This is a genomic window from Aquabacterium soli, assembly GCF_003933735.1.
In the GTDB taxonomy this organism is placed as follows: domain Bacteria; phylum Pseudomonadota; class Gammaproteobacteria; order Burkholderiales; family Burkholderiaceae_C; genus Aquabacterium; species Aquabacterium soli.
Genome location: NZ_RSED01000006.1, coordinates 230,687 through 286,850 on the forward strand (window position 1 = coordinate 230,687; position 56,164 = coordinate 286,850).

Annotated in this window: 52 protein-coding genes (2 of these 52 cut by a window edge); 17 read left to right on the forward strand and 35 right to left on the reverse strand. The window is 67.3% G+C overall.

What is annotated here, in order from left to right; genetic code table 11:
• Nucleotides 1-273: the start of a LysR substrate-binding domain-containing protein gene (locus EIP75_RS09640; RefSeq protein WP_125243045.1), read on the reverse strand. Its footprint begins 672 nt before the window's first position; the window shows 273 of its 945 coding nt (coding positions 1-273); it begins with the start codon at nt 271-273; its stop codon lies off the left edge, out of view.
• 81 nt (nt 274-354) lie between these two features.
• On the opposite strand from EIP75_RS09640, the gene EIP75_RS09645 reads away from it, so the two are divergent.
• Entirely contained in the window at nt 355-1,089 is a 735-nt protein-coding gene (locus tag EIP75_RS09645) for a sulfite exporter TauE/SafE family protein (RefSeq protein WP_125243046.1), read from the forward strand.
• Between the two features lie 21 nt (nt 1,090-1,110).
• Here the strand turns inward: EIP75_RS09645 and EIP75_RS09650 are convergent, their stop codons facing one another.
• Nucleotides 1,111-2,019, reverse strand: coding sequence for a bestrophin family protein (locus EIP75_RS09650; RefSeq protein ID WP_125243047.1), 909 nt, complete (start codon nt 2,017-2,019; stop codon nt 1,111-1,113).
• 205 nt (nt 2,020-2,224) lie between these two features.
• Between EIP75_RS09650 and EIP75_RS09655 the strand changes: the two genes are divergently transcribed.
• The gene (locus tag EIP75_RS09655; protein ID WP_125243048.1) at nt 2,225-2,614 is read left to right on the forward strand and encodes an RcnB family protein; all 390 of its coding nucleotides are present in this window, start codon (nt 2,225-2,227) and stop codon (nt 2,612-2,614) included.
• Nucleotides 2,615-2,654: 40 nt separating this feature from the next.
• On the opposite strand, the gene EIP75_RS09660 is transcribed toward EIP75_RS09655, so the two are convergent.
• The 3 genes from EIP75_RS09660 to EIP75_RS09670 all read right to left on the reverse strand — a co-directional run bounded on the left by EIP75_RS09660 (nt 2,655) and on the right by EIP75_RS09670 (nt 4,509).
• A complete protein-coding gene (locus EIP75_RS09660) occupies nt 2,655-3,371 on the reverse strand; it encodes a glutathione S-transferase (protein WP_125243049.1) in 717 nt (238 codons plus the stop codon).
• 113 nt (nt 3,372-3,484) lie between these two features.
• A complete protein-coding gene (locus EIP75_RS09665; RefSeq protein ID WP_125243050.1) occupies nt 3,485-4,075 on the reverse strand; it encodes a DUF4142 domain-containing protein in 591 nt (196 codons plus the stop codon).
• A gap of 59 nt (nt 4,076-4,134) precedes the next feature.
• Nucleotides 4,135-4,509: a GFA family protein gene (locus EIP75_RS09670; RefSeq protein WP_125243051.1), complete on the reverse strand. Its 375-nt coding sequence runs from the start codon at nt 4,507-4,509 to the stop codon at nt 4,135-4,137.
• A gap of 67 nt (nt 4,510-4,576) precedes the next feature.
• Here EIP75_RS09670 and EIP75_RS09675 point away from each other — a divergent pair, with 67 nt between their 5' ends.
• A complete protein-coding gene (locus EIP75_RS09675; protein ID WP_233584777.1) occupies nt 4,577-5,242 on the forward strand; it encodes an HD domain-containing protein in 666 nt (221 codons plus the stop codon).
• A gap of 9 nt (nt 5,243-5,251) precedes the next feature.
• Here EIP75_RS09675 and EIP75_RS09680 read toward each other — a convergent pair whose 3' ends face one another.
• Nucleotides 5,252-6,235 carry a 2-hydroxyacid dehydrogenase gene (locus EIP75_RS09680; protein WP_125243052.1) on the reverse strand — a complete coding sequence of 328 codons (984 nt, stop codon included), beginning with the start codon at nt 6,233-6,235 and terminating at the stop codon, nt 5,252-5,254.
• Nucleotides 6,236-6,303: 68 nt separating this feature from the next.
• Here EIP75_RS09680 and EIP75_RS09685 point away from each other — a divergent pair, with 68 nt between their 5' ends.
• A complete protein-coding gene (locus EIP75_RS09685) occupies nt 6,304-7,542 on the forward strand; it encodes an MFS transporter (RefSeq protein WP_125243140.1) in 1,239 nt (412 codons plus the stop codon).
• A 31-nt stretch (nt 7,543-7,573) separates the two neighbouring features.
• Here EIP75_RS09685 and EIP75_RS09690 read toward each other — a convergent pair whose 3' ends face one another.
• The 11 genes from EIP75_RS09690 to cyoA form a co-directional block, all read right to left on the reverse strand.
• Nucleotides 7,574-7,999, reverse strand: coding sequence for a type 2 periplasmic-binding domain-containing protein (locus EIP75_RS09690; RefSeq protein WP_199758543.1), 426 nt, complete (start codon nt 7,997-7,999; stop codon nt 7,574-7,576).
• 10 nt (nt 8,000-8,009) lie between these two features.
• Nucleotides 8,010-9,269, reverse strand: coding sequence for a hypothetical protein (locus EIP75_RS09695; RefSeq protein ID WP_125243053.1), 1,260 nt, complete (start codon nt 9,267-9,269; stop codon nt 8,010-8,012).
• Between the two features lie 49 nt (nt 9,270-9,318).
• Nucleotides 9,319-10,455, reverse strand: coding sequence for a response regulator (locus EIP75_RS09700; RefSeq protein WP_125243054.1), 1,137 nt, complete (start codon nt 10,453-10,455; stop codon nt 9,319-9,321).
• The gene (locus EIP75_RS09705) at nt 10,442-13,690 is read right to left on the reverse strand and encodes a HAMP domain-containing sensor histidine kinase (protein ID WP_125243055.1); all 3,249 of its coding nucleotides are present in this window, start codon (nt 13,688-13,690) and stop codon (nt 10,442-10,444) included. Before EIP75_RS09705 ends, EIP75_RS09700 begins: the two co-directional genes overlap by 14 nt.
• Before the next feature lie 201 nt (nt 13,691-13,891).
• Entirely contained in the window at nt 13,892-14,428 is a 537-nt protein-coding gene (locus tag EIP75_RS09710; protein WP_125243056.1) for a response regulator transcription factor, read from the reverse strand.
• Entirely contained in the window at nt 14,425-15,801 is a 1,377-nt protein-coding gene (locus tag EIP75_RS09715) for an ATP-binding protein (RefSeq protein ID WP_125243057.1), read from the reverse strand. The genes EIP75_RS09710 and EIP75_RS09715 overlap by 4 nt, the downstream gene beginning before the upstream one ends.
• The gene (locus EIP75_RS09720; protein ID WP_125243058.1) at nt 15,752-16,582 is read right to left on the reverse strand and encodes an SURF1 family protein; all 831 of its coding nucleotides are present in this window, start codon (nt 16,580-16,582) and stop codon (nt 15,752-15,754) included. The genes EIP75_RS09715 and EIP75_RS09720 overlap by 50 nt, the downstream gene beginning before the upstream one ends.
• A gap of 10 nt (nt 16,583-16,592) precedes the next feature.
• The gene (gene cyoD / locus EIP75_RS09725; protein ID WP_125243059.1) at nt 16,593-17,006 is read right to left on the reverse strand and encodes a cytochrome o ubiquinol oxidase subunit IV; all 414 of its coding nucleotides are present in this window, start codon (nt 17,004-17,006) and stop codon (nt 16,593-16,595) included.
• Nucleotides 17,003-17,632 carry a cytochrome o ubiquinol oxidase subunit III gene (gene cyoC / locus EIP75_RS09730; RefSeq protein ID WP_125243060.1) on the reverse strand — a complete coding sequence of 210 codons (630 nt, stop codon included), beginning with the start codon at nt 17,630-17,632 and terminating at the stop codon, nt 17,003-17,005. Before cyoC ends, cyoD begins: the two co-directional genes overlap by 4 nt.
• Complete coding sequence (cyoB, locus tag EIP75_RS09735) at nt 17,625-19,628, reverse strand: cytochrome o ubiquinol oxidase subunit I (protein ID WP_125243061.1); 2,004 nt, start codon at nt 19,626-19,628, stop codon at nt 17,625-17,627. The genes cyoC and cyoB overlap by 8 nt, the downstream gene beginning before the upstream one ends.
• A 59-nt stretch (nt 19,629-19,687) precedes the next feature.
• Complete coding sequence (cyoA, locus tag EIP75_RS09740; RefSeq protein ID WP_125243062.1) at nt 19,688-20,716, reverse strand: ubiquinol oxidase subunit II; 1,029 nt, start codon at nt 20,714-20,716, stop codon at nt 19,688-19,690.
• A gap of 170 nt (nt 20,717-20,886) precedes the next feature.
• Here cyoA and EIP75_RS09745 point away from each other — a divergent pair, with 170 nt between their 5' ends.
• Entirely contained in the window at nt 20,887-22,227 is a 1,341-nt protein-coding gene (locus tag EIP75_RS09745; protein ID WP_125243142.1) for an MFS transporter, read from the forward strand.
• 91 nt (nt 22,228-22,318) lie between these two features.
• On the opposite strand, the gene EIP75_RS09750 is transcribed toward EIP75_RS09745, so the two are convergent.
• The 8 genes from EIP75_RS09750 to EIP75_RS09785 all read right to left on the reverse strand — a co-directional run bounded on the left by EIP75_RS09750 (nt 22,319) and on the right by EIP75_RS09785 (nt 30,123).
• Nucleotides 22,319-23,572 carry a sensor histidine kinase gene (locus EIP75_RS09750; RefSeq protein WP_125243063.1) on the reverse strand — a complete coding sequence of 418 codons (1,254 nt, stop codon included), beginning with the start codon at nt 23,570-23,572 and terminating at the stop codon, nt 22,319-22,321.
• A 12-nt stretch (nt 23,573-23,584) separates the two neighbouring features.
• Nucleotides 23,585-24,325 (reverse strand): response regulator transcription factor, encoded by a 741-nt coding sequence (locus tag EIP75_RS09755; protein WP_125243064.1) that lies wholly within the window; start codon nt 24,323-24,325, stop codon nt 23,585-23,587.
• Nucleotides 24,300-24,632 (reverse strand): ATP-binding protein, encoded by a 333-nt coding sequence (locus tag EIP75_RS09760; protein WP_125243065.1) that lies wholly within the window; start codon nt 24,630-24,632, stop codon nt 24,300-24,302. The genes EIP75_RS09755 and EIP75_RS09760 overlap by 26 nt, the downstream gene beginning before the upstream one ends.
• Nucleotides 24,632-25,150 (reverse strand): Spy/CpxP family protein refolding chaperone, encoded by a 519-nt coding sequence (locus EIP75_RS09765; RefSeq protein WP_125243066.1) that lies wholly within the window; start codon nt 25,148-25,150, stop codon nt 24,632-24,634. The genes EIP75_RS09760 and EIP75_RS09765 overlap by 1 nt, the downstream gene beginning before the upstream one ends.
• 92 nt (nt 25,151-25,242) lie before the next feature.
• Nucleotides 25,243-27,111 (reverse strand): methyl-accepting chemotaxis protein, encoded by a 1,869-nt coding sequence (locus EIP75_RS09770; protein ID WP_125243067.1) that lies wholly within the window; start codon nt 27,109-27,111, stop codon nt 25,243-25,245.
• Between the two features lie 190 nt (nt 27,112-27,301).
• Nucleotides 27,302-28,312: an inorganic phosphate transporter gene (locus tag EIP75_RS09775; RefSeq protein WP_125243068.1), complete on the reverse strand. Its 1,011-nt coding sequence runs from the start codon at nt 28,310-28,312 to the stop codon at nt 27,302-27,304.
• A gap of 15 nt (nt 28,313-28,327) precedes the next feature.
• On the reverse strand, nt 28,328-28,975 hold the full coding sequence (locus EIP75_RS09780; RefSeq protein WP_125243069.1) for a DUF47 domain-containing protein: 648 nt from the start codon (nt 28,973-28,975) through the stop codon (nt 28,328-28,330).
• 191 nt (nt 28,976-29,166) lie between these two features.
• Entirely contained in the window at nt 29,167-30,123 is a 957-nt protein-coding gene (locus tag EIP75_RS09785; protein ID WP_125243070.1) for a DMT family transporter, read from the reverse strand.
• Nucleotides 30,124-30,303: 180 nt separating this feature from the next.
• On the opposite strand from EIP75_RS09785, the gene EIP75_RS09790 reads away from it, so the two are divergent.
• The 4 genes from EIP75_RS09790 to EIP75_RS09805 all read left to right on the forward strand — a co-directional run bounded on the left by EIP75_RS09790 (nt 30,304) and on the right by EIP75_RS09805 (nt 34,734).
• Nucleotides 30,304-32,733 (forward strand): penicillin-binding protein 1A, encoded by a 2,430-nt coding sequence (locus EIP75_RS09790; protein WP_233584778.1) that lies wholly within the window; start codon nt 30,304-30,306, stop codon nt 32,731-32,733.
• A 91-nt stretch (nt 32,734-32,824) separates the two neighbouring features.
• Entirely contained in the window at nt 32,825-33,301 is a 477-nt protein-coding gene (locus EIP75_RS09795) for an Hsp20/alpha crystallin family protein (RefSeq protein WP_125243072.1), read from the forward strand.
• Nucleotides 33,302-33,334: 33 nt separating this feature from the next.
• Nucleotides 33,335-33,760, forward strand: coding sequence for an Hsp20/alpha crystallin family protein (locus EIP75_RS09800; protein WP_125243073.1), 426 nt, complete (start codon nt 33,335-33,337; stop codon nt 33,758-33,760).
• A 101-nt stretch (nt 33,761-33,861) separates the two neighbouring features.
• Nucleotides 33,862-34,734: an acyl-CoA thioesterase gene (locus EIP75_RS09805; protein WP_125243074.1), complete on the forward strand. Its 873-nt coding sequence runs from the start codon at nt 33,862-33,864 to the stop codon at nt 34,732-34,734.
• Between the two features lie 37 nt (nt 34,735-34,771).
• Here EIP75_RS09805 and EIP75_RS09810 read toward each other — a convergent pair whose 3' ends face one another.
• Nucleotides 34,772-35,473, reverse strand: coding sequence for a pirin family protein (locus EIP75_RS09810; protein ID WP_125243075.1), 702 nt, complete (start codon nt 35,471-35,473; stop codon nt 34,772-34,774).
• Nucleotides 35,474-35,585: 112 nt separating this feature from the next.
• Between EIP75_RS09810 and EIP75_RS09815 the strand changes: the two genes are divergently transcribed.
• The 6 genes from EIP75_RS09815 (at nt 35,586) to EIP75_RS09840 (ending at nt 41,305) form a co-directional block, all read left to right on the forward strand.
• The gene (locus tag EIP75_RS09815; protein WP_125243076.1) at nt 35,586-36,506 is read left to right on the forward strand and encodes a LysR family transcriptional regulator; all 921 of its coding nucleotides are present in this window, start codon (nt 35,586-35,588) and stop codon (nt 36,504-36,506) included.
• Nucleotides 36,507-36,618: 112 nt separating this feature from the next.
• On the forward strand, nt 36,619-37,977 hold the full coding sequence (locus EIP75_RS09820) for a putative DNA modification/repair radical SAM protein (RefSeq protein WP_125243077.1): 1,359 nt from the start codon (nt 36,619-36,621) through the stop codon (nt 37,975-37,977).
• Nucleotides 37,971-39,449 carry a UdgX family uracil-DNA binding protein gene (locus tag EIP75_RS09825; protein WP_125243078.1) on the forward strand — a complete coding sequence of 493 codons (1,479 nt, stop codon included), beginning with the start codon at nt 37,971-37,973 and terminating at the stop codon, nt 39,447-39,449. The genes EIP75_RS09820 and EIP75_RS09825 overlap by 7 nt, the downstream gene beginning before the upstream one ends.
• 2 nt (nt 39,450-39,451) lie before the next feature.
• Nucleotides 39,452-39,919, forward strand: coding sequence for a type II toxin-antitoxin system Phd/YefM family antitoxin (locus EIP75_RS09830; protein ID WP_125243079.1), 468 nt, complete (start codon nt 39,452-39,454; stop codon nt 39,917-39,919).
• A complete protein-coding gene (locus EIP75_RS09835; protein ID WP_125243080.1) occupies nt 39,916-40,467 on the forward strand; it encodes a DUF6036 family nucleotidyltransferase in 552 nt (183 codons plus the stop codon). The genes EIP75_RS09830 and EIP75_RS09835 overlap by 4 nt, the downstream gene beginning before the upstream one ends.
• A 91-nt stretch (nt 40,468-40,558) precedes the next feature.
• The gene (locus EIP75_RS09840) at nt 40,559-41,305 is read left to right on the forward strand and encodes an MliC family protein (RefSeq protein ID WP_158622794.1); all 747 of its coding nucleotides are present in this window, start codon (nt 40,559-40,561) and stop codon (nt 41,303-41,305) included.
• A gap of 19 nt (nt 41,306-41,324) precedes the next feature.
• On the opposite strand, the gene EIP75_RS09845 is transcribed toward EIP75_RS09840, so the two are convergent.
• Nucleotides 41,325-45,680, reverse strand: a complete 4,356-nt coding sequence (locus EIP75_RS09845; protein WP_125243082.1) for a response regulator — start codon at nt 45,678-45,680, stop codon at nt 41,325-41,327.
• 224 nt (nt 45,681-45,904) lie between these two features.
• On the opposite strand from EIP75_RS09845, the gene EIP75_RS09850 reads away from it, so the two are divergent.
• Complete coding sequence (locus EIP75_RS09850; protein ID WP_158622795.1) at nt 45,905-47,326, forward strand: serine hydrolase domain-containing protein; 1,422 nt, start codon at nt 45,905-45,907, stop codon at nt 47,324-47,326.
• A gap of 32 nt (nt 47,327-47,358) precedes the next feature.
• Nucleotides 47,359-47,601, forward strand: coding sequence for a DUF1289 domain-containing protein (locus tag EIP75_RS09855; protein WP_199758544.1), 243 nt, complete (start codon nt 47,359-47,361; stop codon nt 47,599-47,601).
• Nucleotides 47,602-47,625: 24 nt separating this feature from the next.
• Here EIP75_RS09855 and paoC read toward each other — a convergent pair whose 3' ends face one another.
• From paoC to EIP75_RS09895, 8 genes are all read right to left on the reverse strand, one after another.
• The gene (gene paoC, locus EIP75_RS09860; RefSeq protein ID WP_125243084.1) at nt 47,626-49,824 is read right to left on the reverse strand and encodes an aldehyde oxidoreductase molybdenum-binding subunit PaoC; all 2,199 of its coding nucleotides are present in this window, start codon (nt 49,822-49,824) and stop codon (nt 47,626-47,628) included.
• A gap of 3 nt (nt 49,825-49,827) precedes the next feature.
• Nucleotides 49,828-50,778 (reverse strand): FAD binding domain-containing protein, encoded by a 951-nt coding sequence (locus EIP75_RS09865; protein ID WP_125243085.1) that lies wholly within the window; start codon nt 50,776-50,778, stop codon nt 49,828-49,830.
• Complete coding sequence (gene paoA / locus EIP75_RS09870; protein WP_125243086.1) at nt 50,775-51,455, reverse strand: aldehyde dehydrogenase iron-sulfur subunit PaoA; 681 nt, start codon at nt 51,453-51,455, stop codon at nt 50,775-50,777. The genes EIP75_RS09865 and paoA overlap by 4 nt, the downstream gene beginning before the upstream one ends.
• Before the next feature lie 217 nt (nt 51,456-51,672).
• Complete coding sequence (locus EIP75_RS09875) at nt 51,673-52,404, reverse strand: lipase secretion chaperone (RefSeq protein WP_158622796.1); 732 nt, start codon at nt 52,402-52,404, stop codon at nt 51,673-51,675.
• Nucleotides 52,405-52,423: 19 nt separating this feature from the next.
• Entirely contained in the window at nt 52,424-53,278 is an 855-nt protein-coding gene (locus EIP75_RS09880) for an alpha/beta hydrolase family protein (RefSeq protein ID WP_125243088.1), read from the reverse strand.
• A 144-nt stretch (nt 53,279-53,422) separates the two neighbouring features.
• Complete coding sequence (locus EIP75_RS09885; RefSeq protein WP_233584779.1) at nt 53,423-54,586, reverse strand: AraC family transcriptional regulator; 1,164 nt, start codon at nt 54,584-54,586, stop codon at nt 53,423-53,425.
• A 153-nt stretch (nt 54,587-54,739) separates the two neighbouring features.
• On the reverse strand, nt 54,740-55,894 hold the full coding sequence (locus EIP75_RS09890; protein WP_125243089.1) for an iron-containing alcohol dehydrogenase: 1,155 nt from the start codon (nt 55,892-55,894) through the stop codon (nt 54,740-54,742).
• A 10-nt stretch (nt 55,895-55,904) separates the two neighbouring features.
• On the reverse strand, nt 55,905-56,164 hold the end of the coding sequence (locus EIP75_RS09895; protein ID WP_125243090.1) for an ABC transporter ATP-binding protein. The gene runs 382 nt beyond the window's last position; the window shows 260 of its 642 coding nt (coding positions 383-642); the start codon falls outside the window, past its right edge; its stop codon occupies nt 55,905-55,907.

The window sequence follows — 56,164 nt, forward strand, 5'->3', positions numbered from 1 at the left end:
CAGGTGCAGGGCCTCCAACTCGGTCAGCACGCGGTGGGCATGGCGCGCCAAGGCCCTGCCGGCATCGGTGGGTGTGGCGCCGGTCTTGGCACGCTCCAGCAAGCGTGCCCCCACCGCGTCCTCCAGCGCCTTGATCCGTGCACTGGCCGCGGCCAGCGACAGGTGTGCCGCCTGCGCCGCGGCGGTGATGGTGCCATGCTCCAGCACCGCCGTGAACAGGCGCAGGTCGAAGGGGTTCACGCGGTAGGTCAGGGCTTTCAGTGCGGCGGGCATGTCGCATCCTTCGGAAAAGCCGAAGGATAAGCGCCGAACTTCGAGCTGGTCATGCCAGCGGCCAATGCGCAGGATCCGGGCATGGATTCGAACTTGAACACAGCCCTCGTCGGCATGGTCTTCGCCCTGGCAGGCGCCGTGAAGGGCATCTCTGGCATGGGCCTGCCCACCGTCGCCATGAGCCTGCTCGGCTTGTGGATGCCCACGGCGCAGGCCGCTGCCCTGCTGGTGGCACCGTCCCTCGCCACCAACCTGGCCCAGTGCCAGGGGTCCCACAGCCGCACACTGGTCCGAAGGCTGTGGCCTTTGTGGCTCGGGCTGGGCGGCGCCACAGTCTGGTCACCCGGCCTGGGCTCAGGGTCGGACACTGCGCCGCGGCGGCTACTGGGGATCGCACTGGTGCTCTATGGCCTGTGGGGACTGTGGCGACCGGTGTTGCCAGCGCTACCAGGGCGCCCCTCTCTGGTGGGGCTGACCATAGGGATACTGACCGGTTTGGTCACCGCCTCGACCGCCGTGTTCGTGCTGCCCATGGTGCCTTACCTGCAGGCCCTGCGCCTGGAGAAGGACGAGATGGTGCAGGCTCTGGGCCTGTCCTTCGGTGTGGCCACGCTGGCCCTGGCCATCCGCCTGGGGCTGGGCCACGGCGGCAGCCCGTGGTGGACACCCTCGACGGTCTGGGCCCTGCTGGCGGCTTTCTCAGGCCTGTGGCTTGGCAGCCGCCTGCGCGCCCGGCTGAGCGGCCCCGCGTTCCAGCGCAGCCTGTTCCTGATCTTCATCGGGCTGGGCCTGGCCAACCTGCTCAAGGGCGTGTGACCCGCAGGCCCCATCCGCCCATCAGGTGAGGATGAAGCCCTGCGGCTCGACCTCTGGCCGTGGAGCCTCGCCCATCATCTCGCGCAGCACGTTCTCGATGGCATGCGACATCGCGTCCAGCGCCAGGTCATTCGGGGCCATGCCAAAGGGCTCCTCGATCTCGGCGCCCAGTGCCTCCAGCGCGAAGAAGGTGTAGGCGATGAAGGCCACCACCACCGGTGTCATGGGCCCGATCTGGTCCACCAGGCCGAAAGGCAAGAGCAGGCAGTACAGGTAGATGGTGCGGTGGATGATGACCGCGTACGTGAACGGAATGGGCGTGCTGGCGATGCGTTCGCAACCGCCCAGGGCCTCGGTCAGGCGGCCCAGATGGTGTTCCATCGCCGGGACCAGCACGGGCGCCAGCGCGCCGGACTGGCGCTGCGCCTGCAGCCACTCGCCCATCATCAGCAGCAGCATTGAGGGCTTGCCGCGCAACTGGATCAGGCGATCGAGATCGGCCTTCGGCAGCAGGCGCTGCAGGTCGGCGCTGCCGTCGGTGCCCCGCAACTGGTGGCGCAGGCCATGCACGAAGGCGATCAGCCGTTGGGCCAGCGCCCGTGCAGGCGCCGGATCGTCCGACAGCGTCAGCGCCTGCCTGAGCAGGCTGCGCGTCTCGTTGAGCAGGGAGCCCCACAGCATGCGGGCCTCCCAGTAGCGCGCATAGCTGGTGCTGTTGCGAAACCCCAGGAAGATCGCGAGCGTCAGGCCGATCAGCGAGAAAGGCACGAAGGTCAGCGGGATCTTCCAGCTGAACACCTGGCCATGCAGCAAGGTCACGACCACGGCCAGCAGCGTGGTGCCGATGAGCTGAGGCGCGATGTCGGACAGGATGGAGCCACGCCATACGAACAGCATGCGCAGCCAGTGGGGACGGGGGCGGACGATCATCGGGCAGCACCTGGCGGCCCGCGTCGGGCCTTCAGGGCGGGCAGTGTACGCCTGCCCTGTCAGAGCCCCAGGGAACTTTGTACCAAACCAGGCAAAGCATCCCATGTCGGCGGGGGGTCTTCCAACACCGGTTACGCTGGACCCGGAGCCCTTGCGGCCGACCGTCCAGGGGCTTCGCCGCCCACCATCAGAAAGGACGCGTCACATGAACTCAAACAAGATCACGATCAGCGCCGTGGCCCTCATCCTGGGCCTGTCGACTGCCCTGGCCTCGGCCCAGCCCCGCGAACGGGACGACAAGAAGCCCGGCGGCCCGCCCCCGCATGCCCAGGCCCATGGGCACGGTAAAGGCCACCAGGACCACCGTGCCGATGGTCGCCCAGATCGGGGCCGCGGCGCAGGTCCGGATCACCGGTTCCACAAGGGTGATCGCCTGCCCAAAGAGTGGCGCAGCCGCCAGTACGTGGTGGACGATTGGCGCGGTCACCACCTGAGGCAGCCACCCCGCGGCTACCACTGGGTTCAAAGTGGCACCGACTACATCCTGGTGGCCATTGCCACGGGCGTGATCGCACAGATCATCCTGTCTCAATGAGCACCAGGCTCTCCGCGAACACACCGCCCCGCGAGAACATTCAGTCCTCGCCGTCGAGTTCGGGGTAGTGGCGAAACAGGCCGTCTGAAAACGGCAGCCGGCGTTCACTGTGGAGGTAATCCTGCAGTTCGGGCAGGGCCTCCACTTTGCCGCGCAAGGCCCAGACCTGCTTGTAAGTCGGCTCCAGGGCCGCCAGCCGGCGCGGGAAGGCAAAGCGAAGCCCCTCCACGACGTGGAAGAGGGACAGATCCGCATAGCTCCAGTGCCGGGCACCCGACAGCCACGGACCACGCTGCGTCAGCACGCGCTCGAAGTAATCCAGGAACTTGGGGATGCGGGTCGCTCGGAACCCGCTGGCCCGACGCGCGGCTTCAGGCTTTTGATCTTCGTAGTACAGCTCCACGCCGATCGGGTGGTGCACATCGTGGGATTCGGCCACCAGGTCCATCAAGGTGAGCTGCAGCTGGTGCACCCAATGGCGCCCCGCCACATCACGCGGCGCGATCTGGTGGTGCTTCTCGCCCAGGTAGAGCAGGATGTTCGCGGTCTGTGAGATCACCAGCCCATCCTGCGTGATGAGGTAAGGGGGCGCAAACGGCGGATCCGGGCGCTTGCGGGCCATGTCCTTGACCAGGGCATCGTCACCGTCGCGCTGCCAGGTCTTCTCCTTGTAGGGGATGCCGGCGGCTTCCAGCGGCAGGCGGACGAACTCGCCCCGGCCGGGGATGCCGCTCCAGTACCACAGGTCATAGCTCATGCGTGATCCCTTTCACAGTGGGATGGCCCTTGCGGCAAGCACGGCAAAAAGGCCGGCACTGGGTGCCGGCCTTGCCATGCAAGATTTACAGCGCCTACCAGGCGCGCTGACAATTACTTCTTCTTGTCCAGGCCCGCATGCAGATCATGCGCCTGCTTGAGATGCCCTTCAAGGGTCGGCAGGGTCTTGGTCGCGAAGGCCTTCACATCGGCGTCGGTGGCCTCTGCAGCCGCGCGCTTGAACAGCTTGATGGTGCTCTCGTGGGCCTTGATCCCGATGGACTCGATGAAGTGCTTGTCATAGCTGTCGCCATCGCGGAACGACAGGATCTTGGCCTTGGCCTTCTGCCCCACCGAGGGATCCTTGGGCAGATCGACGCCCTTCGACGACGCCAGCGCAGCAAGTTCGGCATGCGCCTTGGTGTGGTCGTCGATGAGCTTCTGTGCAAAGGACTTCACACGCGAATCCTTGGCCTTTTCCAGCGCGGCCTTGGCGCCGTCGATCTCGGCATGGCCATTCTGCGCAGCCTGCTCCAGGAAAGCGCCGTCGAAAGGCGACAGTTTGCCGTTGTTGCCTGCCACGCCGGAGGCCGTGACCGCCGGCTTCGGTGCACTCGCGGGCAAGGTGGTCTGGGCCATTGCGGTGCCAGCCATCGTCAGGGACAAGGCCAGGGGCAGGATCAGGTGTGGATTGCGTCGGATCATGGGCAGCTCCTCTATGTTGCTTGACAGTGGTCGCAAGTGGGCAAACGGTGTGCCCGCCCTCACCAGAGGTGCTTGCCGTCGATCACATCCACCGGCATGTCCTCTGCCACCAGACCGGCAAGCAAGCGCGCATTGACGCCGATGCGCCGGGTCTGCCGGTCCCATCCGTCCAGCTCAAAGGCAGGGCTGTCGCTGAAGGTCGCGCAGCCGCAGACGCCACAGAAGTGGTGGGCCACCAGCTCCGTGTTCCATCGGTAGATGGCATCGTTCTCAGGGATGGCCGTGAGGTGGAAGACCTCGGGCGGGTAGTAGGCGAGCAGGGCACCACGCTTGGCGCAGAAGGAGCAGGTGCAGCGCACCAGCCTGTCGGGCAGCCCGCCGTCGATGCGAAATGCCACCTGGCCACAGTGGCAACTGCCAGTGATCCCATCCATGGTTCAATCTCCCTATCCCGAGTGCAAGGCTCACTCTTGGCAAACGAGAGACCTGCATGGCGCCCTGATGAACAAGCACGATCTCACCATGCCCAACACGACCGGCATCGACACCAGCCCGCTTCGCGCAGCCTGGCAGGCCACCTGGGCAGGCCTGGGCCTGACACCCAGACCAGCGCTGCTGGGCGAGTTGCTGCAGCGCCATGCCGAGCCGCATCGCCACTACCACAGCACGCAGCACTTGCTCGAATGCCTGGGACAGATGGCCCGCATCCAGGCCCTGGCGGCGCACCCGGCCGAGGTGCTGGTCGCGCTGTGGTTCCACGATGCCATCTACGACACGCAGCGCCACGACAACGAGGCCTTGAGCGCCGAGTGGGCCCGGCAGGCCTTGCGCGAAGCCGGTGGCGACGACGCCCTGGCCGACCGCGTGGCCCAGCTGGTGATGGCCACGCAGCACCGCGTCGAACCGGCCACCGCGGACGAGCAGGTGCTGGTGGACGTCGACCTGTCCATCCTGGGCGCACCGCCCGAGCGCTTTGCGCAATATGAAGCGCAGATCCAGGCCGAGTACGCCTGGGTGCCAGCCGCAGTGTTCTCTGAAAAGCGCCGTGAAGTGCTGGCCGGGTTCCTGGCCCGCCCTCGTCTATATGCCACGCAGGCGTTCAGCGATTTGTACGACGCCGCCGCACGCGCCAACCTTCGACGGGCCCTGCAGGTACTGGGCGGCTGAGCACAGGCTTCACAGCGGCACGGCAGCCACCAACTGCCCCTGGTTGAAGTAATGGCCGCGCAGGTTGTCCAGCGTGAGCAGGCCCATGGCCTCGCGCGTCTCTTCGGTGTTGCTGGCGATGTGCGGCAGCAGCACCACGTTGTCGAGCCCGAACAGGGCTTCGGGCGCGTGGGGCTCGTTCTCGAACACATCCAGCCCGGCCCCGGCGATCACGCCTTGCTGCAAGGCCTGCACCAGCGCGGGCTCGTCGATCACGGAACCGCGCGCCACGTTCACCAGGAAGCCACGCGGCCCCAGGGCCTGGAGCACATCGGCATTGATCAGGTGCCGCGTACCGGCACCGCCCGCCACGATCACGACCAGGAAGTCAGACCAGCGTGCCAGTTCCAGCAGGGAAGGCTCATGCGTCCAGGGCACATCAGCCACCGGGTTGCGCGAGTGGTAGCGCACCGCCATGTCGAAGCCATCCGCCCGGCGCGCGATGGTCTGGCCGATGCGGCCCAGCCCCACGATGCCCATCCGTGCGCCGCTGACCTTGCGGCCCAGGCCAATGCTCTTGCCACCGCCCGTGGCCCATCGGCCGGCGCGCATGAAGCGGTCGGCCTCCATGCTGCGGCGGGCCACGTCGATCACCAGGCCCATGGCCATGTCGGCCACGCAGTCGTTGAGCACGTCGGGGGTGTGGCCCACCGCAATGCCACGCGCCTTGGCCGCGGCCAGGTCGATGCGGTCCACACCCACACCGAAATTGGAGATCACCTGCAGCGATGGCAGCGCCGCTATCAGGGCCGCATCGGCCCCGGCAAAAGCGGACGTGACCACGCCCGTGAAACGCGCCCCGTCATCGCGCAGGAAGGCAGCGCGGTCGATTTGCCTGTCCAGCAGCGTGATATCGAACTCGTCGTTCAGGCGCTGTTCAAGCCAGGGAGGCAGCCTTCCGACCTGCAGGACAGAGGGCTTCTCAGAGGGGTTGGAAGGGGTGTTCAAGCTCATCAGGACAGCATAGCGGCATGTCCCTGCCCGAGCGAAGCCAGGGGTCGATCGCTACACTGTCGGCCACCATGCTGTCCCACCTTGCAGACCTGTTCGCCCAACGCCAGTTCATCCGTTTCTGGCTGGCCCGGTTGGCCGGCACCATCGCCAACCAGATGCTGATGGTCGCGGTGGCCTGGCACATGTACGACATCACCTCCAGCCCCTGGGATCTGGGCCTGGTCGGGCTGTTCCAGTTCGTGCCGGCCCTGGTGATGACACTGCCGGCAGGCCACGTGGCCGACCGCGTGCACCGCGGCCGCATCTTCGCAGCCTGCATGTTCACGCAGGCGGTGATGGCCCTGCTGCTGCTCGCGGCCACGCACGAACACTTCGCCACGCGTGGCCTGATCCTGGGAATCTCCGTGGTGCTGGGCGTGTGCCGCGCCTTCCAGATGCCGGCGCAGCAGGCCCTCACGCCGCAACTGGTGCCTCGCGAGCTGCTGCCGCGCGCCATCGCGCTGAGCTCCAGCGGCATGGAGGCCGCGATCATCGGCGGGCCCGCGCTGGGCGGGGTGCTGTATGTCACCGGTGCCGACACGGTGTATGCCACCTGCATGGCGCTGCTGCTGGTGGCCGGGGTGCTCGCGCTGTTCGTCCGCTATGCCCACCAACGTGCCACCGGCGCCGCCACCTGGAACACCTTCTTTGCAGGGCTGGGCTTCGTGTGGCGGCACAAGCTGATCCTGGGCGCCACCTCGCTCGACCTGTTCGCGGTGCTGCTGGGCGGGGCCACGGCCCTGCTGCCCATCTATGCGCGCGACATCCTGCACACAGGCCCCGTGGGCCTGGGCCTGCTGCGCGCCGCGCCGGCCGTCGGAGCGCTGTGCATGTCGCTGGTGCTGGTGCGCTGGCCGCTGGAGCGGCATGTGGGCCCCAAGCTGATGGGTGCGGTCGGCGTGTTCGGCCTGGCCACGGTGGTCTTCGGCCTGTCGGAGCACTTCATGCTGTCGCTGCTGGCCCTGGCCGTCACCGGTGCGGCCGACAACGTCAGCGTGGTCACGCGCTCCACCCTGGTCCAGCTGGAAACCCCCGATGAGATGCGCGGCCGCGTGTCGGCCGTCAACTCCATCTTCATCGGAGCATCCAACCAGCTGGGCGAGTTCGAATCGGGCGCCACGGCCGAATTGATGGGGCCAGTCGGCTCGGTGATGTTCGGCGGCATGGGCACCCTGCTGGTGGCCGCGATCTGGTTCCGCCTGTTCCCCACCCTGGCACGGCGCGACCACATGGTCGAGCAAGCGTCGAAGACGGCGCGCGTGGCCTGAGCCCCCACGGGCCAACCGCGCCCCAGGGCGCCTACTTGCGCAGCAGCACGTTCAGCCCAGGCTGCAGGTCGGCTTCATCGATGTAGCCGATGGCACCGGGCGTCTTGCCCACCAACTCGATCATCTCGGCCGCCTGCTTGACCTCGGGCGGCGGCGTGCCCTTGCCCACGTAACGCCGCACGGTCCAGTAGCCCACATACTGGTCTTCATCGGTCTGAAGGTACTGGCTCAGAAAACGCTGGCGCACGGGCGTGCCCGGTGCGGCGTTGATGGGCTGCACCCGCACACCATCGAGCTCGATGGTCTTGCCGGTGAAGATGCGCTGCAAGGCAGCCTGGTCGAGCTTGCGCACGCTGGCATGGCCGATCACCACCACAGCACGGTCGGCTGCCTGGGCCAGGGAACATCCCGCCAGCAGCAAGGCGCACAGGACGCGGTTGAATTCAAGGCGTGTCATGCGGCACTCCTCAAAACGCGAAGCTGTAGCTCAGCGAGAGCACATCGATGGTTTCGTCGGACACGGCCGGGCCGGTGCCTGGCGAATCCACCATGATCGAGCCTTTGTCCACCCAGGTGCGCAGCCACTCGGCCTTGAGCTTGCTGCGCGGGGTGAGCGCGAAGGAGGTGCCGATGGCCAGCGAGTGCTGGTCGTAGAAGGGCACGCCGTCGGCCAGTTGGCGCTGCACCATGTTGTAGCTGTCGGCACCCGGCACGAACGCGGGCACGGATGACTGGCTCAAGGCTTCGTGCAGGCGCTTGGGTGCCCCCACCGACTTGAGCGCCGAGGCATACGCGTAGGGTGTCCAGCGGTCCAGGTTCTTGAGCACGGCCACATAGCCGCCCACGGTGTTCTGGCCAAAATCGGTCTTGCGCTGGAAGCTGCGGCCCACTTCGGCCATCACCCGCCAGCTGTCCGGCAGCTTCTGATCCACACCCACGGTCACGATGTCGTTGACGATCTTGGGTGAGGTCCCGGTGGGCAGGTACATGCCGAAACCGGGGCCCAGGGGCTGGTACTCGGCCGATTGGTAGAACACGGTCGACCCGCGCGGCTCCGTGTCCGCATGGTGCCAGCCCAGGCGCAGCACTGTCTCGTCGGATCGCCAGGTGACGACGACCCCGCTGACCTTGGTCTTGAAGACGTCGTAATCCACCCCTGCATCACGCGAGTAGAACCGGTTCCAGATGCGGGCCTGGCCCGTGTAGGCGTCCAGGCTCAGGTCGGACTCGCCCAGCGCCCAGTTGCGCGTGATGAACAGGCCCGTCACGTCGCTGGTGGGCGAGATGGAGTACATGTCGGTGGGCAGGCGCGCGAAGTCGTAGCTCTGTCCCACATCCAGGTTCTCGGAGGCCAGGTACAGCGGGATGCGCAGCTTGCCGGCCCGCAGCAGCCATTCGTTGTTGGGCCGCCAGGACACGAAGGCCCAGCTGGTGCGCAGGTCCCAGCGGTTCTCCTCCCGCATCGACGGGGCCAGCTTGCCTTGCAGCGTGGCCGACCACTCGGGCGTGAACTGCACATCCACCTGCCCCCCCAGCACACTGTCGCGCTCCAGCGTGCCGCCAGAGTCGATGTGGCGCTGGTAGGCGTAGTCGCGGTTGGACACCGCCGCGCCCACCGTGCCGAACAGCGAGTAAGACATCTTCTCTTGCGCGTGGGCGGCGGTGGCCGACAGCAAGGTCAGCAACAGTGCCGTGGCCGCACCGCTCCAGGGGCTCTTGATGGGCATGGTCGTCGTTCCTCTCGATGATCCAGTCATGTTCATGGGTGTTCTGGTGTCAGTCCTGCCATTCGCGCGCGATGGCCGTGATGGTGTCCTCGGTGTCGTGCAGCGCCTGTACGATCTGGGGGTCGAAATGCTGGCCACTGCCTTCGTCGATCATGCGCATGGCGGTCTCGTGCGGAAACGGTTCCTTGTAGGGCCGGCGGCTGATCAGCGCGTCGTACACATCGGCCACGGCCATCAGGCGGGCCGACAGCGGGATGCCCTCACCCACCAGCCGGTCGGGGTAGCCCGAGCCGTTCCACTTCTCGTGGTGCGAACGGGCGATCTCCATGGCATAGCGCAGGAAGTCCGTGTCTTCGCCCAGGCGCGATGCGGCACGGTGGAGCATGTCCCAGCCGTGCATGGGATGGCCCTTCATCACCTCGAACTCCTCGGGTGTGAGCTTGGCCGGCTTGAGCAGGATGCTGTCGGGGATGGCCACCTTGCCGATGTCGTGCAGCGGTGCCGATTTGGCGATCAGGCGGATGCGGTGCGGATCGAGCTGGTCGTGGTGCAGGCCCTGCTCCCACAGCCGTGTGGCCAGCACACGCACGTACTCCTGCGTGCGCTTGACGTGGTTGCCGGTGTCCTCGTCACGGAACTCGGCGAAGGAGATCATGATGTGCAGCGTCGAATCACGCAGCCGGTCGAGCTGCGCGATCTGCGTCTCCAGCTGTGATTGCAGCGTCACATTGCGCTGGTTCAGGAAATCCTGGAAGGCCTTGTTCTGAAGGTGCGTCTTCACGCGGGCCTTGACCACCACCGGGGTGATGGGCTTGGTGATGTAGTCTGCGCCGCCCACCTCGAAGCCGCGCGTTTCGTCCTCGGCCTCGTGCATGGCGGTCAGGAAGATCACCGGGATGTGGCGGGTGCGCTCACCTTGCTTGAGCTGGCGGCAGACCTCGTAGCCGTCCATGCCGGGCATCATCACGTCCAGCAGGATCAGGTCGGGCGGCGAACGCTGCGCAAGCTCAAGCGCCTTGGCCCCCGACGACGCCAGCTTGACCCGGTAGGTCTGGTCGAGCAGGCCGGCCAGCAAGGTGAGGTTGGCAGGCGCATCGTCCACCACCAGGATGGTTTGCGGCCCTGGCGAGGCCAGCGCCGCTTCGGCCGCGCGCAGGGCCGCCGGGCTTGTGTCAATCGATCGCATGCTCACCTCGTTCTTCCTGCAGCAGCCGCAAGGCCGCGTCGAAATCGCATTGTTCGATCGCCGTGTCCAGGCGGGTGAACACCAGCGGGTGCAACACGGCCCTGAACCCTTCGCGCTCCTGGCGCCACAGGCCGATGGCCGCGCTGTCGGCATCGTGGACCAGCCGTTCGAGTTCTACGTGCTGGCTGTGCTGCTGCCCGCTGTGGTCAGGGCCGGCGCTCGCCACAGGGCGGATGTCCGATGCCGAAACAGGCGCGGGCACGGCCGGTGCCTTGAGCTGAGGGCGCAGCCCCGCCAGGAAATCATCGAGCTGTTCCAGCAAGAGCGCCGCCGCCGTGCCGATGGCGGCTTCATCGCGCTGGCGGGTGGCCTGCTCCACAGCGGCAGCCAACTGGGCCAGCCCGTGGGCACCGATCGTGGCGCACAGGCCCCTCAGCGTGTGCGCCTCGCGCACCACGGTGTCCCAGGCCTGCACGCCCAGCGCAGCTTCCAGCATGGGCCGGTTGGTCTCGGCATGGGCCGCGAAGCCATTCACCACCTGCAGGTACAGGACCTGGTCGCCATCCAGGCGTGCCACGGCCTGCCGCGCATCCAGGCCAGGCACCTGGGGCAGGCGCAGCCCCGCAGGTGGCGTGGGTGGTGGCGGCACCGGCACTGGGGCGATGGTCACACTGTTCGCCTGCACCTGCGGGCAGTAGGCGGCCAGCGTCGCGTACAGCCTGCGCGGATCCAGCGGCTTGCTGATGTGGTCCTGCATGCCGATGGCCAGGCACTGCTCGCGCTCTTCATCGAGCGCATGCGCGGTCATGGCCAGGATGGGCAGTGCCCGGAAACGCTCGTCCGCCCGGATCTGGCGCGTGGCCTCGCGGCCGTCCATCACCGGCATGTGAAGATCCATCAGCACCACGTCATAGGCCGTGGGACCCTGCATGCGCAGGTGCTCGACGGCTTCGCAGCCGTTGTCCACCGAGCTGACCACAGCACCCCGCCGGCTGAGCAGTTCGATGGCCAGTTGCTGGTTCAGCGGGTTGTCCTCCACCAGCAGCACGCGCAGGCCGTCCAGGCGCACGACGGTGTCTGGTGCCGCCGCACTGGCGGGCGCCGACAGCGCTACCCCGGTCAGCCTGGCGAACAGGCCGCGCAAGGCCGCAGGCAGGATGGGCTTGGGCAGGAAGGTGTCGGCGCCCGCGCCCGTGGCATGGCTCTGCAGGCTGTCCCAGCCATAGGCCGATATCACGACCACGTCCAGCCCGGGCTGCTCGCCACGCAGCCGGCGAAGCACCTCGCCGCCGGGCATGTCCGGCAGCACCCAGTCCAGCAGCACCAGGTCGAAAGGCTGCCCCAGCGTCGTCGCCGCCTGCGCCAGGGCCAGCGCCTGCGCCCCACTGTCGGCCACGGCCACGGCGCCATCGCGCCCATCGCGGCTGCCCTGCCCCACGCCCATGACCTGCAGCAGCCCGGCCAGGGCTTCACGCGTGTCCGGCTGGTCGTCCACCACCAGCACGCGCAGCGCTTCGACCGGCAGCGGCGGGTTCACTGCCACGGCAGGCTCCGCCACCACGCTCACGGGCAGCAGCACCGTGAAGGTGGAACCCGCGCCAAGCTGGCTGCGGGCCTCGATGCTGCCGCCCATCAGCGTGGCCAGGCGCTGGCAGATGCTCAGGCCCAAGCCCGTGCCGCCATAGCGGCGCGTGGTGCTGTCATCGGCCTGCGTGAACTCCTGGAACAAACGCCCCAGTTGTTCGGGGCTCATGCCGATGCCCGTGTCGCTGATCTCGAAACGCAGCTTGAGCCGGTCGGCCTGGCGGTCCTGCAGGCCGATGCGCAGCCGCACATGGCCGCTGTGCGTGAACTTCACGGCATTGGACAACAGGTTGGTCAGCACCTGTCCCACGCGCAGCACATCGCCCTGGACCACGGCCGCTTCGCCCAGCAAGGCCGGATCGGCAAACTCGCACAGCAGCTCGATCTCGCGCTCCTGGGCCTTCTGGCGCACCATCATCAGCGCATTGCCCACCACCTCTTCCACGCGGTAGGGCGCGTTCTCGAGCGTCAGGCGTCCGGCCTCGATCTTGGAGAAATCGAGGATGTCGTTGATCACACCGAGCAGGATCTGCGAGGCAGAGGCCACCTTGTCCAGGTAGTCGCGCTGCTGATCGCTCAGATCCGTCTGCTGCGCCAGGTGCGTCATGCCGATGATCGCGTTCATTGGAGTGCGGATCTCGTGGCTCATGTTGGCCAGGAACAGCGACTTGGCGCGGGTGGCCGATTCGGCCTGGTCGCGAGCCTCCTGCAGCGCGGCCTGCACCTGCGAGCGTGCAGCCAGGTCGTTCTGGATGGACTGCGCCATCGTGTCCATGGTGGCGCTGAGCGCGAACATCTCGCGTACTGCATCCGGGCGCAGCTGGCTGCGCAGCGTGTAGTCGCCGGCCGCGAAGGCCCGCGCCTGGCGGCTGAGCGCGTCGATGGGCCGCAGCACGCGGCGCCGGATCACCATCAGGGCACCGGCCATCATCGGCAGCAGCAGCAGGTCCACCGCCACGGCCATGCCGATGAAGCGCGACACGCGGGTCGAGGCCTCCTGCACGGCCGCTTCGGTGCGGGCATCGGCGCGCTGCGTCAGGTCGGCGATGGAACGGGTCAGGTCGACCCCGTCCTGCTCATAGGCGCGTGAGTGCACCAGCTGCGTGGCGTAGGCCAGGTTGGGCTCGCCCTCGGACACGAAGGCATGGCGCTCGGCGTCGTACAGCCCCTGCGTGGCGGCGAAGGCCACCTGCTCGGTCTTCTTGAGGCGCTCGGTGGCGTCCACCACCCGCTGGAGGCTGGCCAGCTCGTCCGCGCTGAGGTTCAAGGCCTTCATGCGGGCCAGCAGGGGCAGCTTGTCACCGATGGCCGGCAACGGTTCCAGGCGCTGATGGATCAGGCGGGCTTCCCAGAAGGCGCTCGGGTCGCCCACAGCCGGATCGCCCTTCTCGCCCTGGCGGATGGCATAGATGTCGTAGTAGGTGAGCAGGTACTTGGCGTTGCCGGTGGCCGTGTAGGCCCGCACCAGGCGGCGCAGCAGATCGGTTTCCTGGCGCAGGTGCTCCAGCGCGCGCGTGGTCTGCTCACGCTGGCCCGCCACCTGGGCGCTGTTGTCGAAGGCCGAGCGGATGACCAGCAGGAAGGCGAAGTTGGCCATGAGCGCCAGCATGGCGCCCACGAACATGGTGTGCGAGACCGTCTTGAGCTTCACGCCCCGCCTCCACCGCACAATCGCAGGCGAAGCCTCACCCCTCGGACATGTAAAAAGGCCATGACGCTGTATCGGTCATGGCCGCGGGGCCTGTAGTCCTGGGCCGCTGCCCCCTCTCAGCCCGCGCCAGGCTTACAGGGAGAGCGTGAGAAAGTTGGCAGCATGATCTGAACGCAACTTGTTAAGCCCTGTGCGATCCGGTCACTTCACGCGCTGTTTCTCCAGCTTGCGCGCCAGGGTGCGGCGGTGCATGCCCAGGCGCCGGGCGGTTTCGGAGATGTTGAAGTCCGTCTCGGCCAGGGTTTCGTGGATGCGCTCCCACTCCAGCGTCTTGATCGACGTGGAGCGGCTGGTCAGCTCGACCTCGACATCGCCCTCTGCACGCCCGAAGGCCGCCTCGATGTCATCGGTGTTGGAGGGCTTGGCCAGGTAGTGGCAGGCGCCCAGCTTCACGGCCTCCACCGCGGTGGCAATGCTGGCAAAACCGGTCAGCACCACGATCAGCATGTCGGGGCTGTGGGCGTTGAGCTTCTGCACGCAGGCCAGGCCCGAGGCCTCGCCGTTGATCTTCAGGTCAACCACGGCATAGCCCGGGGTGCGCTGCTGCAGCACGGCATTGACCTCGTCCAGGCTGCCCGCGATCATCACCGTGTAGTGCCGCCGCTCGAACGAGCGCGCCAGCGTCCGCGCGAACGCGGCATCGTCTTCCACGATGAGCAGCACACGCTCATCACTCATGAATCGTCTCCTTCTTCGAGGGTGATGGCCGACAGCGGCAGGGTCAGCGTCACCACCGCGCCACCGCCCACGCGGTTGCGCGCCACGACGCGCCCACCCAGTGTGCGCGCCACGTTGACCACCAGGAACAGGCCCATGCCCCGGCCCGGGCGGCCTTTGCTGGACTGGTAGGGCTTGCCCAGCTGCGCCAGCATCTCGGGCGGAAAGCCGGTGCCATTGTCCTTGACCGTGATGCGCAGCGCGTCATCGATGCGTTCGACCTCCAGGCTGACGTGGTGGGGCGAGGCCTCCAGCGCATTGTCCAGGATGTTGCAGATGGTCTGCTTGAGGGTGGAGTCGGACACCACCGGCACATCGTGGCCGAAGCGGTTGTCGTACACGAAGGAGCTGACCGGGCGCGTGGCGCGCCACTCTTCCACCAGCTCGTCCAGGAAGGTGCAGATGCTGGTTTCTTCGGATGATTCGCCACGCGCCTCGCCCGCCGACATCAGGATGCCGCTGACGATGGCCTTGCAGCGCTGGATCTGCGCCTGCATCTCGGTGACCTCTTCCAGCAACTCGGGCTCGGAGGTGAAGGACGGCAGGCGCGCCCAGTCGCCCAGGATCACGGCCAGCGTGGCCAGGGGCGTGCCCAGTTCGTGTGCGGCGCCGGAGGCCAGCAGCCCCATGCGCACGATGTGCTCTTCTTCGGCCGCGCGCTGGCGCAGGTCGGCCAGCCGCGCATCACGCTGGCGCAGGTTGCGCGTGATGCGGATGATGAAGGTGACCAGCAGGAAGGCGTTGAGCGCGAAGCACACCAGCATGCCCTGCACATAAGGATTGGCCAGGCCGCCCTCCATGTGCGCGGGCATGGGCAGAGGGCGGGCCAGCAGCGCCAGCCAGGCAAAGCACAAGGTGCTGGCGATCACCATGATCCAGGTGGCGCTCGGGGTGAGCAACATGGCTCCCAGGGTGACCTGCAGCAGGTACAGCCACGAGAAGGGGTTGGCCGCCCCGCCCGTGAAATACAGCATCAGCGTCAGCATGCCGACATCCACCAGCAGGGCCAGCAGCAGCTCACCGTCGGTGACCGTCTTCTGGACCTGCCAGCGCAGGCGGCTGGCCACATTGAAGAGCACGATGGCTGCCAGCACCACCATCAGCGGCTGCAGCGGCAGCGCGATGCCCAGGCCGTAGTGCACCACCCCGATGGTGATCACCTGCCCGGCCACGGCGATCCAGCGCAGCTGGATCAGCAGCTGCATGTTCTTCAGGCCTGTGGCCTCGGAGAAACGGCGGATGCGTGCGGCCGCCACGCCCTGCGCAGGGCGGCTGTCAGGCGCCTCAGCGGGGCGGCTGGTCGGGGTTGTCGTGGCGGGCGTCCGGATCGGCATGGCCCGCATTGTCCTGCATGCCCGCGTCGCGTCGTTCCACACGGACCACGTACCAGGCTGCGCCGGCCACCATCAGCGCCAGCGTGTACCAGGTGATGGCATAGACCAGGTGGTTGGTCGAGAACGCCAGCACGGTGAGCCCGCCGATCGGCGCGGACTGAACCTCCGGCGAAGTGGTGGCATCGGCATCCACGAAATAAGGCGCCACACGCGTGAGGCCGTGGGCCTGGGCGATGGCCGGCACATCACGCGAGAACCAGCGGCCGGCAGCAGGGTCGTTCTGCCGCAGGAAGCCGCCACCAGGCTCGCTCAGGCGCAGCAGGCCGCTCACGGACACTTCGAGCGCCGGGTTGCACGACGCCCGCTTGGCCGGGTCCTTCAACTCGGGTGGCACGAAGCCCCGGTTGACCAGCACCACACTGCCATCAGCCCGGCGCAAGGGCGTGATCACCCAGAAGCCGCCACCCCGCACCGTGCTGGCCTGCACCAGGCTTTCATCCTCGTGCACGAACTTGCCGGACAGGCGCACATGGCGGTACTCATGCTCGGCCGCGTTGACGCGCGGCCACTCGGCCGGGCCGGGCGCGGCCTCGGCCGGCGCGTTCACCCGTTGCGTGACGCGCTCGATCAGGTCGAGCTTCCAGGCGCGCCGCTGCACCTGCCAGGTGCCCAGCGCCACGAAACCCGCAAACAGCAAGGCCGCGACGATCGCCAGAACGATCAACGCGGCCTTGGAGCGGGGGCCGCGGCGCGCGGGCGCCGCTCCCTCGGAGACCTGCATGAGACGTGCCTCAGTTCGGATGCGTCATCTCGTGGCTGTGGCCAGCCATCATGTTGGTGTTCATGTGGAACATCACCCACAGCGAGCCCGCCAGCGTGATCACCACCAGCACCACCGTGAAGACCGTGGACACCATGGTCCAGCCGCCTTCCGACTTCGCGTTCATGTGCAGAAAGTACACCATGTGCACGATGATCTGCACGGCACCGAAGCCGAGCAGGGTCAGGGCCAGCGTGCCGGAATCGGAGATCACGTTGTCCATCACCAGCCAGAACGGAATGGCCGTCAGGATGACCGACAGGATGAAGCCGATGGTGTAGCCCTTGAGGGTGCTCTCGGCGTGGCCGCCTTCATCGTGATGATCATGGTGGGCGTGGTCATCGTGCCCACCGTGGTGAGCGTGTTGGTCGGTATGCGCGCTCATGGCAGCACTCCCATCAGGTAGACGAAGGTGAAGACGCCGATCCAGACCACGTCCAGGAAGTGCCAGAACATGGACAGGCACATCAGGCGACGCTTGTTCTCGTGGATCAGGCCATGCTTGCTGATCTGCACCATCAGCACGATCAGCCAGATGGAGCCGAACGTGACGTGCAGACCGTGGGTGCCGACCAGCGTGAAGAAGGCCGACAGGAAGGCGCTGCTCTGCGGCGTGGCGCCGATGTGGATCAGGTGATGGAACTCATAGAGTTCCAGGCCCAGGAAGGCCAGGCCGAACACAAGGGTCACGGCCAGCCAGGCCAACGTGCCACCCTTGTCGTTCAACTGCTTGCGCAGCATGGCGAAGCCGAACGTGATCGACGAGAGCAGCAGGAAGGCCGTGTTGATGGCCACCAGCTTCAGATCGAACAGCTCGGCGCCGCCAGGGCCGCCAGCGTAGGCACGACCCAGCACGCCATAGGTGGCGAACAGTGCCGCGAAGATGAGACAGTCGCTCATCAGGTACATCCAGAAGCCCAGCGCGGTGCCGTTCTCCGGATGCGGTTCGTGCGCGAGGTGGTACTCGCGGGGGGCGCCAGGGGCGCCGGCGGTATGGGCGAGATCAGACATGGCGGGCCAGCAGTTCGGTGCGTGCGTTCTCGGCGACGATCACTTCGCTCGCCGGGATGTGGTAATCACGCTTGTAGTTGAAGGTATGGATGATCGCGCCGATCACGATGGCCGCGAACGAGGCGATGGCCAGCGGCCACATGTGCCAGATCATCGCGAAACCCCACACCAGGGACAGCACCGACAGCACCACGCCGGAGCCGGTGTTCAGCGGCATGTGGATGGCCTGGAAGCCCTGCAGCGGACGCTTGTAGCCGTGCTGCTTCATGTCCCACCAGGCATCCTGCTCATACACCACGGGCGTGAACGCGAAGTTGTAGTTGGGCGGGGGCGAGGCCGTGGCCCATTCCAGCGTGCGGCCGTCCCAGGGATCACCCGTGACGTCGCGAAGTTGCTCGCGCTTGAGGTAGCTGACGATCAGTTGCAGCAGGAAGCAGCCGATGCCGGCGGCGATCAGCGCGGCGCCGCAGGCGGCGATCACGAACCAGATCTGCAGGGATGGGTCTTCGAAGTGGTTGACCCGGCGGGTCACGCCCATCAGGCCCAGCACGTACAGCGGCATGAAGGCCACGTAGAAGCCGACCAGCCAGAACCAGAACGAGCACTTGCCCCAGAACTCATCGAGCTTGTAGCCGAAGGCCTTGGGGAACCAGTAGTTGATGCCTGCCATCAGGCCGAACAGCACGCCGCCGATGATCACGTTGTGGAAGTGGGCGATCAGGAACAGGCTGTTGTGCAACACGAAGTCGGCCGGGGGCACGGCCAGCAGCACGCCGGTCATGCCGCCGATGGCGAAGGTGACCATGAAGCCGATGGTCCAGAGCATGGGCACCGTGAAGCGGATGCGGCCGCGGTACATGGTGAACAGCCAGTTGAAGATCTTCGCGCCCGTCGGGATCGAGATGATCATGGTCGTGATCCCGAAGAACGAGTTCACGCTGGCACCTGAGCCCATGGTGAAGAAGTGGTGCAGCCACACCAGGTAGGACAGGATGGTGATACACACCGTCGCGTACACCATGGAGGTGTAGCCGAACAGGCGCTTGCGGCTGAACGTGGCCACCACTTCGGAGAAGATGCCGAAGGCGGGCAGGATCAGGATGTAGACCTCGGGGTGGCCCCAGATCCAGATCAGGTTCACGTACAGCATGGGGTTGCCGCCCAGCGTGTTCGTGAAGAAGTTGGTGCCGGCGTAACGGTCCAGCGACATCAGCACCAGGGCTGCGGTCAGGATCGGGAACGAGGCCACGATCAGGGCGTTGGTGCACAGCGAGGTCCAGGTGAACACTGGCATCTTCATCATGCCCATGCCAGGTGCACGCATCTTGACGATGGTGACCAGCAGGTTGATGCCCGACAGCGTCGTGCCCACCCCCGCGATCTGCAAGGACCAGATGTAGTAATCCAGGCCCACCCCGGGGTTCTGGTTGCCCAGGTTGGACAGGGCCAGCCAGCCGGCGGTGGAGAACTCGCCCAGGAACAGCGAGACCATCACCAGCACGGCGCCGGCCGTGGTCATCCAGAAGCTGAAGTTGTTCAGGAAGGGGAAAGCCACGTCGCGCGCACCGATCTGCAGCGGCACGACGAAGTTCATCAGGCCCGTGACCAGCGGCATGGCCACGAAGAAGATCATGATCACGCCGTGGGCCGTGAAGACCTGGTCGTAGTGGTGCGGCGGCAGGTAGCCCATGTTGTCGCCGAAGGCGAGGGCCTGCTGCAGGCGCATCATGAGCGCGTCGGCGAAGCCGCGCAGCAGCATCACGATGCCCAGCACCATGTACATGATGCCGATCTTCTTGTGGTCGATGCTGCAGAACCAGTCGCGCCACAGCGGGCCCCACAGGCGCAGCTTGGTCAGCAGGCCCAGCAGGCCGATGCCACCCAGCACGACGGCGATGAAGGTCCACAGCAGGATGGGCTCGTGCGCCATCGGGATCGAGTCCCAGGTCAGCCGCCCCAACAGCCAGTGGGGCGCTACGGAAGAATGTTCATGCATGGCTAGTCACTCAAAAAGGGGCTCGCGGAGACCTGCTCAGAGAGAGGTCCCTCTCGATCTCAATGCTCACCACCACCGTGGTGCTGGCCGTGTTGGGCGCTATCAGCGGCGCTGGCGGCGTGTTCGCCGTGCGCTGCATGGCCGGCGTGCTCCGGGGCAGCCTTCGCGCCGGGCTTGTTGCGCACGGCGTCCTGGGCCATCAACTCGTGCATGCACTTCTGGCCGTCTTCGACGCACAGGTTCAGCACGCGCTTGTACAGGCCCGGCTCGACCGTGGAGAACAACTCGACGGGGTTGCGCTCGCTGGGCTTGGCCAGCTCGCGGTAGACATCGCGCGTCAGGGGCTTGCCCTCGGCCTTGGCCTTGGCGACCCACTTGTCGAAGTCGGCATCGCTCAGGCCATGGAACTTGAAGGTCATGCCCGAGAAGCCGGAGCCGCTGTAGTGCGAGGACATGCCCTTGTACTCACCCGGCTTGTTGATGACCGCGTTCAGTTCGGTCTGCATGCCGGGCATGGTGTAGATCATGCCGGCCAGGGCAGGCACGTAGAACGCGTTCATCGTGGTGCTCGAGGTGAGCTTGAAGCGGATGGGGCGGTCCACCGGCGCGGCCAGTTCATTGACCGTGGCGATGCCCTGCTCGGGCAGGAAGAAGACCCACTTCCAGTCCAGGGAGACCACCTCGACCTCCAGCGGCTTGACGCCAGCCGCCAGCGGCTTGTCGGCGGAGACGCGGTCCAGCGGACGGTAGGGGTCGAGCTTGTGGGTGCTGATCCAGGTGATGGCCCCCAGGGCGATGATGATCAGCAGCGGCGCTGCCCAGATCACCAGCTCGAGCTGGGTGGAGTGGTCCCAATCCGGCGCATAGTCGGCCTTGGTGTTGGACTGGCGATAACGCCAGGCAAACAGCAGGGTCAAGAAGATCACCGGTACGATGATCAGCAGCATCAGCACGGTCGAGATGACGATGAGGTCGCGTTGCTGGGCGGCCACATCCCCGGATGGGCTCATCACGACCGCATTGCAACCGGCCAGCAGGGCGATGACGGGGGCCAGAAGGAGGGCCCGGTAGTTCTTGATGAAAGGCATTGCCGAACGGGAATTTATTTGGAGCGCGTGAGGCCCAGGAGCCGCAGAATCTACACCCAATGAGAAGGGCTGGGAATTGGACGTTTTGTCCATGGTCATTTTTGTTGGATGGTGCGACTCTTGAGTTGTCCGCATCGAACACGAACAACATCCACAACGGAGAACGAATGATGACCAGCATCAGCAGTACCCACCCGGAACCCAATTCCGGCAGTCTCGAAGACGATGCCCGGCTGAGGACGGCCAACGGCCACTCCCCCATCGCCCCCGGCGAGATCGCCGTGGGCGTCGTGATCGGCAGAGCGTCCGAGTACTTCGACTTCTTCGTCTACGGCATCGCCTCGGTGCTGGTCTTCCCCGCGGTGTTCTTTCCGCACATGGACCGGCTCGAAGGCACGCTCTGGTCCTTCGTGATCTTCTCGTTCGCGTTCATCGCCAGGCCCCTGGGTACGGCGTTGTTCATGGCAGCCCAGCGACGCTGGGGACGCGGCACCAAGCTCACCATGGCCTTGTTTTTGCTGGGTTTTTCCACAGCCAGCATCGCCTTCCTGCCCGGCTACGCCAGCCTGGGCTTCAATGCCATCCTGCTGCTGTCGGGCCTGCGCTTCCTGCAGGGGATCGCACTGGGCGGCTCATGGGACGGCCTGCCCTCCCTGCTGGCACTGAACGCGCCTGAAGGCCGGCGCGGCTGGTACGCGATGCTCGGACAGCTGGGCGCACCGGTGGGCTTCATCATCGCCAGTGCCTTGTTCCTGTACCTGCACAGCAGCCTGAGCCCGGCAGATTTCCTGGCCTGGGGCTGGCGCTATCCCTTCTACGTGGCCTTTGCCATCAACGTCGTGGCTTTGTTCGCCCGCCTGAGGCTGGTGGTGACGGAGGAGTACACCCAGTTGCTGGAAGAACGTGAACTCGAGCCGGTGCACCTCCATGAGTTGGTGCGGGCCCAGGGTTACAACATCTTCCTGGGGGCCTTCGCCGCCCTGGCCAGCTACGCGCTTTTCCACATCGTGACAGTCTTCCCGCTGTCCTGGATCGCGTTGAGCAACACGCAGTCAGTCAACGACGTGCTGTCGGTGCAGATCGTGGGGGGCGGCATCGCCATCGTGGGCATGCTGGCCTCCGGCCGGATCGCCGACCGCATCGGCCGCCGCCGCACGCTGGGCGCCCTGGCCATCGCGATCGGCGTGTTCAGCGCCTTTGCACCGATGCTGCTGTCGGGCGGGCCGGCCATGCAGGACACCTTCATCCTGCTGGGCTTTGCTCTGCTGGGCCTGTCCTACGGCCAGGCAGCGGGCGCGGTGACGGCCAACTTCGCCCCTCAGTACCGCTACGCCGGTGCGGCGCTGACCTCCGATTTCGCCTGGCTGATCGGGGCGGCCTTTGCACCCCTGGTGGCCCTGGGACTGTCAGCCCACTTCGGACTGGCCTACCTGAGCCTGTACCTGCTGTCGGGCTCGGTGTGCACCCTGGCCGCCCTGCGGGTGAACAGGTCGCTGGAGATCAAGGACTGAGCCGGGCCCGAGGTGCCGCCAACGGCGGTGCCGGCCTCGCCCCTACCCCCCAAGCCCCCGACGTCCCATGGATGTCGGGGGCTTTTTCTTGTCAGGAGACGGCCGGCAGCTCCACCAAGGCCTCCAAGCCCGGCTCGGCATTGCGCAGCACCAGCGAGCCGCCATGGGCTTCGGCGATCAGGCGACACAGATTGAGGCCCAGCCCGACGCCACCGCCTCCGCGCGTGCGGGCAGCATCCGGGCGGAAAAAGGGCTGGCCGAGCTGACCCAGCACATCGGGAGGCACGCCCGGCCCGAAATCCCGCACCAAGAGGCGCACGCAGGGCTGACCGCCCTGCCCCGCTGTGCCTGCGGGCCTGGCCGACAAGGACACGCTCAACTGCACCGCGCCCTTCCCGGCATCGTGGTGGCGCAAGGCGTTGTCCAGCAGGTTGCCCAGCAACACCTGAACGCGGCTGCGGTCCAGGCGCATGGGCGGCAGATCCGGGGCCAGCGCCAGCTGCAGCAGTCCTGTGGACCGCGCCTCGCTGAAGCGCCTGTCCAGCAGCTCGGCGACGAGGTCGGGCCAGGTGCAGTCGTCCAGGCGCAAGGCACTGTGACCGGTGTCCAAACGTTCACGCTCGAGCAGGTTCTCGATCAGGTCGCGCATCTGGCCCAGCTCGTGGACAACCGCCTGCTGGCTGGGGCCTTCGTCCAGCAACTCGGCGTTCAGGCGAGCGCGGGTCAGCGGGCTGCGCAGCTCGTGGCTGATGGCGAGCAGCAACTCGCGCTTGGCATCGAGCATGGCCTGGATGTCGTCGGCCATGCGGTTGAAGCGGGCGCCCAGCGCGCCGATCTCGTCGGCATGGCGCAGGTGCACGCGGTGCGACAGCTGGCCCCGGCCGAAGGCGGCCACGCCATGGGCCAGTACGCGCAGCGGCATCAGCATCACACGCGTGCTGGCGTAGGCCAGGACGGTGAGCAGCAGGACAGCGCCCAGCATCCAGCCCCAGCCCAGGCCTTGCTGGCCTGCCCAGTGCAGGAACCCGCCGCCGATGCCGGCCAACACCAGGAAGACCAGGGTCAGGCGCGCGCCTAGCGAATGCCGGAAACGCCGCCGCCAGTTGGGCGCATGGTCGTGGAGGTGATGCCAGTGCCACAGGCGGTCGTAGGCGCGCAACGCGTGCCAGGGGTGTTGGGGCCACTCCGCGCCGTGGGGATGGGGCGAGGCCGATGGCGCCATCCCATCGAGCCTGGCCGCACGCCAGGCCTCGAACCAGGCCTCGGGCGTGGGGTAGCCCATGGCCACCAGGTGCCGCTGCATGCGGCGCGCCCGGCGGGCCTGGCGGTGGTGTCGGGAAAACATCGGTGAACCCTTTCAGGGCCGGGGCGCCAGCGCGAGGCAGTAGCCGGCGTTGCGCAAGGTCTTGATGGCGTCCAGGGTGCCCAGCTTCTTGCGCAGGCGGCTGACCAGGATGTCGACCGAGCGGGTGAAGAGCTCGGCCTCCTGGCCGCGCAGGCGGTTGAGGATCTCGTCGCGGGTGAAGACCTTGCCCGGCTCGGCCGCCAGCATCAGCAGCAGCTCGTACTCGGTGCTGGTGAGCTCGAAGACGTGGCCGTCGTCGGCGCGGGCCTCGCGGCGGTCCAGGTCGAGCACCAGCCCGTCGAAGCGGCGCTGTCGGGCCGTCCCTGCCGGCGTGGCGACCACGGCGGCGGCAGAAGGCGGGCCTGAGGCCGCAGCAGCCCTGACCGCACGGCGCAGCAGGCTCTGCAGGCGGGCGGCCAGCTCGCGTGGCTCGAAGGGCTTGGCGAGGTAGTCGTCGGCGCCCAGCTCCAGGCCCACCACGCGGTCGGTGAGATCCCCCCGTGCGCTGAGCATCAGCACGGGCAGCTGCCGCCACGGCTCGTCGCCGGCGCGCAAGCGCTTGCAGAACTCGAAGCCATCGATCTCGGGCAGCATGCCATCCAGGATCAGTGCATCGAACGATCCGGCCTCCAGCTGGCGCAGGCCGTCGCTGGGGCGCACCGCGGCCACCAGTTCGAGATCGAACCGGGCCAGGTACTGCGCCAGCGGCGGGGCCAGCGCCTCGTCGTCATCGATCAGCAGAACGCGGGCCATGGTGCGGAACATTGTGCACGGTGTCGGCGCGCACCAGGGTGATGGCGCCCTCCGGGCAGGCGGTGATGCATTGCCCACAGGCCTGGCAGGCGTCGGCGTTGGGTGTGAAGGCCTGCCGCCAGCCATGAGCCCAGCCCTTCACGCGGCCGATCATCGACAGACCGCCTCGCTGGTCGGCAGGCAGCACGTCGAGGATGAACACGTCGTGGGGGCACACGTCCAGGCAGTCGCCCTTGCCTTCGCAGCGGTTGCGGTCGATGCGGGGCACGAAACGGCCCGGGGGCTGGCGGCAGTCCCGGCGCTCCATCACCGGGCCTCTGATCGGTCGGTGCTGTCGGCTTGTTCCCGGCCAGCCCTGCCCCAGCCACGGCGTTTGAGCCTCAGCATGAAGCGCAGCACCTGCTGCTGTTCGGCGTCGAGCGCGTCGAAGAAATCGGCCAGGGCATCGATCAGGGTGGGCGCGGAGGCCTGCACGGCGGCGATGCGTTCGCTGAGCAGCAGGCGGGTGGCCTCGCGGTCCAGCGTGGTGCCAGCCAGCAGGTCTCGCAGCTCGGGCACGAGCACATCGCGGCGCAGCGCCTGTCGTTGTTGCTGTGCGGCGGCCAGCAGGCGGGCGAGGCGGGCCTGCTGCTCGCCGTTCAGGTCAAGACGCTGGCTGATGCGGTCAGCCAGCAACTCGACCAGGTCGGCGGCGTCGCCGTCGAAGTGCCCCAAATGGGCGCCGCTGTGGTGATGGGGGTGTCCGCGAGAATGTCCGTGATGGTGCCCATGGCGCTCCTGGTAGGCATGGCGGTGGGCTCTGGCGAGTGCGTGAAAGAGGCTCATGAAGGCTCCTGTGATGGGATGGCTTCATGATCTCGGAAGCACCATGCGGGTGGGTCTCCGCGCGGTATCGCTGGGTATCGTTTTGTTTCAGCTCAAGCCAGCTTGAAGCGCCCGACCGCCGCAGCCAGCGTGGCCGCCTGCTCGCGCAGGCTTTCGGCGGCGGCCGAACCTTCTTCCACCAGGGCCGCGTTCTGCTGCGTCATCGAGTCGAGCTGCAGCACGGCCGTGTTGACCTCGCCGATGCCCTGGCTCTGCTGCTGTGTGCCGCCGCTGATGCCGTCGATCAGCTGGGCCACGCGTCCGACGGAATCCAGCAGCTCGCGCATCGTTTCGCCCGCGTTGCGCACCTGCTCGCGCCCACCCTGGGCCTGCTCCATCGAAGCAACGATGAGGCCACGCACTTCCTTGGCCGCCTGGGCGCTGCGTTGCGCCAGTGATCGCACCTCGCCGGCCACCACCGCGAAACCTCGGCCCTGTTCGCCAGCACGAGCGGCTTCCACCGCGGCGTTCAACGCCAGGATGTTGGTCTGGAAGGCGATGCCATCGATCACGCCGATGATGTCGCCGATGCGGCGCGAGGATTCGTCGATGCCGCCCATCGTGCGCTCTACCTCGTCCATCGCGGCGCCGCCACGCGTGGCCACGGTCTGGGCCGAGCGCGCCAGGGCATTGGCCTCACGCGTGTTGGCCGCGTTGTTCTGCACCTGCTCGGTGAGCTGGCACATGGCGGCGGCCGTCTGCTGCAGCGAGCTGCTGGTCTGCTCGGTCCGGTTGCTCAGGTCCAGGTTGCCGGTGGCCACCTCGGCCGTGGCCGTGGCGATGGATTCGGACGAGGCGCGTACCTGGCGCACCATCTGCTGCAACACATCGACGAAACGGTTGAAGGCCTCGGCCAGCTGGCCGATCTCGTCTTCGGTGTCCACCTGCATGCGACGGCTCAGGTCGCCATCGCCATTGGCGATCTCGCCCAGCAGGGCGGCGGCGCGCCGCACAGGGGCCGCGATGGCGCCGGACACCCACACGATCAGCACCAGGGCCAGGCCACCGCCAACCACGCCGGCGAACAGCGGTGCTGTCCAGGCCACGCGGGTCACCTCGGCCAGCAGCTCGGCCTTGGGCACCGTGGCCACGACATAGGCATTGAGCTCGGGCACGTAGCTGGAGGCCAGCACGCGCTCACCCTCCGGACTCTCGTGCAGCACGTGGCTGAACTTCTGCTGGTCCTTGAGCAGCGTGGCCGCAGCTGGGGCGCTGAAGCCTGGCAGATCGGCCAATGCATGCTTGCCATCGGCCAGGGCCACATCGCGGTGCACGATCACCGTGCCATTGGCGCGCACCAGCATCACCGAGCCGGTCTCACCGATGCGGTACTGCTGGATCTTGCTGGCCAGCGCGTTCACCGACAGGCCCAGGCCGGCCAGCCCGGCGTGGCCGGCACCGGCATCGAAGCGGGCGTTGATGAACAGCATGAACTCGTTGCTGGACTTGTCCTTCTCCAGGTCGATGGAGTAGGGCTTGCCGCTGGCCAGGAACTTGGCGAACCAGCCTTCTTCAGGGCCCACCGTGCGCTGCACGCCGGTCTCGCCCCAGTAGTGGCGGTTGGCCTCGGACAGCCAGTACACCGCCGCAGCTTGGTGCTTGGCCTTCAGGCGGGCGGCGTAGGCCTTGAAGGCCTCGGCGCCGTCTTCGGGCTGGCCGGCGGCTTCCCAGCGCATCAGGAAGTGGTTGTCGGCCATGTCGATCGAGGCCGTCAGAGGCTCGGCGATCTGGCGCTGGATGTCGGCACGCACGCCGTCGAGCACGGCGGGCAGCTCTTCGGCCACCACACGCTTTTCAAGCGCCCTCTGGGTGAGCACCACCCCGGTCACGACGGAGATGGCGATGAACAAGACCAGGCACGACAGCATGCTGGTCAGGAGCTTGCGCTGGATGGACCAGCGGCGAAAGGCGGCAAACGGCATGGGGTGGACAGCGTGGGAACAACAGGGAAGTCCCAGCTTTCGGCCGTTGTGCGGCAGAACTTAGTTCTGCCGCGCAACGCCGACCAAGGCATTCGCACTTACCCGCAAGCCCTGTGAATGATTCACGCAGGGGCACCAAGGCGGCACGCAAGAGGCACCAGGGAGGTGCCTGCCCCGCATTGGTGCCTGCTCAGAACAGCTGCAGGCTGATCCAGTAGGCCACGGCCGCCACGAAGGCTGCCGCCGGGATCGTGAGGATCCAGGCCCACACGATGTTGCCGGCCACACCCCAGCGCACGGCGCTGGCGCGCTGCACCGAGCCCACGCCGACGATGGCGCCGGTGATGGTGTGCGTGGTGGACACGGGCACGCCCATGGCCGTGGCAATGAAGAGCGTGAGCGCCCCACCGGTCTCGGCGCAGAAACCGCCCACGGGCTTGAGCTTGGTGATCTTCTGGCCCATGGTCTTGACGATGCGCCAGCCGCCGAACATGGTGCCCGCGCCGATGGCCAGGTAGCACATCACGATGGTCCAGGGGGGCGGCGAGGCGCTGTCGGCCGCGGCGTAGCCCGTGGAGATCAGCAGCATCCAGATGATGCCGATGGTCTTTTGCGCATCATTGCCGCCATGGCCCAGGCTGTACGCCCCGGCAGACACCAGCTGCAGCCGGCGGAACCAGCGGTCGGCCTTGAGCGGTGTGGTCCGGCGGAACAGCCAGGCCACCAGCACCATCATCATCGAGCCGAGGATGAAGCCCAGCAGCGGCGAGACGAAGATGAAAAGCACGGTACGCAAGATGCCGCTGGCCATCAGTGCGCCCGCGCCGGCCTTGGCAATCACGGCACCCACGATGCCACCGATCAGCGCGTGCGATGAACTGCTGGGGATGCCGTAGTACCAGGTCACCACGTTCCAGGTGATGGCCCCGGCCAGCGCCCCGAAGATCACGTGGACGTCGACCACCCCCGGATCGGCAATGCCCTTGCCCACCGTGGCCGCCACACTGAGGTGGAAGACAAAGATGGCGATGACGTTGAAGAAGGCCGCGAACACCACGGCCTGCGTCGGCCGCAGCACCCCGGTGGACACCACGGTGGCGATCGAGTTGGCCGCGTCGTGGAAGCCGTTCATGAAGTCGAACAGCAGCGCGAGCGCCACCAGAAGGAGGACGACCCACAGGGCCACCTGCGTGTGTTCCATGACCCGCCCCGCCGATCAGGAGTTCTCGAGGATCACGCCCTCGATCAGCTTGGCCACGTCCTCGCACTTGTCGGTGACGGTTTCGAGCAGCTCATAGATGGCCTTGAGCTTGATCACCTCGCGCACATCCGGCTCTTCACGGAACAGCTTGCTCATGGCCGCGCGCATCACTCGGTCGGCATCGGTCTCGAGCTGGTCGATCTCTTCGCAGGTCTTGAGGGCTGCGGCGGCGGTGTTGGCATCGCCGATGTCGTGCAGCAGTGACACGGCGCTCTTGAGGCGCTCGGCACTCTTGACGCACAGCTCGGTCAGGCGCTCGATCTCGGTGGTCATGCGGCGCACGTCGTACAGGGCCATGGTCTCGGCGGCGTCCTGCATCAGGTCGGCCACGTCGTCCATCGTGTTGATCAGCGAGTGGATCTGCTCGCGGTCGATCGGCGTGATGAACGTGATGTGCAGCAGGCGGTTGACCTCGCGGTTGACGCTGTCGGCGGCGCTTTCGGCAGCATCCACGTCCTGGTTGTACTTCTCGCGCAACTCGGGGTCGTTGTAATGCTTCACCAGCAGGGCAAACGCATGGGCGGCGGTCACGATGTGGCCGGCGTGCTGGTTGAACAGCTCAAAAAAATTGCCCTCACGGGGCAGCAGCTTTCCGAAAATCATGGGTGTGTCTCGTGCGCCCGGGGGGATCAGGGCTTGTGCAGCGAATCCGGCATTTTACCGTCACCCTGATCCGATCGGACCATGACCCTGTCACGAGTGCTTCACGGGAGATTGGCGCGATTCGTCAATTAGCCAAAAAACGCCGGCTTCCACCCTGGTCCGGGTAGCGCGCTCCCGTGCGGAAGTACGCATCAGGGATGCGGGCTTTCCGGAGGGTGGTGCTGGCGCACGGCCCAGGCCACGCCGGCCACCAGCAGCACCATGGCCGCCACCTCCAAGGGGCGCGGCCATTGCTGCCCGTGCACGAAGCCGTACAGCAGGGCAAACAGGGTTTCGAAGATGATGAGCTGACCCGAGAGGGTGACCGGAACCCGCCGGCTGGCGATGTTCCAGAGTTGGTTGCCGACCATGGAGGCGCCCAGCGCCAGGCCGGCATTGACCAGCCAGAACATGGTCCAGTCGCGGCCGCTGGCCGCGCCGGCCTCGCCCGTGATGCGCGAACCGAACAGCGCCAGCCCTACCCCGCCGATCAGCAGCGCCATCACCCCGCTGCTCAGTCCATACAGCGCCGACCATTGCCCGCCGGTGAACTTGGCGTGCTGCTTCAGGTACCGTGCGTTGTCCACCGTGTACCAGGACCAGCACAGCAAGGCGCCCACGGCACACGCGATGCCCAGCATCCGTGGCCCCAGCCCTTGGGCAGCCGCCGAGGCGTCCGCGTGCGTCAACACATCCACGTTGATGCAGACCATGCCCAGGCCCACCACCAGCAACGGCCAGCGCAAGGCATGCAACGGTACGGCCCCATGGTCGCGCCGCCCCATCAGCGTGACCACCAGCGGCAGCAGCCCGATGATCAGCGAGGTCGGCGCGATGCCCGCCCACTGCACGCCGTAAGCCAGCAGCACGTAATAGACGATGTTGCCCGCCAGGGCCTGCCGCACCATGGCGGCCAGGTCATGCCGGTCAATGCGGCCCAGAGTACGGCCGAGCCCCGGCCCCAGGAACACCAGCGCGATCAGGCCATAGCAGACATAGCGCCCCACCGACAGCTCCCACGGGGTGAACGCCGGCAGCGAGCGTGGCGCCACGAACACCAGGCCCCACAAGGCCCCGGCCAGCAGGCCGCACAACACCCCGGTCATCATCGGCGAGCGCCTCGGTTCGAGTCCATGGGAGGCGGACCTTAACACCGGCCCTGCCCGCAGGCGTCCGGGAAACGGCATACTGCGTAGGACAACGCCGACATCCCCTGGTGCAAGCAGCCGATGCCGCGATGGCCGATAGGCTGTCAAGCTGACGCGCATGCTCCGCGACACCCCTATCCCATGAACCAACGATTGGGCCAAGCCCTGAAGTACACCGGCCTGGCCGCAGCCACCCTGTCCATCCTGGGCGCCTTCTACGTGGCCTGGGTCGTTTCGCAGGCGCCCCCCGTGACGGCACTGGAAAACGCCACGCAGGCCGTGCCCAGCGTGATCCTGTCCAGCGACGGCAAGCAACTGGGCCGCCTGCAGCAGAACCGCCGCGAGCCCGTCACGCTCGAGCAGATCTCGCCCTGGGTGGTGCGCGCCCTGATCGACACCGAAGACCACCGCTTCCGCGAGCACGGCGGCGTCGACTGGCTGCGCAGCCTCAAGGCCATCCTGCGCACGGCCACAGGCCGCACCGAAGGCGGCTCGACGATCACGCAGCAGCTGGCGCGCAATGTGTTCCCGGAAGAGATCGGCCGGGCGCGCAACATCAACCGCAAGATCAAGGAAATCGTCACCGCCTGGCGCATCGAGGACCGCTACAGCAAGGACGAGATCCTGGTGGCCTATCTCAACAGCGTGCCCTTCCTGTACAACGCGGTGGGCATCGAGGCGGCCGCACGCACCTACTTCGACAAGCCGGCCCGCGAGCTGGACCCGCGCGAAAGCGCCACCCTGGTCGGCATGCTCAAGGGCACCTACTACTACAACCCGGTGCAGTACCCCGAACGTGCGCTGGAGCGGCGCAACCTGGTGCTGCGTCAGATGGTACGTCGAGGTGATCTGTCGCAGGCCCTGTACGACTCGCTCAGCGACGAGCCGCTGCAGTTGCGATTCAAGCGGCTGGAAGAAGCGCCGGAGACCGCCCCCCATTTCACCGCCTACGTGCGCAAGTGGCTGGAGACCTGGGCCGAGACCACCGACCATGATCTGCAACGCGACGGGCTGGTCATCCACACCACGCTGGACTCACGCCTGCAGGAGGCCGCCGCCGAGGCGGTGGAGCAGCAGGCACAGGCCCTGCAGCATGTGGCCGATGTGGAATGGAGCCAGCAGGGCATGGCCATGCAGTCGCGCTCGCTCGAAGACTACGCCGGCGCCGCCAAACGCGCCAAGGCCTTCGACTACTTCTGGCGCACGCGGGGCGCGCTGCTGCAGGAGGCCCTGCGCAAGACCGACGAATACCGCGACCTGCGCAAGGCCGGCCGCGACGACAAAGCCGCACTGGCCACGCTCAAGGACAACGAGGCCGTGACCGCCCGTGTGCGCAACGCCCTGACGCGCCTCGAAGCCGGCCTGGTCGCTGTCGACCCGAGCACCGGCGCCGTGCGCGCCTGGGTGGGCAGCCGCGACCACGAGGTCGAGCAGTACGACCACGTGGCGCAGGCCCAGCGCCAGCCCGGCTCCACCTTCAAGCCCATCGTGTACGCGGCTGCGCTGCAGCAAGGCATCCCCGTCTCCAAGATCTACACCGACACGCCCGTGAGCATCCCCCTGGGCGACGGCAAGACCTGGCGCCCCACCGACATGTCGGGCAGCACCGGCCAGCCGATGACGATGTGGGAAGGCCTGGTCTATTCCAAGAACACCATCACCGCACAGGTGATGCAGGACGCGGGGCTGGACAACGTGGCCAACCTGGCACGCGCCATGGGCATCAACGACAGCAAGCTCGACAAGGTGCCCTCGATGGCCCTGGGCACCAGCCCGGTCACGCTGCTGGAGATGGCGTCGGTGTACGCCACCATCGCCGACCAGGGTCGCTACCGCCAGCCCTATGTGGTCGAACGCATCACCGACAAGGACGGCAACGTGCTGGCCGAGTTCGGTGCGCAGCCGCCCAAGCAGGTGCTGAGCAGCGAGGTGGACGATGACTTGATCGACATGACCCGCGGCGTGGTGCGACAGGGCACTGGCACGCTGGTGCGCAGCCGATTCGTGCCCGAAGGCGATCTTGCCGGCAAGACCGGCACCACCCAGAAGAACATGGACGGGTGGTTCATGCTGATGACACCCAAGCTGGTGACCGGAGCGTGGGTGGGCTTCAACGACCAGCGCGTCACCATGCGCAGCAGTTACTGGGGCCAGGGTGGCCACAGCGCGCTGCTGCTGGTGGGCGATTTCATGCGGCGTGCCGTGAAGGGCAAATGGGTGGACACCAAGACCGCCTTCACCACGCCCGAGCGCCCACCGGTGATCGGCATGCACGAATGGGGTGAGGCGCCCGAGGAAGTGGTCGAAGGCGATCCCTCACTGCAGGATCCGTCCATGACCGATCCGACCCTGGCCGATCCCGGTGCGACACCGCCCGTCGAGAACGACGGCCTGGTCAGCGACCCGGCCAACACGGCACCCCGCCAGCCGATCCAGGCTGGGGGCGACACCCCGCGCACCGCGCAGGAACTGGGCGACGCCCTGCGCAACATGGGCCGCGACCCGGACACCGGTGCGCAGGTGCAGCGTTCACCGATGGCGATAGAGCCGGCAAGGTCAGCCGCGCCCTGAGGCGATCTGGCGCCAACGCCCTCTTGAAATTGCGAAAGGCGACGCTAACTCGGGCAGGCAACCCCCTTCACCCATGGAAAGGAGACCTGCCATGTACACCTCAGTCCTTAGTTTTCCCGCCAACGTCTTCACCGATTTCGATTGGTTGCGCCGCGAACTGAACGATGTCTTCGGAATGGCAGACCGCGCGCCCACAGGGATACGCGCCGTCGCCCCAGGTACCTACCCGGCCCTCAATGTCGGCCAAACGCCGCAGAGCGTGGAGATCTATGCCTTTGCGCCGGGCTTGGACGCCAGCAAGCTCGACGTCAACCTCGATCGTGGCGTGTTGACGATCTCTGGTGAGCGCTCCCCCACTTTGCCGGAGGCGCCTCAGGGCACGGCCGAAGCCGCCGACAAGGTCACGGTCTATACCCGTGAACGCACCCACGGCCGCTTCCAGAGAGCCATCAGCCTCCCCGACGATGTGGATCCCGAGCGCGTGCAGGCCCACTACCGCGATGGCGTGCTGCACATCAGCGTCGCCCGCCGTGAAGAGGCCCAACCCCGTCGCATCGCCGTCCAGTAAGAAGCGCAGCCGTCGCAACGAAAGGAGATTGACATGAATACCCAACTGCAAGCAGGCCAGAACAGCCCCGTAACCACCTCTCCGTCAGCCGGCGCCACCCGCCAGACGCCTGCCTCACAGAAGGACATGCCCGCCATCGTGCCACGCGTGGATGTGCTCGAAGACCAGACAGGCATCACGCTGCTGGCCGACCTGCCGGGCGTGGGTCGCGAGCAGCTGGAACTCAAGGTCGAGGGCGACACGCTCTGGATCGAAGGTACCGTCAACACACAGGTGCCTGAGGGCCTTGCCCCCATCCACATGGAACTGCGCGTGCCCCATTACCGCCGAGCCTTCACCTTGAGCCGGGAACTCGATCCCAGCGGCATCGCGGCCAGCTTGAAGGACGGCGTGCTGAATCTGCGCATTCCCAAGCAGGCACACGCCCAGCCAAGGCGCATCGAGGTGCAAGTGCACTGACCACGCACAACCCGGCCAGCGGACACGCGATCCGCCAGGGCCGGGTGGTGTCCTCCGAGGCCCGCATGTTAGATTTCCTGGATAGGCGGAGCGGAGACGACATGAACGATGTGATGCAAGAGGTGCTGGAGTTGCTCGATCTCGAGATCATCGAGAAAGGCATCTTCCGCGGCACGAGCCGGAACTTCTTCGGCAAGAACGTGTTCGGAGGACAGGTGCTGGGCCAGGCGCTGATGGCGGCCGGCCGCACGGTGGAAGGCCGCCTGCCGCATTCATTGCACGGCTATTTCCTGCGCGCGGGCGACGTCAAGGCGCCGATCGTCTACCAGGTCGAGACCATCCGGGACGGCAAGAGTTTCTGCACGCGCAACGTCAAGGGCATCCAGCATGGCGAGAACATCTTCCTGATGTCAGCGTCGTTCGCGGTGCATGAAGAAGGACTGGACCATCAGGTGGCGATGCCCGACGTGCCAGGCCCGGATGAGCTGCCCAGCGAGCACCAGTTGCGCCAGATGATCGCGCCCATGATCCCTGAGAAGGTACGCGCGGTGTTCGAGCGCGAACGCCCCGTCGAGATCAGGCCCATCGACCCGGTCAACCCCTTCGCGCCCGTCAAGAAGGAAGCCCGCCGCTGCCAGTGGATGAAGTCGCAGACCCCTCTGCCCGATGACCCGCTCCTGCACATGTGCATCCTGGCCTTTGCCTCCGATTTCGGGCTGATGAGCACGGCCATGCTGCCGCACGGGGTGTCCGTCTTCCAGAGCAATGTGCAGGCCGCCAGCCTGGACCACGCCATGTGGTTCCACCGCGACCTCCGCATCGACGAATGGCTGCTCTACGACATGGATGCACCCAACGCGTCGGCCTCACGCGGCATGAACTTCGGACGGGTGTTCACGCAGGACGGCACGCTGGTGGCCACGGTCGCGCAGGAAGGCTTGATGCGCCTGCACGAGGTGCCCGAGAGATACTGAGACAGGCGCCCGTTGCGCCGGACGCCCTCTCGCTCCCTCAAGGCGCTGAGTCCACCAGCACCAGTTCCGCATCCGACAGGGCCGTGACGCGGATGGTGTCCACGTCGGCAATGGCCGCGCCATCACGGGCGTTCAGGCGCACCCCATCGACCTCGACCTCGCCGGCGGCCGGCACCAGGTAGCCACGACGGCCCTTGCCGATCGTGTACTCGGCCGTCTCGCCCGCCTTGAGCGTGGCACCCAGCACCCGCGCATCGGTGCGGATGGGCAGGGCATCCTCGTCACCCGGCAGGCCGCTGGCCAGCGCCACGAACTGGCCGGAGCGATCGCCCTTGGGGAAGGGCTTGGCACCCCATGAGGGCGCAGCACGCTCACCGTCCGGGATGATCCAGATCTGGAAGATCTTGGTCACGCCCTGCTCCAGGTTGTACTCGGAGTGGCGCACGCCGGTGCCTGCGCTCATCACCTGCACATCCCCGGCTTCGGTGCGGCCCCGGTTGCCCAGGCTGTCCTGGTGGGTGATGGCGCCCTCCCGCACATACGTGATGATCTCCATGTCCGAGTGGCCATGCGTCGGGAACCCAGTGCCGGGGGCGATGGTGTCGTCGTTCCACACCCGCAGCGCGCCCCAGCCCATGCGGCTGGGATCTCGGTACTCGGCGAACGAGAAGTGGTGCTTGGCGTCGAGCCAGCCATGGTGGGCACCGCCAAGGCTGTCGAAGGGGCGACGTTCGATCATGATGCTTATCTCCGGTTCGTTGGCGCCTGGTGTGGCGCGATGTGTTCACTGTAGAGATTTGCGATTCATAAGAGAATAGAAAACATGGAAAACAATTCATTCCAAAAATGACATGAGCAAGTTGCCAGACCTGGAAGCCTGGGCCATCTTCGCCAAGGTGGCCGAGACCGGCTCGTTCGCCAAGGCCTCGGCCGAGCTGGCCCTGTCGCAGCCCACGGTGTCCAAGGCCATCACGCGGCTGGAGCAGCGGCTCAAGACCACCTTGTTCCACCGCACCTCGCGCAAGATGTCGCTCACGGCCAGCGGCCAGGCCGCGCTGGAGCGCGCCACCCGCATCCTGGCCGAGGGCGAAGCGGTCGAGGCCGAGGTGACCGAGCAATCCAAGAGCCTGCGCGGCGCCATCCGCATCGCCGCCCCCATGTCCTTCGGCGTGACGCACCTGGGACCTGCCCTGCCGGAGTTCATGCGCCGGCACCCCGAGGTGACGCTGGACCTGCACTTCAGCGACGAGATGATCGATGTGGTGGCCGACGGCTACGACCTGGCCCTGCGCATCTCTTCGTTGCCCGACTCCAGCCTGCTGGCGCGGCGCCTGTGCGCGGTGCGCCTGCTGCTGGTGGGCGCGCCCTCGTATTTCGAGCAGCACGGCCACCCGGTACACCCGAAGGATCTGGCAGGGCACCGAGCCTTGCGCTATGCCCATGAACGCACGGGCGGCGCCTGGCGCTTCAAGCACCGCAAGAAGGGCGAGTTCTCTCAGGTGGTGCCTTCCAGCCTGGTGGTGAACAACGCCGAGGCGCTGGTGCCGGCGCTCAATGCAGGCCTGGGCCTGGCCGTGCAGCCCGAGTTCCTGGCCTGGAATGACCTGCGCGCCGGCCGTGTCGTGACCACGATGGAAGAGTGGCAGATCCCGCCGATCGCACTGCACATCGTCATGCCGCCAGGGCGCGCCAAGCCAGCCCGCGTGCAGGCGCTGATCGACTACCTGGCCGCGCATTTTGCGCAGGCACCGTGGGCAGGAGAGCGCCGCTGAGCCAATGAAGCCCTCCCACAGTTTGGCGAAGTAACAAGGTTGCAACCCTGTAGCGGGGCCTGGGCCGGATGGGTATACTGTACATAAATACAGTATTCATCGCTCCACCCCCATGCAGCTCCAACGCAAGATCGCCATCCTGGCCGACGCCGCCAAGTACGACGCCTCGTGCGCGTCGTCGGGCGCTGGCGGACGTGACTCGAGCGATGGCGTCGGGCTTGGGTCCACCGAGGGCATGGGCATCTGCCACAGCTATGCCCCCGATGGCCGCTGCATCTCGCTGCTCAAGCTGCTGCTCACCAACTGGTGCATCTACGACTGCCTGTACTGCGTCAACCGCGAATCCAGCAACACGCCCCGCGCGCGCCTGTCGGTCGACGAGGTCGTGGCCACCACGCTCGATTTCTACAAGCGCAACCTGATCGAGGGCCTGTTCCTGAGCTCGGGCATCATCCGCAATCCCGACTACACGATGGAGCAGGTGATCGAGGTGGCGCGCCGCCTGCGGCAGGAGCACCACTTCCGCGGCTACATCCACCTCAAGACCATCCCGGATGCCAGCGCTGACCTGGTCGCGCGCGCGGGCCTGTTCGCCGACCGGCTCAGCATCAACATCGAGCTGCCCACGGTGCAGTCGCTGCATGCGCTGGCGCCAGAGAAGGATGCCACCGGCATCAAGCGCTCGATGGCGCGCATCCGTCTGGCATTGGACGACCACCAAGAGGCGAAGCAGCAAGCCTCGCAGGTCCGCGCCGCGCCGGGGCGTGCTGCCAAAGTGCCATCGCCCGCGCCGTTCGCGCCGGCGGGCCAGAGCACGCAGATGATCGTGGGCGCCGATGCCTCGAGTGACCGCGACATCCTGTCCACCAGCGTCAGCCTGTACCGCAACTACGCGCTGCGCCGTGTGTACTACTCGGCCTTCAGCCCCATCCCGCACGCCAGCGCGCACCTGCCCGCGCAGGCCGCACCTTTGATGCGCGAGCACCGCCTGTACCAGGCCGACTGGCTGATGCGCTTCTACGGTTTCGACGAGCAGGAGCTGGTCACCTCGCAGCAGGGCATGCTCTCGCTCGACATGGACCCGAAGCTGGCCTGGGCCCTCGCCCACCCGGAGCAGTTCCCCGTGGACCTCAACCGCGCGCCGCGTGAAATGCTGCTGCGTGTGCCGGGGCTGGGCGTCACCTCCGTCGACCGCTTGCTGGCCGCGCGCCGCGTGCGCCAGCTGCGCCGTGCGGATGTGGAACGCCTGCGCACGGCATCGCGCCGCGTGCTGGCCTTCGTGCACCTGCCCGACCATCGGCCTGCACAAGATGCGCAGGCACTGGCTGCAGGTCTGCGGCGGCCTGCATCGGCCCACAGCGCACCGGCACCGACACCGGTTCAACCCTCGCTGTTCGATGACGCCCCCCCGGTGGCCTCGACACCGGGCACGACGCCCTTGCCCACCCTGCTGCAGGCCGCCACATGGTGAGGATCCAGCTCGACCGTCCCGATGACGTCGCAGGCGCCCTGCGTGCGCTGGGGCAGCTCGTGCACGCCAGTGTGGCGCCGCAAGACGTGCTCTGGCAGGTGAGCGATCCCGCCACACAGGATGACCTGTTCGCTGCCAGCGAACCAGGCCTGCATTGGCCCGGTGGGCATGCCCCTGCCGCCCCATGGCCTGATGGATTCGAAGCGCTGACCGAAGCGGCCCTGCTGCACGACGACACCAATCGCTTCATGCTGCTGCACCGCCTGGCCGCCAAGCTGCGCAACGATCGGCGCGCCTGGCAAGACACGCTGGACACCGACCGCATCCAGCTGGAACGCCTGGCACGCCAGGTGCGCCGCGAGATCCACAAGATGCACGCCTTTGTCCGCTTCAAGCCCGTGGCCGATGACCACGGCGAGCAGCACGTGGCCTGGTTCGAGCCTGCCCACCACATCGTGCGAGCGGCCGCGCCCTTCTTCGCGCGGCGCTTCGCGGCCATGCGCTGGGCCATCCTGACACCGCGCACCTGCGTGGCCTGGGATGGGCAGGCCCTGCAGTTCGCGCCAGGCGCTACGCGCGCCGCGGCGCCCGCCCTGGCGCTCGACGATGGCGATGCCCTGTGGCTGACCTACTACCGCAGCATCTTCAACCCTGCCCGGGTCAAGGTGGCCGCCATGCAAAGGGAGATGCCGGTGCGCTACTGGAAGAACCTGCCTGAAGCCTCCGCCATCACCGGGCTGCTGGCCGAGGCACCTCGGCGAGCCGCCCTGATGGTGGCAGAGGCCGAGCAGCGCATGGCACCCAGCCCGCAGGCTGTGCTGGCTTCACGACCGGTGCGCAACGCCCCACCACCTGTCAACGCCCGGACCACCCTGGACACCTGCCAGGCGCTGGCCACACGGTGTTCGCAATGCGCCCATGCCGCCCACGCCACGCAGACCGTGTGGGGCGAAGGCCCCATCGGCGCGCCCTTGATGCTGGTGGGCGAGCAGCCCGGTGACCGCGAAGACCTCGAGGGCCGTCCCTTCGTCGGCCCGGCGGGCCAGTTGCTGCGCGCAGCCCTGGACGAGCTGCACTGGCCCGCAGAGCAGCTCTACCTCACCAACGCCGTCAAGCACTTCAAGTACGAATGGCGCGGGAAGCGCCGGCTTCACAAGACCCCAGGTCAGCGCGAAGCCATGGCCTGCCAGCAATGGCTGGAAGCCGAGGTCCGAGCCGTACAGCCCAAGGCCATCGTCGCCCTGGGGGCCACAGCCGCGCGCAGCCTGCTCGGCCCCGACCTGGCCGTGTCCGACCATGAAGGCCTATGGCTGCACCGCGCTGATGGCTTGCCAGTGCTCGTGGTACGGCACCCCGCCGCCATCCTGCGAACCGATCCGGCCATGCAAGCCGCGCTGCGCCAGCGCTGGGTGGAACACCTGCGGCTGGCCAGCAAGGTGTTGCAGCCGTCGCTGGCCACGCAGGAGGCCTGAGCATGCGCCAGTTCACTTCCACCGAGGCCAAGCAGCACTTTGGCGAACTGCTCAAGGCAGCTGAGCACGGCCCCGTCGCTGTAGAGCGGCACCGCAAGGTACAGGCCATCGTGCTCACGCCCGCTCACTTCGCCGCGATGCAATCCCAGCCAGACCGCCAGGCCGAACGCCGCGTGGCACGCCTGCAGCAGGCCATGGCCGAGCATGAGCGGCTGATCCGCCACCAGCGCATCGCCATCGACCTGCTCACGCTGCCGCGCCCCGACCGTGAACAGCTCATCACCAAGGCCCGCGCCACCGTGGCGTTCTGGCAGGCCGACAACCTGTGCAGCAGCGACTACGTTCAGCGCTGGTCTGACATCCTGGCCCAGCCGCCACGCCACATCGCCCGGCTCATCGTGGATGACCTGGATGGCTGGGGCCCGGCCTTGCGCAGCAACTCCCCCTGGATTGGAGACCACGCCCCATGAAACTCAAGACCATGCTGGATCTGCTGGCCGAAGCCAGCGCCTTGTCCGGCCAGCCGGATTTCGTCGTCGTCGGCAGCCTGTCCATCCTCGCGCTCGAAGAGAGCTTCCAGGTGCCGCATGAAATGACCATGTCCAACGATGTGGCCTGCTACACCCGGGCCGATCCGGAACGCATCTTCGATGTGCTGGACGAACTGGGAGAGCACTCTCCGCGCCACCGGGCCACGGGCTGCTTCATCGACCCGGTGTCGCCCGCCCTGCCCAGCCTGCCCGAGGGATGGGAGGCACGGATGACCCCGGTGGCGCGCCCGGGCGTGAAAGCCTGGTGCCTGGATCCGAACGATGCGGCGCTGTCCAAGTACGCCCGAGGTGAGCCTCGTGATCGGCGGTGGATCCGGGCAGGCCTGCGCGCCAGTGTGGTGTCGCTGCCCATCGTGCGCTCGCGCCTGCACAGCGTCGACTTCTTCGACCAGCAGGAGGCTGACAAGGCGCATCAGCTGATCGCAGAAGACGAGACATGGTTCCAGCGCGGGAAGCCACCGCACTGACCATCATCGGATGGCGGGCGGGGGTGCATGGCAGGTTTTCAGTGATCGAACTATGCTTGCCGCCATCGAGACATCGCCCCCGGAGACGCGAATGACCATGCCGATACTGCGCCTGGCCCACTTCACCACCTGCCTGAGCCTGGCCATGGTGTGCTGCCCCTCGCTGGCGCAGACGGGCGGGGCGGTCGGGGCGGGGCCAATAGCGCCTTACCCCTCTCGCACACCGGGCCCCACCGTAGCCCCCTCCTCGCCTGCCTCGACGGGAGCGGCGTCCGCGTCCGTGCCTCGCACGGGCATCTGTGCCCAGGCGCGTCCGGGCAACATCCCGGACCTCATCTGCCAGGACGAAGGCCTGCGTGCCTTGGACAAGTCCATGGACGGCTTTTATGCCCTGGCCCGCCAGAAGGTCGGCTCTGAGCAAGCGCCCTTGCTGGCGGCCGAGCAAAGTGGCTGGCGCAAGGGCCGCGACGACTGCTGGAAGGCCACCGATCGTCTCGACTGCGTGGTGGCCAGCTACAAGCACCGCATCATCGAACTGCAGGCCCGCTACCGACTGGTCGACAGCATCGGCCCGGTCACCTATGTGTGCGACGACACCCCACCGAGCAAGGTGGTGGTCGATTACTTCAAGACCGAGCCGCCCTCCTTGATCGCCCGCCAGGGCGAGAGCAGCTCACTGATGCTGTCTGCACCCAGCGCCAGCGGCGCGCGCTACACCGGGCCCAACGAAAGCCTGTGGGAGCACCAGGGCGAGGCCCTCATCCGCTGGGGCTTCGGGGCACCTGAGCGCAAATGCATCAAGCAAGCCTCGACCGCCGCGTCGCAGGCGGCCCCTTGAACCCATTCGCCACGCTCGGTCACAGCCCGAAGGCCGCCAATGCCCGCCGCAACTCCTCCTCGCCATAGGGCTTCGGGATGAAGCCCGTGGCGTGGTTCTTCAGATCGCTCAGCCCGTGGTCAGTGCCGGACGCGAACAGCACGGGCAGGCCAGGCTGCCTGCTGCGCACCAGGGCCGCCAGTTCGCGGCCTGACATGCCCGGCAGGTTCACATCGGTCACCAGCACGTCGATCTCGGTGGTGGCGAGCAGGCCCAGCGCCTGCTCGCCATCGGCGGCAACGTGCACCACATAGCCCAGGTAGGTCAGCATCTCCTCGCTGGTGAAGCGGATTAGCTCGTCGTCTTCGACCAGCAGCACGCGGAGCTGACCGCCCGCGCCGTGGCGCGCCTGGGCGCGCTCGGCACCGTTGGCCTGTGCATCCGGTGCATGGGCTTGGGCAGGCGGTGGAGAAACAGTCGGCACAGCCGCTTCCTGCGCAGGCACCCGGGTGCCCAGCACATGCCGGATCTTGCGCGCCAGCGCCTCGCGCGTGTAGGGCTTGCTCAGCAGCTCGATGCCTTCATCGAGCCGCCCGCCATGCACGATGGCGTTGTCGGTGTAGCCCGAGGTGAAGAGCACGGCGATGTTGGGCAGGCGCTGGCGGGCCTTGCGCGCCAGTTCGGGGCTGCGCAACTGGCCAGGCATCACCACGTCGGTGAAGAGCACATCGATCGGCATGCCGCTTTCGATGATGACCAGGCCGCTGTCGGCGTCCTTGGCCTTGAGCACTCGGTAGCCCAGCTCAGACAGCATCTCCACCACGGTGGCGCGCACGTTCTCGTCGTCCTCGACCACCAGCACCGTTTCCGTGCCTGAGATCACCGCACCGCTGTCCACGTCAGACAGCACGTCTTCCTGACCCCGGCTGCGCGGCAGGTACAGGCGCACGGTGGTGCCATGGTCGGGTTCGCTGTACAGCTTGATGTGGCCGCCGGACTGCTTGACGAAGCCATACACCATGCTCAGCCCCAGGCCGGTGCCTTCGCCCTCGCGCTTGGTGGTGAAGAAGGGCTCGAACACGCGCTCGAGCTGTTCGGCCGGGATGCCGCACCCGGTGTCGGACACGGCCACCATCACGTACTGGCCCGGCGTGATGTTGTCGTGGCGTTCGGCGTAACCGTCGTCCAGGAAGGAGTTTCCCGCCTCGATGGTCAGCCTGCCATGGCGCTGCATGGCATCGCGTGCGTTGATGGCCAGGTTCAGCAGCGCGTTCTCCATCTGGCCTGCGTCGATGTGGGTGTTCCACAGTCCGCCACCGATGATCGTTTCGACCTCGATGCCCTCTCCCAGGGCGCGGCGCAGCATGTCGTCCATGTTGCGGATGAGCCGCCCCAGGTTCACCACCTTGGGCGCCAGAGGCTGGCGCCGTCCGAAGGCCAGCAACTGCGACGCCAGCTTGGCACCGCGGCCCACGGCACCCAGGGCGTTCTTGACACGCTCTTCAGCACGTCCATGGCCGGACAGATCACGGCCCAGCAACTGCAGGTTGCCGCCGATCACCTGCAGCAGGTTGTTGAAATCATGGGCCACGCCGCCTGTGAGCCGTCCCACGGCCTCGAGCTTTTGCGCGTGGCGCAACTGGGCCTCGGCCTCGTCGCGCGAGGCGAGGGCTTCCGCCACGCGCTGCTCCAGCTCCTCGTTGAGCACGCGGCGGGCTTCTTCAGCCGCTTTGCGCTCGGTGATGTCGATGACCGATCCGACGTAGCCCAGGAAAGCGCCGTCGGGGCTGAGCCACGGGGCCGCCGCGTCGATGGCCCAGCGGTAGCTGCCATCGTGCCGACGCAGCCGGTATTCCAGCGAGAAGGCCGAACGGGTGGCATTGGCCTCGACGAAGCTGCGCTCGGCGCCCGGTCGGTCTTCCGGGTGCGTTGCATCGAGCCATCCCGTGCCCAGGCCGGTTTCGGGCGTCTGCCCGGTGAACTCGTACCAGGACCGGCTCAAGTAGGTGCACTGCCCGTCGATGTCGGTGGTCCACACCATCACCGGGGCGTGGTCGGCCATCGCCCTGAAACGCTCCTCGCTCTCGCGCAGGGCCTCGGTGACCTGCCCACGGATCCGCGCAATGGCCAGGGCGCCATCCACCCGGGCCAGCAGCTCGCGCGACGAGAAGGGCTTGACCAGGTAGTCGTCGGCGCCCCGCGCCAGGCCTTCGATGCGAGCCTCCTCTCCAGCCCGGGCCGACAGGGCGATCACGGGCAGGTCGCGCAAGCCGTCTTCGTCGCGCACACAGCGGATCAGGCCGAAGCCATCCAGGCGCGGCATCATCACGTCGGTCAGCAGCAGATCCGGACGGCGCTGGCGCATGGATTCGAGTGCTTCGAGCCCGTCGGCCACGACCACGCAGTCGTGCTCGGTCCCCAGAAGGCGCTGCACATAGGCACGCATGTCGGCGTTGTCGTCCGCGACCAGGATGTAGGCGCGTGGCTTGCCGGTGGGCGCGGCCGCGCTGCCGCCGGTCTGCAGATCCACCGACACCGGTGCCGGGGCCAGGGCGGGTTCATGCGATAGCCAGCTCAAGGCCTCTTCCACGTAGCTCACGCCCCGCGCGGACTGCGGGATCGCCCCGTCAGGATCCGTCGCGGACCGTACCTGGGCAGCGGGCAGGTGCGCCGTACCGAAGGGCAGGCTGACAGTGAAGGTGGTGCCGCGCCCTTCCTCGCTGGCCAGCGAGATCGTCCCCCCATGCAGGCGCACCAGCTCCTGCACCAGCGCCAGCCCGATGCCGGAGCCTTCAAAGCTGCGGCCACGCGCACCGTCGATGCGATGGAAGCGCTCGAACATGCGCGGCAGTTCGTGGGCAGGGATGCCGATGCCAGTGTCGCGGACCAGCAGTTGCACCGAGTGGCCGTCCGGTCGCAGCGTGACCTCGATCCCGCCCTCGAAGGTGAACTTGAAGGCGTTGGACACCAGGTTCAGGACGATCATCTCCCACATGTCCGGGTCCACGTACACCGGTTGCGCCAGTGGGTGGCAATTGACGGCCAGACGCAAGCCCGCCTTTTCGGTGGCGGAGCGGAAGTTGCTGGCCAGCTCGGCCGTCATGCGCGCCAGGTCCACCGGTATGAAGCCTGCCTGCATGCGCCCCGCCTCGATGCGAGAGAAATCCAGCAGCGAGTTGACCAGTTTGAGCAGACGCGTGCCATTGCGGTACACCAGACGCAGCCGGTCGGCCTCAGGTGCGGGCAGCGCACCGTCAGTGAGCGCGTCTTCCAGGGGCCCCAGCATCAGCGTCAAGGGCGTGCGGAACTCGTGGCTCACGTTCGAGAAAAAGGCCGTCTTGGCGCGGTCGATCTGCGCCAGCGCCTCCATGCGCTGGCGCGAGGCCTCATGCGAGCGCGCGTTGGCAATGCCGGCCGCGATCTGGCTGGCCAGCAGATCCAGGAAGGCCTGGTAGTCGGTGTCGAAAGGTCGGTAGGGGTTCAGGCCGGCCACGAAAAAGCCGGCTGGTCGCTGCTCGCCCTGTGTCTTGATCGGTGTGATGCAGACCTGGGTGGGCGGTCGGTCCCAGGCGCCACGCGGTACCTCGCCAATGTCCCCGGCCCGCAGGGGCACCATGGTGGCGGAGCCGCCAGCCAGCAAGGCGTCGATGGGCCAGCCCAGGGCATTGCCGGCATCCAGGGAAGACAGGACCACAGTGCGTGCCGGCTCCACGCCCGTGGCGCTGGCCAGATGGGCCCTGCCGTGCTCGTCGAACAGGTAGGTCAGCGTGAACGGCAGGTCCTTCGGGTTGGCGCCCAGATTGCGCACCAGGGCCTGCATCACTTCGGACTCCTGGCTGATGGCGTTGAGATCGGCCGTCAGCTCGCGCAGCGTGTCCATGCGGCGCTGGCCGATCACACGGCGGGTCTCCTCAGTCACCACGCAGAACATGCCCGCGCAGGCCCCGGCATCGTCTGCCAGCGAGCTGTAGGAGAAGGTGTGGTAGGTCTCTTCGGGGGCGCCGCTGCGTTCGAGGAACAGCAGCAGATCCTCGTTCCAGCTGGCCACGCCGGTGTCCATGACCTGGTCGATCAGCGGCCCGATGGCGGGCCAGATCTCGGCCCACACCCGGGAGGCAGGCGCACCCAGGGCCCATGCCTGCTTCACACCCAAGGTCGGGCTGTAGGCGTCGTTGCAGAAGAAGGTCAGCTGCGGCCCCCAGGCCATCCACATGGCATAGCGCGAGGTGAGCATGATGCGCACCACCGTCTTGAGGCTCTGGGGCCACGTGGCGGGCTCGCCCAGTGGCGAGCTGCCCCAGTCGAAGTCACGCATGCGGGCAGCCATGACGCTGTCCCCCACGAAAAATCCGAGCGGGTCGGGCTGTGCCGAAGAATCCAGTGCTGTGCGGTCCATGGCTGCCTGCTGCTGTTCGCTGAAGAGCCCGCCGTCCAGGGCGGGCCCACGGGGACGTGGGGCGTCTGAACGTCATTCTAGAGGGATGAATCGACCAGCCTGAACACGTCCGCAACCCCCGTCCGGCGGTGGAGGGTAAGTGCCCATGCCCTCCCAGGGAGCACTGGGTACATTGCATGCGGCGCGGCACACGCTTCGCGCCCCGACAGCACGGAGAACCCCGCATGAACACCCCGCTCCCCCGCCCCGCTTCCTTGCGGCTGCTCGCCCTGGCCTGCGCGCTCGGCGCATGGTTCTGCTCAGCCCGCGCCGACCTGATCGACGACCTGCCGGCCGGCACCGGCTACGCGGCCTGGGAGCTGTGCACCCGCACGCAGCAAAGCGGCGACAACTACCTGCGCGTGCGCTGGTCCTACACCGTGCCCAAGGTGCAGCCCCTGCCCTATGTGTGGGACGTGGATTACTACCCGGGCCTGAAGGTGGACGTGCGCAGCTTCGTGCCCTTCATCACCAACAAGCGCAGCGCCATCTACCGCAAGGGCCTGGGCTGCACGCTGATCCCGCCAGGCGCCACGGAAGCCGCCGTGCGCGCCCAGCCCTTCAAGGCCGTGAGCCTGGGCACGCCGTCAGGTCAGGCCTGGCCCGTGGGCGAGGGCCCTGTTCAGAGTTACCTCAACAGCCCGGCGCTGGCGCAGCTGCTGGCCCGCCATGGCGACCGCATCTTCACCGACACGGCCACCAAGGCGGGCGAAAAGCAGAATCCGCTGGCGTTTCTGGTAGCGCGCGACGGGCGCCTGGTCTACGAGCGCTATGCCAAAGGCTATGACCGCAACCAACCTCAGTTGGGCTGGTCCATGACCAAGTCGCTCACGGGGCTGATCGCCGGCCTGATGGCCACCGACGGCCGGCTGAGCCTGGACGCGCCCGTGGGCCTGCCGCAGTGGTCGGCCGGGGCCAAGGCCGGCATCACCTGGCGGCAGCTGCTGAACATGTCCCCCGGGCTGGCCTGGAGCGAAGGCTACGCCGGCGCCAGCGATGCCACGCAGATGCTGTTCTCGCAGCCCGACCAGGGCGCCTGGGCCGCGGAGCGCACACTCACCTCCCCCCCCGGCACGGTGTTCACGTATTCCACGGGCTTCCCCAACATCGCCATGCTGCGCATGAAGCAGTTGCTGGGCGGCACGCACCAGGCCCTGCACGACTACTACCAGCAGCGCCTGTTCACCCCGCTGGGCATCCGCAACGGCATCGTCGAGCCCGACGCCACCGGCACGCCCGTTGGTGGCGCGCGAGGCGTGCTGCGCCCCGTGGACTGGCTGCGCCTGGGCCAGCTGGTGGCGCAAGGCGGCCACTGGAACGGCCAGACGCTCATCGCGCCCGAGGTGATGCAGTTCCTCGTGGCCGCCTCGCCGGCCTCGGCCGAATACGGCGGCTACATCTGGCGCCAGCCCGCCACCGAGATCCCTGAAGCGCTGCGCGCGCGCCTGCCCGCCGACCTGGTCTGGTTTGCAGGCCACATGGGGCAGTTCACGGTGATCGTGCCGAGCAGGAACCTGGTGGTGCTGCGCATGGGCGTGTCCTTCGAGAAAGACGACGCTCGCCGGCGGGTGTTCGAGGCTGTGGCGGATCTGGTGGAGCAGCCCTGAGACAATAAGGCACCTCCCCCCTTGCCTTCAACATGACGATCCTGCTGACCGACAGCCCCTGCATTTCCCAGTGCAAACTCGATGAGAACGACCTTTGCATGGGCTGTGGCCGATCACGGCAGGAGATCAAGGGCTGGAAGACCATGGCGGATGAGCAGCGCCATGACATCAACATGCGCCTGCTGGCCAGGGGTCGCAAGAAAGTGCGCAAGTTGCTGATCAAACGGCTCAGGCAACTCACGCGCGAGAAGAAGGCCGCCAGGACGGCGGCCTGATCTCGTGGCCCTCGCCTGCTGTGTTCAGGCCACCGCGGGGAGATGCGGCAACAGCTTGTCCAGCGTGATCGGATAGTTGCGCACACGCACGCCGGTGGCGTTGTAGATGGCATTGGCCACCGCCGCGCCCACCCCGCAGATGCCCAGCTCGCCCACGCCCTTGGCCTTCATGGGTGACGAGATGGGATCGGTCTCGTCCAGGAAGATCACCTCCTGGTGCGGGATGTCGGCATGCACCGGCACCTCGTAGCCGGCCAAATCATGGTTGACGAAGAAGCCCCGACGCTTGTCGACCACCAGCTCTTCCATCAGCGCCGCGCCCACGCCCATGGTCATCGCACCGATCACCTGGCTGCGCGCCGACTTGGGGTTGAGGATGCGGCCCGCCGCGCACACGGCCAGCATGCGCCGCACGCGGATCTCGCCGGTGAAGGCATCCACCCCCACCTCGACGAAGTGAGCACCGAAAGTGGACTGCTGGAATTTCTTGTCGAGGTCACCATACTCCATGGTGTCTTCGGCCGAGAGGCCCTGCTCGCCGGCGGCCTCGGCCAGCTTGAAGCGCCGGTCACCCGAGCGAACCTCGCCATCGGTGAACACGGCATCCTTGGCATCCAGGCCCACTTTGCGCGCCACGGCCTCGCGCAGCTTGACGCAAGCCGCGTACACGCCCGCGGTGGAGCTGTTGGCGCCCCACTGCCCGCCCGAGCCGGCCGACACCGGTGAGCGTGAATCACCCAGCCGCACAACCACCTTCTCGATGGGCACGCCCATCATCTCCGCCGCGGTCTGCGCGATGATCGTGTAGCTGCCGGTGCCGATGTCCGTCATGTCGGTCTCGACCGTGACCAGGCCCTGCTTGTCCAGGCGCACACGGGCGGCCGACTTCATCACCAGGTTGTTGCGGAAGGCCGCGGCCACGCCCAGGCCCACCAGCCAGCGGCCTTCGCGCCGCTGACCGGGCTTGGCCAGGCGCTGTGCCCAGCCGAAGCGTTCGGCACCCTGGCGCAGGCATTCCACCAGCCGCCGCTGCGAGAACGGCCTGGCCGGCTTCTCCGGATCGACCTGCGTGTCATTGAGCACACGGAAATCGATCGGGTCCATGCCGAGTTGCTCGGCCACCTCGTCGACGGCGATCTCCAGCGCCATCATGCCGGGGGCCTCACCCGGGGCCCGCATGGCGTTGCCCTCGGGCAGGTCCAGCACGGCCAGGCGCATGGCCGTCATGCGGTTGGGGCCGGCATAGAGAAGGCGCGTCTGATTCACGGCAGTCTCGGGCTTGCCCTCGGGCAGGTCGCCCGACCAGCTCTCATGGCCGATGGCCGTGATCTTGCCGCCCTGCGTGGTGCCGATGCGCACCCGCTGGATGGTGGCGGGCCGGTGCGTGGTGTTGTTGAACATCAAGGGCCGCTGCAGCGCCACTTTCACGGGCCGCCCGGCTGCGCGCGCACCCAGCGCGGCCAGCACCGCATCGGCGCGCAGGAAAAGCTTGCCTCCGAAGCCCCCGCCGATGAAGGGCGAGATCAGGCGAACTTTCTCTTTCGGGATGCCCAATGTCTTGGCCATGTCCGACGCCCCCCAGTCGATCATCTGATTGGACGTCCACACGGTGAGCCTGTCGCCCTCCCAGGCCGCGATCGACGCATGCGGCTCCATCATCGCGTGGGCATGGTCCGGTGTCGAATAGGTGCCGTCGAAGCGCACGGGCGCGGCGGCGAAGGCGCCGTTGAAATCACCCGCCGAGCTGTCGGCGTCCTCGCCCTTGGGCTGGGTGGCCAGGCCCTTGGCCTCGGCCAGGTCGAACATCCCCTTGGTGGCGACATAGTCGATGCGCACGAGCTGCGCGGCCGCCCGGGCCTGCTCGAAGGTCTCGGCCACCACCAGCGCCACGGCCTGGTGGTAGTGCTGGATCTCCGGCCCGCCGAGCAGCCTGGCGGTGTTCATCTTGCCCTTGCCCAGTCGGCCGGCGTTGCGGGCCGTGACGATGGTGATCACGCCGGGGGCAGCCTTCGCTGCGGCCAGGTCCATCGAGGCGATGCGGCCCTTGGCGATGCTGGCACCCACCACATGGCCATAAGCCTGGCGGGCCACGACGTCGTGCCGCTCATAGGCATAGGGCGCCTTGCCCGTGGTCTTGAGCGGCCCATCGATGCGGTCCAGCGGGTGGCCGACCACCTTGAGCTGGTCGATGGGGTTGGTGGTGGCTGGGGTGTCGAACTTCATGGCTCAGGCCCTCGCTTGTTGCAGCACGGCACCGAGGGTGCGCTCGACCAGGGGCAGCTTGAAGGCGTTGTCATGCGTGGTCTGCGCACCGGCCAGCAAGGTGCCGGCCACCGCCTGAGCGCCCTTGGGCAATGCGGCTTCGGCCGCCTCGACCCGCCAGGGCTTGTGCGCCACGCCACCAAGCGCCACGCGGCCCGAGCCATCACGCTGCAGCACGGCCGCGACCGACACCAGCGCGAAAGCGTAAGAGGCACGGTCACGGACCTTGTGGTACAGGTGCACGCCACCCAGCGGTTTGGGCAAGGTCACCGAGGTGATCAGCTCGCCCACCGACAGTGCCGTCTCCACCTGCGGTGTGTCGCCCGGAAGGCGATGGAAATCAGCCATGGGGATGGTGCGCACCTGTCCGTCGGGGCGCACGGTGTCGACCTGGGCGTCCAGCAGGCGCATGGCCACGGCCATGTCGCTGGGGTGCGTGGCGATGCAGGCCGGGCTCACGCCGATCACCGCGTGCTGGCGGCTGGCGCCGCCGATGGCACTGCACCCGCTGCCAGGCTGGCGCTTGTTGCAAGGCTGGTGAGTGTCGTAGAAGTAAGGACAGCGCGTGCGCTGCAGCAGGTTGCCCGCCGTGGTGGCACGGTTGCGCAACTGGCCGGAGGCGCCCGCCAGCAAGGCCCGCGACAGCACCGCGTAGTCACGGCGCACACGCGGGTCGGCGGCCAGATCGGTGTTGCGCACCAATGCCCCGATGCGCAGGCCGCCCTCGGGGGTGGGCTCGATCTTGTCGAGCGCCAGGGTGTTCACGTCGACCAGGTGCGGGGGCGTCTCCACCTGCAGCTTCATCAGATCAAGCAGGTTGGTGCCGCCCGCGATGAAGCGCGCGCCAGGGTGCTGGGCGATCGCCGCGGCGGCCTCGGCCGGCGTGCGGGCACGTTCGTAGGTGAAGGGCTTCATGCAGGCCTCCCTGCCACTTCGGTGACCGCATCGACGATGTTGGAGTAGGCCCCACAGCGGCAGATGTTGCCGCTCATGCGCTCACGCAGTTCCTCGGCCGAGACCATGGGGCGCTCGTTCAGGTCGGGGCTCACATGGCTGGGCACGCCGCGCTTGATCTCGTCCAGCACCGCCACGGCCGAGCAGATCTGGCCGGGTGTGCAGTAGCCGCACTGGTAGCCGTCGTGCTTGACGAAGGCCGCCTGCATGGGGTGCAGGCGCTCGGGCGTGCCCAGGCCTTCCACGGTGGTCACGCTGGCGCCTTCGTGCATCACTGCCAGCGACAGACAGGAGTTCATGCGCCGCCCGTCGACGATCACCGTGCAGGCACCGCACTGGCCATGGTCGCAGCCCTTCTTGGTGCCGGTCAGGTGCAGGTGCTCGCGCAAGGCATCGAGCAAGGTGGTGCGCGTGTCCAGCTTGAGCTCGCGCGCCTGGCCGTTCACCCGCAGGGACACCTGCATCATGGGCACCACGGTATCGGCAGCGGCGGATGGCGGGGTTGCGGCCGCATGGGCATCGGCAGACGCCGTGGTGGCCGCCACCGAGGCGGCACCCGCGATCAACAGGTCACGGCGTGAGATCGACAGGTCGATCGAGGGGAGAGCATCGGGCAAGAGCTCGGTGGGACTGGGCATGTCACGGTCCGATCTGTTCGTGTGTTGGGAACGACCGGTGGCTCACGCTGGCCGAATGGGGTGTTTCGGACAGCACTGCGCTGCAAGCCACGGCAGGAGCTTGCACTGTAGGCCCTCAACGCCCGATGCATGGGCAGCCCCTTTGGTGCATGTTGGTATTCACGCAACCCGATCACGCGCATCCACGTTCACGCGGATGATGGTCGGCTGTCGCCGTTCACGAACCCGCTGCCATGCGCTCTGCTGACAGTCTGGCCTGCGCCCGGGCCGCCTTGTCCTCCAACGAGGCGTGGGGTTCCGCATCGCCCTGCATCAACTGGATCAGGCGCCCCGTGATGGCCTCCTGATCGGCGAACAATCCGCGGGCCATGGCCTCGCCGAACTGTTCCTGCCGCAGCGCGCGCATGGCCTGGAACTGCGCCGCCATCTCATCGACCGAACCGGCCTCCAGCGACGGGCTCACCGCCTGGTGCAAGGCCGCCTCGTAGCGTTCGTACTTGCGGGCCAGTTCCACGGCCTGCTGCCGCGCCTGTTCGGGCAGGCCAGTTGCCGCGTCTGCTGCGGCGCTGGCAAGCTCCTGCGTTCCATTGAAGGCCGTGACCTGCTCCAGCGTGCGCAAGGTCGTGGCGTTGATCACCAGCTGACCCTGCGCGTCGGCCTTGAACGGCTGCACATGCCAGTTGCCCACCGGGCCGATGACCCCGTTGATGGGCGTGGGCACCGGCATCATGCCCGGCACCGCCGCATCGACGGGGGCCGCCGGCTCCTGCCCAGCGACGGTCCCCCACCCCGCCCCGTGGAGCGAGGGCGAGGCAGGGTGTCGCCCGGTTGCGGGATCGCCGCCATGATCGATCAGGGCACCCACGCCCCAGGCCAGCAGCACGCCGGCCGACAGGGCACCACCCAGCCACCACACCCGGCGGCTCTTTCTCGTGGACGAAATGATCATGTTGGCAGCTCCCAATGCCTCAGTACGGGCAGTTCTGGTTGTAGCGGTCGAACACCAGGCCAGTGGCGTAGCTGGTGTGCTGCGCACCGCACAGGAAGGGCGAGTAGCGCGTGTCGCCATCGACAAAGCGCTTCATCCAGGCCACCGCATAGCGTCCGATCGGCGTGCTGGTGGTATTGGGCGCGAAGTGCGTGGCGCCATTGAGTTCACCATAGGCCTTGAAGGTGCTCGACGGCAGGCTGGCGTAGAACGGCCTGGCGTGCGTGCCCACCGGCGCCACGGTGTCACCATCGGCGCCGATGATCATCGTGGGCACCCGCACGGTCGAGAAGTTGCTCGAGATGTTCCAGGGCGTCATCGGGTAGGAGGCCTTCAGCGTGGGGTTGTCCCGCGCGGCAATCAACGAGCCGCCGCCGCCCATCGAGTGCCCCGCCACGGCCAGGCGGGCCGGGTCGATGCGCGAGCGAACTGCCGTGCCCGACGAGTTCAGCACATGGTTCAGCGCCGCCACCAGCTGCGTGGCGCGGCTGTCGGGCTGGTCCAGCGTGGTGTTGGTGTTGATCGTGATCACCACGAAGCCGTGCGTGGCGATGCGCCGGCCCAGCCAGGCGATGCTGCTCTGCGTGGCCGTGAAGCCCGGGCTGATCGCGATCACACCGTACTTGGCCGCCACCGTGGGGTAGTAGATGGTGCCACCGCCGAAGCCTCGGGGCAGCGTGACCGACGCGGTGGACACGCTCAGTGGCCCGGATGAGGCATTGAGCGATGCCGAGGTGGGTGCCGACGTCTGAGACAGGGCCGGCGTGGCCAGGGTGGCCGCTGCGAGTGCGGCGGCAAGGGACAGAGCCTTGATGCGGGAGACAGTGGTTTTCATAGATCCTCTTCGATGATTGGGTACAACACTTCTGAGGTGCCTGCCCTGGCCAGCGGGTCGCCAGGTGCGGCACCGGAACTGTGCGTTCAGCGAAGAGGAGCGTGAATGTCCGACAAGGACAAAAAGCGGGATCGAAAGGGACAGCTATTGCTGCAATGCGGTACTGCGCGCCGGCTGTGCATTGGCCAGGCCGCCATCGCTGGCCTTGCGGTACTCCTTCGGCGTGGCGCCCGTCCAGCGCTTGAAGGCATGGCGGAAGCTCACCACATCGCTGAAGCCCAGGGCCTCGGCGATGTCCTCGGCGCTCATCAAGGTGCTGGTCAGGTAATCGATGGCCAGGGTCTTGCGCACGGCGGTGAGCAGCTCGGTGTACGAGGCGCCTTCGGCCTCCAGCCGGCGGCGCAGCGTGCGCGAGGTCATGCACAGTGACTGCGCCACCTCCTCGATGTCGGGGAAGCGTCCGGGCAGGCGCGTGAGCTCCTGGTAGACACGGCGCGTGATGCCCGCGCTCCACTTGAACTCGTCGAGCAGGCGCGCGCACTGCATGGACACATGCGAGGCCGTGATCGGGTTGGCCAGCTGCGGCGCACGGTCCAGCCAGGCGGTGGGAAAGCTCAGCGTGTTGCGCGGCTGGTCAAAACGCACCGGGCATTGCAGCACCGCCTCGATGGCGGCGGCATGCACGGGCTTGCTGCCGACATACGCCGCTTCGCAGGGCAGGAACCAGGGGCCCATCACATCGCGCCCGATGGTCACGTGGGCCGCGAACTGCAGGTCGATCATGAAGCGGTACAGGCGCTCGTCCACGTCCGGCCACGGAAAGTCGGCACGGCCCGGAAAGGTCCACACCGCTTGCGGGCCTTCCACGCACCAGCGCAGGGGCAGCATGCCGCTGGACAAGGGGTGGTACTTGATGGCCCGGTTCCACATCTGCTGCACGGTTTCAGAGCACAGCAGCGCATAGCCGTACATGCCGTAGTTGGTGGCGCGCAGCCGCATGCCCACGCGCAGGCCCAGGTCCCAGCCCGGGTAAAGCTTCACGGCGTTGCGCGTGGCCCGCATGAACTGCGCGCAGGACGTGAGCGTGAAGGGGTTCTCCACATCCTGGCGCGTCAGGCCCGTGCCCTCCAGCAGGTCCACCGGGTCCACACCGGCGTCGAGCAGCACGCTCAGCAGCGTGGCCAGTTTCGATGGCGGAAAGCGCCTGTCGCCCACGGTCGCAACCATGGTCGTGTCTTGCGGCGCCGGGGTCAGCGGCGGGATGTGAGCGATCTCATCGAGGGCGTACGCGTGCGATGCTGTCTGCATGATCTTCCCCGTTCATCTGGCGGCAGGCACGGATTCTTGCAGTTTGGCTGCAACTGTGCCTTGGGGTGAAACCTGATGGCGCGTCAGACAGACCACGCCCGCTTTGGATCATTGCAGCGCACCCCTCCCGGGTGGCTGCAATGTTGGACCGCGTCAGAACGCCGCGGTGTAGATCGCCAGCGCGTCGGTCTCCGTGACCGGGCGCGGGTTGTTGCCCAGCAGGCGTGTCTGCAGCATGGCGTCCGAGGCCATGCGGGCCAGATCGCCCTCCTTGACACCCACCTCGCGCAGCGTGCGCGGGATGCGGGTAGCCTCGGCGATGTCTTCGAGTGCCGAGATCAGCGAGTGCGTCTTGGCCTCTGCGCTGCCGGTCACGCCGGGCACCATCACATCGGCGATCTCGGCGTAGAGCACCGAGGCGGCCGGCGCGTTGAAGCGCAGCACGTGCGGCAGCACCAGCGAATTGGACAGGCCATGGGCCACGTGGAAGATGCCGCCCACCGGGTAGGCCAGCGCGTGCACCGCCGCCACCGGGGCGTTGGCAAAGGCCTGGCCCGCGAACATCGCGCCCACCAGCATGGCTTCGCGGGCCTCGCGGTCAGAACCATCGTTGCATGCACGCAGCAGGTGGCGCGACAGCAGGTGCAGCGCCTTCACGGCCAGCATGTCCGACACCGGGTTCTTCAGGTGGGCCGTGGTGTAGGCCTCGATGGCATGCACCATCGCGTCGATGCCGGTGGCCGCGGTGATGGCGCTGGGCAGGCCGATCGTGAGCTCGGCATCCAGGATGGCCAGGTCGGCATAGAGCTGCGGCGAGACCACGCCCATCTTGGTCGTCTCGCCCGTGGTGACGATGGACACCGCCGTCACCTCGGAGCCCGTGCCGGCCGTGGTCGGCACCTGGATCAGGGGCAGGCGTGTGCCGGTGATCTTGCCGATGCCGTACATCTCTTTCAACGGCTGCTCCGTGGGCAGCAGCGCGGCGATCAGCTTGGCCACGTCCATGGACGAGCCACCGCCCAGGCCCAGCACCACCTCCGCCTCGGCACGGCGCGCACGCTCGGTGGCCTCCAGCACGATGTGCTCGGGCGGGTCGGCCACCACGTCGTCGATCACGGTGACCTGCCAGCCGTGCTCGGCCAGGCTGGCCAGTGCAGGGTTGAGCAGGCCGCTCTTGTGCAGGAAGCCGTCGGTGACCAGGCACAGGCGGGTCTGGGTGTAGCGCTCACGCAGGATGGCGCCGATGCGGCGTGCCGCACCGAACTCCACCACCAGCGAGGGAACCGTCTGGAACTTGAAGGGGTTCATGGGGTACCTTTCAATTCAACATCTGACCACGGTCGATGCGGTAGACCTGGTCGAGCACGGCGCCTGCATGCTGCAGGTCTGCCCCCGACAGGATGACCGACAGGCCTTCGCCACGCAATTGGCCGATCACCTCGGCGATGCGCTTGGACAAGGCCGGCGCCACGCCTTCGAAGGGCTCGTCCAGCATCAGCAGGCGCGTGCCGCTCATCAGTGCGCGGCCCACGGCCACCAGCTTCTGCTGGCCACCGGAGAGCTGCAGCGCCCGGCGCG

Coding starts and splice junctions, on each gene's coding strand:
- EIP75_RS09645 (WP_125243046.1), top strand. CDS start 355: ATGGATTCGAACTTGAACACAGCCCTCGTCGGCATGGTCTTCGCCCTG.
- EIP75_RS09650 (WP_125243047.1), bottom strand. CDS start 2,019: ATGATCGTCCGCCCCCGTCCCCACTGGCTGCGCATGCTGTTCGTATGG.
- EIP75_RS09655 (WP_125243048.1), top strand. CDS start 2,225: ATGAACTCAAACAAGATCACGATCAGCGCCGTGGCCCTCATCCTGGGC.
- EIP75_RS09660 (WP_125243049.1), bottom strand. CDS start 3,371: ATGAGCTATGACCTGTGGTACTGGAGCGGCATCCCCGGCCGGGGCGAG.
- EIP75_RS09665 (WP_125243050.1), bottom strand. CDS start 4,075: ATGATCCGACGCAATCCACACCTGATCCTGCCCCTGGCCTTGTCCCTG.
- EIP75_RS09670 (WP_125243051.1), bottom strand. CDS start 4,509: ATGGATGGGATCACTGGCAGTTGCCACTGTGGCCAGGTGGCATTTCGC.
- EIP75_RS09675 (WP_233584777.1), top strand. CDS start 4,577: ATGAACAAGCACGATCTCACCATGCCCAACACGACCGGCATCGACACC.
- EIP75_RS09680 (WP_125243052.1), bottom strand. CDS start 6,235: ATGAGCTTGAACACCCCTTCCAACCCCTCTGAGAAGCCCTCTGTCCTG.
- EIP75_RS09685 (WP_125243140.1), top strand. CDS start 6,304: ATGCTGTCCCACCTTGCAGACCTGTTCGCCCAACGCCAGTTCATCCGT.
- EIP75_RS09690 (WP_199758543.1), bottom strand. CDS start 7,999: ATGACACGCCTTGAATTCAACCGCGTCCTGTGCGCCTTGCTGCTGGCG.
- EIP75_RS09695 (WP_125243053.1), bottom strand. CDS start 9,269: ATGCCCATCAAGAGCCCCTGGAGCGGTGCGGCCACGGCACTGTTGCTG.
- EIP75_RS09700 (WP_125243054.1), bottom strand. CDS start 10,455: ATGCGATCGATTGACACAAGCCCGGCGGCCCTGCGCGCGGCCGAAGCG.
- EIP75_RS09710 (WP_125243056.1), bottom strand. CDS start 14,428: ATGAGTGATGAGCGTGTGCTGCTCATCGTGGAAGACGATGCCGCGTTC.
- EIP75_RS09715 (WP_125243057.1), bottom strand. CDS start 15,801: ATGCCGATCCGGACGCCCGCCACGACAACCCCGACCAGCCGCCCCGCT.
- EIP75_RS09720 (WP_125243058.1), bottom strand. CDS start 16,582: ATGCAGGTCTCCGAGGGAGCGGCGCCCGCGCGCCGCGGCCCCCGCTCC.
- cyoD (WP_125243059.1), bottom strand. CDS start 17,006: ATGAGCGCGCATACCGACCAACACGCTCACCACGGTGGGCACGATGAC.
- cyoC (WP_125243060.1), bottom strand. CDS start 17,632: ATGTCTGATCTCGCCCATACCGCCGGCGCCCCTGGCGCCCCCCGCGAG.
- cyoB (WP_125243061.1), bottom strand. CDS start 19,628: ATGCATGAACATTCTTCCGTAGCGCCCCACTGGCTGTTGGGGCGGCTG.
- cyoA (WP_125243062.1), bottom strand. CDS start 20,716: ATGCCTTTCATCAAGAACTACCGGGCCCTCCTTCTGGCCCCCGTCATC.
- EIP75_RS09745 (WP_125243142.1), top strand. CDS start 20,887: ATGACCAGCATCAGCAGTACCCACCCGGAACCCAATTCCGGCAGTCTC.
- EIP75_RS09750 (WP_125243063.1), bottom strand. CDS start 23,572: ATGTTTTCCCGACACCACCGCCAGGCCCGCCGGGCGCGCCGCATGCAG.
- EIP75_RS09755 (WP_125243064.1), bottom strand. CDS start 24,325: ATGGCCCGCGTTCTGCTGATCGATGACGACGAGGCGCTGGCCCCGCCG.
- EIP75_RS09760 (WP_125243065.1), bottom strand. CDS start 24,632: ATGGAGCGCCGGGACTGCCGCCAGCCCCCGGGCCGTTTCGTGCCCCGC.
- EIP75_RS09765 (WP_125243066.1), bottom strand. CDS start 25,150: ATGAGCCTCTTTCACGCACTCGCCAGAGCCCACCGCCATGCCTACCAG.
- EIP75_RS09770 (WP_125243067.1), bottom strand. CDS start 27,111: ATGCCGTTTGCCGCCTTTCGCCGCTGGTCCATCCAGCGCAAGCTCCTG.
- EIP75_RS09775 (WP_125243068.1), bottom strand. CDS start 28,312: ATGGAACACACGCAGGTGGCCCTGTGGGTCGTCCTCCTTCTGGTGGCG.
- EIP75_RS09780 (WP_125243069.1), bottom strand. CDS start 28,975: ATGATTTTCGGAAAGCTGCTGCCCCGTGAGGGCAATTTTTTTGAGCTG.
- EIP75_RS09785 (WP_125243070.1), bottom strand. CDS start 30,123: ATGATGACCGGGGTGTTGTGCGGCCTGCTGGCCGGGGCCTTGTGGGGC.
- EIP75_RS09790 (WP_233584778.1), top strand. CDS start 30,304: ATGAACCAACGATTGGGCCAAGCCCTGAAGTACACCGGCCTGGCCGCA.
- EIP75_RS09795 (WP_125243072.1), top strand. CDS start 32,825: ATGTACACCTCAGTCCTTAGTTTTCCCGCCAACGTCTTCACCGATTTC.
- EIP75_RS09800 (WP_125243073.1), top strand. CDS start 33,335: ATGAATACCCAACTGCAAGCAGGCCAGAACAGCCCCGTAACCACCTCT.
- EIP75_RS09805 (WP_125243074.1), top strand. CDS start 33,862: ATGAACGATGTGATGCAAGAGGTGCTGGAGTTGCTCGATCTCGAGATC.
- EIP75_RS09810 (WP_125243075.1), bottom strand. CDS start 35,473: ATGATCGAACGTCGCCCCTTCGACAGCCTTGGCGGTGCCCACCATGGC.
- EIP75_RS09815 (WP_125243076.1), top strand. CDS start 35,586: ATGAGCAAGTTGCCAGACCTGGAAGCCTGGGCCATCTTCGCCAAGGTG.
- EIP75_RS09820 (WP_125243077.1), top strand. CDS start 36,619: ATGCAGCTCCAACGCAAGATCGCCATCCTGGCCGACGCCGCCAAGTAC.
- EIP75_RS09825 (WP_125243078.1), top strand. CDS start 37,971: ATGGTGAGGATCCAGCTCGACCGTCCCGATGACGTCGCAGGCGCCCTG.
- EIP75_RS09830 (WP_125243079.1), top strand. CDS start 39,452: ATGCGCCAGTTCACTTCCACCGAGGCCAAGCAGCACTTTGGCGAACTG.
- EIP75_RS09835 (WP_125243080.1), top strand. CDS start 39,916: ATGAAACTCAAGACCATGCTGGATCTGCTGGCCGAAGCCAGCGCCTTG.
- EIP75_RS09840 (WP_158622794.1), top strand. CDS start 40,559: ATGACCATGCCGATACTGCGCCTGGCCCACTTCACCACCTGCCTGAGC.
- EIP75_RS09845 (WP_125243082.1), bottom strand. CDS start 45,680: ATGGACCGCACAGCACTGGATTCTTCGGCACAGCCCGACCCGCTCGGA.
- EIP75_RS09850 (WP_158622795.1), top strand. CDS start 45,905: ATGAACACCCCGCTCCCCCGCCCCGCTTCCTTGCGGCTGCTCGCCCTG.
- EIP75_RS09855 (WP_199758544.1), top strand. CDS start 47,359: ATGACGATCCTGCTGACCGACAGCCCCTGCATTTCCCAGTGCAAACTC.
- paoC (WP_125243084.1), bottom strand. CDS start 49,824: ATGAAGTTCGACACCCCAGCCACCACCAACCCCATCGACCAGCTCAAG.
- EIP75_RS09865 (WP_125243085.1), bottom strand. CDS start 50,778: ATGAAGCCCTTCACCTACGAACGTGCCCGCACGCCGGCCGAGGCCGCC.
- paoA (WP_125243086.1), bottom strand. CDS start 51,455: ATGCCCAGTCCCACCGAGCTCTTGCCCGATGCTCTCCCCTCGATCGAC.
- EIP75_RS09875 (WP_158622796.1), bottom strand. CDS start 52,404: ATGATCATTTCGTCCACGAGAAAGAGCCGCCGGGTGTGGTGGCTGGGT.
- EIP75_RS09880 (WP_125243088.1), bottom strand. CDS start 53,278: ATGAAAACCACTGTCTCCCGCATCAAGGCTCTGTCCCTTGCCGCCGCA.
- EIP75_RS09885 (WP_233584779.1), bottom strand. CDS start 54,586: ATGCAGACAGCATCGCACGCGTACGCCCTCGATGAGATCGCTCACATC.
- EIP75_RS09890 (WP_125243089.1), bottom strand. CDS start 55,894: ATGAACCCCTTCAAGTTCCAGACGGTTCCCTCGCTGGTGGTGGAGTTC.